We start from the raw sequence: 41,143 nt of genomic DNA, 5'->3' as shown, positions 1-41,143 counted from the left end.
TTTTGGTCATTGGGAAGTCGATACGGTACTTTCTAGCCGAGGTCAGTCACGAGCATGTTTGGTCACTTTTGTAGAACGTAAAACCCGGCTTCTATGGGCTATCAAAGCCCCTAATCGCACCGCCAAGACCTTAAATGATACCTTTGGAAAGTTTATGGGGACCTTCGGTTCCCAAGTGAAATCTATAACTGTTGATCATGGTAAGGAGTTTGCCGATTATCGATCCATAGAACAAGACTATCAGATTAAAGTTTATTTTTGTCACCCGTATTCTCCATGGGAACGGGGATCCAATGAATATTTCAATCGACGGTTACGTTGGTTTTTCCCGAAAAAGACTAACTTTGACCAGATAACGACTGATGAAATCCTGGCAGCACTTGAGCTTATTAATCAACGACCATTAAAAATCCATCATCAACAGACTGCCATTGAAAGTTTCCGGGCTTGTTCGGATTAAACTTGTAATTTGCCGAATAAAAAAATGGAAGCCCAGTTCATCTGCGTATTTAATTAAATAGAACACTTTTGATTCATTTCAAAGCGACCATGGTGACTAGGCGCTAATTCACAACTAAGGAAGACCTATGCAAACACAGTTATTGCACCACCCAACCGACGAACAACTCGACCAACTGATGGCCATCTGGTTAGACGGCAACCTGAACGCTCACCCGTTCATTAAAGCCGATTACTGGCGTAAGCAAGCGCCGGCGGTCCGCCAAGCTTTGCCGCAGGCTCAACTGATCATTGCGACAACGGCCGAAAAAATTATTGGCTTTATTGGTTTACAGGGCCACTACGTCGCGGGCATCTTCGTACAAACGGATGCGCAGCAACGGGGCGTCGGCACCGCCCTACTGAGTGCTGCCAAGGAGCTGACCCATAAGCTTCAACTATCGGTATACGTCGCCAACCGTCCCGCGGTGGCCTTTTATCATCACAGCGGCTTTCACGTTCACGAACAATCCGTTGATAAAGCGACGCACCAACCAGAATACACGATGCGCTGGCACCGTTAATAACCCCTAGTACGTCAAGGACTCCAAGTAAACAGAGTTCTTGACGTACTTTTACTTTTAAGGTGACGACACTAAAACACTAAAGCCTGCACCGAACCTGGTTACCCGCGCTAACGTAAACAAGGTGCCCCCACTTTCGCTAGTCAGCGACGCTCACACGTTAAAATTGAATTGATATATTTTTAGAATATCAATAATTACGTATAAATATTGACAAGGGTATATTAACGGTGTTTAATTGATACTGAAAGCGGTTTATATACCGCTTTAGTTTGGTTAAAGGAAGTGTCAACTTGAATATCGAACTTTTTATTGCCCGGCGAAAAGCTTTAGGTCTTTCCCAAAAAGCCTTAGCTGAGGGCATCTGTACCCAAGCCACCCTTAGTAAGTTTGAAAATAACGGTAAGGCACCCGCGATTCGTATCGTAGCGCAACTTTGCCAACGACTTAACTTACAACTAGAAGACGTTTTTCCAACGGAACGCGTAGCCGACGCCGCCGTTTTGAAGGTGCTTGAAAAAATCGAATTTGATTTAATTACTAGTGAATATCACGACGCCGAAACGTTATTAGCTAAAATCGCCGACGAACCCCGTCACGACCGGGAAACCAAGTTACAATATTGTTATTTAAAGGGTTACGTAGCGGCTTTAAACCACCACCCCATTAGTGACGTCCTGTTTAATTTTGATCAAATCATTACCGACTTAGACGAATCCCACACCACGATTTACACCCAATTAGCCTACTGTGGGACCGGGATCGCGTACCAGTTTAATAGCGACCCTAACAAGGCCCAGTACTACTTTGAAAAGGTTCGCCACGCCCTACCAAGTCTCCCGTTGGAAACAACGGCCAGTGTGTGGCGGGTGATCAACTTGGCCTATTACACGGGCAACTTTTACGCTAGCATCGATCAACCCACTCAAAGCCTCAAATTATTGGATTACGGGATCAACATCTGCTCACGGTTCCACGTCACCTACTACGCCGCGTGGATCAAATTTTTACAAGCACAGTTGATCGACGCTCCCGATAAGATTCAAGAGTATCTCAACGACGCGACCGCCTTTGCGCGAATTAATAATAATAAGCAATTGCTTAAGAAAATTTCAAGTTATTCAAGTTCACTTTAAAATCCCGACAAATTAATTGCATTTAGTAAGTCAATCACCTAAACTGCAAGTATCAAGAGACGAGGTTTGAACAATTAAGGAGGTTCTGTCCATGTTATTAGCAGGTCTTTTAGTCGCAGCCGGCTTAGCAGCTATTGCTGGCGCGGCAGCCAGCAGTCACGTTCCCGCTGCCCAACCAGTCAGAATCAAACATGATCAGCGCAATCCACAGAACCGGCGCTAAGCTGATCAATGTGGTTTGAGGAATAAAATATAACGTCAAACGAAAAATCGCTTAGCAAATCTATTTCAGATTTACTAAGCGATTTTAATTTATCCTTCATTTGGGTAACGCCGCACAAAACCTGCCATGGTCAACGTAAACATGACCAAACCAAGCAACTGTACCCAAACCCAACGCCGTTCGTTAGTTTGTGGCAATTGCCGTGCAGGTTGTGCATGGTTAGTGCCGGCTGGAGCAAGTGGTTGAACCACTGCTGACCCTGGCACGACAACTTGGTCCGGTTTCGTTGGCGTCGTTGGCGTCGTTGGCGTTTCCGGCTCCAAAGTATCCGTAAACGCCAACTTTACTGAATACTCATTAGTTGCAGTGATGGTCACCGTTTGTGGTAACGTATCCAATTGATAACCTACTGGTGCCACTGTTTCTTGAACAGTGTACATGCCTAATGCCAGGCCAGTAGCCGTTGCACGGCCATCCTGACCAGTAATCAAGGTTCGTACAATTTCACCATTAACATTCATCACAGTGAAGGTCGCACCCGCTAATGGCATTTTCGTTTCCGCAGCGATCTTTACGATTGTCAGCGTTCCGGTCACCGGCACAACTGGTTGCGGTACATCCGCAAACGTTAACATTGCGTGGTAGTTGTTACCAGTATTAAGGCTAACTTGTTGCACCGTTGTGTCCAACAAGTACCCCGCTGGCGCTGCCGTTTCTTGAACGGTGTAATTACCCTGAGCTAAGCCGGTTGCGGTGCCCCGACCATTCTGATCAGTTACCAGTGTCCTCACAACGTTGCCATTAACATCCTTTACTGTGAAAGTTGCACCCGCCAAAGCTTGTTGCGTGGATGCATCGTTTTTTACGATGGTTAACGTTCCAGTTTGATACGTGTTAGTCAAGGTAACCGTTTCGTTGGACGTCGTTTGGTGACTAACGTAACCTGAAATCGCCGTTTCTTGCACAGTGTAAACATACGCTGTCCCGTTAACGTCGGTAGTATCAAGGTCACTAAACGTACCAGTATAGCCATTCACACTTGTTAACGTCATCGTTTGGTACGTTTGACCATCCCGCAACAACGTAACCCGTACGTTAGGGGTTGTTTCACTATTAGGAACATTCCGCCAGACTTTAACCACCTTAACCGCCGTTTTGGCAATCTTCATATCCGTAACGTGATAAGTAATTAAGCTACTGGTAGCTCTTCCCGCGGAAACTAAAATTTCATGGGTTAATGAATCTAATTGGTATCCGGTTGGTGCACTAGTTTCACGTAATAAATAAGTTCCCGCCGAAAGGTTCTCAGCATAGATTCGACCATCTTCATCAGTCATTAAACCAAAGCGCAATACCGTTCCATTCTCGTCTAATAACTCATACGTTGCCCCACTAACGGGCTGATCAGTATCATCCGTTTTAATAATCAGCAGATTATACGGCTGATCATCATAGGTCCCTTTAATCCCAAATCCACTACTATTATTTGATTGTTGGTTTTCAGGAACTACGGGATCCGTACCACCCGTAGAACCAGAACCCGATCCCGGATTACCCGATCCATCATCTGGATTAGTCCCACTAGTCGGCGTATAAGTAACATCCGCGTTATTAGTGTATAAATGACCCTTTTCCAAACTAACCGAATAGAACATATTAATTGCCGTTGTTACATGATCTAAGTTAACACTCAACTGATTTCCCTTAACAGTAACCTGAACAACCGGCGAAACTACTCCATCAGCATAAGTAAATTTATTTGTCTCAAAAGCATAGGTACCTAACGTAGCGGCTTTACTAAAAGCTCCGTTAATGTAACTTCCCGTTTCAAGTGTAATCTCACTATCATGGCTTTGATATAAACCAAGTTGATCAGTAATGGTTACATTTTTCCAGTCCTCACTGCCAAGATTGGCAACAACTTGCCAATACATTCTAGATGGAATTCCATCGGTATCTAGACTAGCATCATCTTTCCAACCAACTTTATTGATTTTAGCATCATTGTTTCCCGATATATTTTGCGTTCCGTTAACGTAAATATCAAAGGTACCGCCCTGAGCGTCGTATGCATGGTCAGTGAAATAATCACCGAAAGTCATCGTCCCCGTGGTTGCACCGTTACTAAGACTTAAAGTAACAACGGTTTCACCGTCTTTATTAACCGTCGTTGAGCCGCCCGTTGCCAAAACATTACTTGGCAGCGTTAGAGTAGCCGTATCACCAGATTTAATCCGAGTATCAGCGGGGACGGACCACTTATAAGATGCCAGATAAGTAGAGTAAACACTTAAAACATCACTAGCCTTGTAGTGAGTTGCTTTATCCACACTTGTAATTGTCGCATCATCGGCATCAATTCCCTTAACGGCAATTTCAGCCTTTGCAGCTAAGGTTGCAAATTCTGCCCGACTCATTCGAAACAAACTAGCCTGCGTATTAATGCTTGTTTTGGGATTAGAACCACTTGTCGATCCCTTCTGACTGGTCGTCACACCACTATACATGGTCGTCGACTTTTGCTTATTAGCATCGGTCGCACTCTGCGACTTAGCCGTCATACTAATCTGATGACTAGACTGACTCGAACTAGACGAACGGTCACTAACTTGAGCCGCAGATTCCGTCGTATCGGAACTGGCTGAAATAGTGGCTGTGGCCTTAGTAGGTGCCGTACTATTACTCTGACTAGCCGCAGAAGTACTTGAAGTAGACGAACTACTGGAACTACTAGTTCCGGTTGAACTACTACCCGAATTATTCTTTAAAAAAACTTGTTTAGCCGGCGCTGACGAACTCCCACTATCAACCGTAATGTCCGCATCCGTTTGCGCCGTTTCAGACTTTGCCGCTTGGGCGTGGGCCACGTTGGTTGCCATAATCGTAAGTAAAGTTGCCGTACCAGCTAACCACGTTTTCAAAGCCTTTAATTTCATTGTTTTTCACCCCCTCCAATAAAATTAGTAATCGGTTGAAGCCTCAACTAATTACCCGCCTTAATTATAAGCTACATTATTGAACATAAACAACATATCTAATAAATAAAAATTAATAATACGATAAAATTGCAAATCACTTACTTTTACCAACGTTTCTAATGATTTGACTTGCAACCGTTATCGCATTTACAATGACCAGACGCTTCCCATTTAGCACAGAAAGGACTTAATCCATGGCACCTAAATTAATTTTAATCAATGGCCAGTTAATACTCGGTTTAATCACGGCCATCGGGGGTGCCCTTATCACGGCCAAGGTTGATGCTTCCGACCTCTACCCCGTACTACGCTGCTATTTGATCATCATGTTGCTTTTAGGAATTGCCCTGGATATTTTTGGTCGTCACGTTTTAATTACCTCCAAACACGACCACCGGGACTTGAAATAACGGGAAGCACGGGTAAACTGAGCTAATTGCTGCACTGTATATAATTAATATTTATATCAAATTAACAAACTAGTTGTTAATTTGGGATTTTTAGTGCTTTTATCTATTTTAGTATTATAATTATTTATGTTGAGATTAAGTGACCAAGCATTAAAAGCGAATCATCTCCCAACAGTTTTTGTCGTATTTAGCAAATTAGCACAACCCCTTAACTAATAATCATTACTTATGACCATCTTGTTAAACTTTAGTGGTTTGGATATTTTTAAATAAGCACCCACGAGTCATCATTCGTTCAATTTATAGTTTAAAGGGGTTAACTTTAAAATGAGTCTGGCGGGTCTGATTCAGTCACAAGCCCGTGTCTTAGCGGATTTTTCCGCAAATTAGACCACCGTCTCGCTTATCGACTGATATATGACACCACCTTAATTGATAATTTATTTTTATATTCAAAATTGGGGTTTGTTATCCATAAACATAAACACTTTAATTTATGAATTCGCACTATAATATCATTTTATCGTTTGACCCCTTTAACTTTGATAAGCACTGCAACGTGGGGCTCTAATTTTAAGTTGTAACTTTCAGTTTTAACGCACTAATCGTCGTGGTTCGTTGAATAATAATCCAACACCACCTCAACTAATAAATTGAAATTATCGCAAATTTGAGCAAACCCGGCTAAATCAGTACCTATACCAATCGTAAATTCGGGCATTATTAATAATCATTATAGTTGCAGGCCCTCAACTATTATCCGTTGACAGCACCCTGTCCGAACGACTATGATTATCGGTACCACTTTCGGACCGTTAATCTATGGTATGATTAACTTGTCATGTGATAACTACGTTTACTAATTATCATCGGGATTGAGCCTAATTACCTGCGACTATTAATCGCTAGAACAACATTAATAATTTTTATGGAGGCTACATTTTCATGAATATTAAGGATTTGTACTATTTTCAACGCCTAATTAGTACACAAAGCTATACCCAAACGGCGGCCGATTTTCATGTAAGTCAGCCGACCATTTCTCAAGCAATCAAACGGCTTGAACGTCACTTCCAAACGACCCTCTTTTTCCGCCAAGCTAAAACGAAGGCCCTGGTTTTGACACCCAGTGGTCAGCAACTTCTACTGGCCGCCAATGACATTATCGCTAACTGGCAACACGTTAACGAATCCATCAGTCACTTACGTCAACACACGTTACGACTGGGTATCGAACCTTCCGTCAGTGAACACTACTTACCAGCCCTAACGAAGCCCATTTTGGAACAAGACTTACTTAACAGCGTCCACACCGTTGAAATGGGTGCTAACCAGTTGGTCAAACAAGTTCTCGGGGGCCAGCTGGACCTAGCAATCAGTGGCAACTTAGATCAGACGTTAGACGAACGACTCGCGGTAACCCCGTTACGGCCGTTCAAGTTCAAGATTTTAGCCAGTCCGCAACACCCGCTCGCTAAAATGGAACACCCAACGTTTGAGGAGGCACTTAAATCACCCTTCGTCATTTTAAACGCCACCTACTTAAACAAACTCGTTTTTCACCAATTAGCAGAACAACTCTCAATCAAACCCCAAGTACTCTTCGAATCCGATAGCAGTACGTTAGTCAGTGGCTTAGTCCGTGAAGACTTGGCCCTCGGGTTTGTTTCGGACATTACCGCGCCGGCTGAAGACGACTTGATTGAAATCCCAATCGAAGACGTTCAAGTTCCAAGCGTACACATTAACTTGATTCGGCGGGCTCACCAGTTTCCCATCGGTTTATTCAAACAAGTCATGGACATTATTGAAAAGACCTTTGAAGCCGACGAAGCCGTTCAACAACAAAAATAAACTAAAATGGACGTTCAAAATTGTGGTAAACACAATCCTGAACGTCCATTTTAGTTTTTAATACAGGTAAACCTTAGCTTCATAAGCCCGCAATGTGTCACCATGGTCATCATCATAGTTACTGATCAATAGTGGCGTCCCCTTAGGCAGCTGTTCAAAGTGGCGCGTTTGCGTCGCGGCCGTAAAGTTGCAAATCACTAACAACGTCTGATTATCCGTGTAGCGGGTGTACGCGTAGACGGCGGGATCATCCGCTAGTAAAAGCCGGTATTTCCCCGTCGTCATAACGGGCAACCGGTGGCGGAGCGCTATCAACCGTTTATAAAAGCTAAAAGTTGAATTGGGCGTGGTCTGGCTCGCCTGCGCGTTAATTCGTTCGTAGTTCGGGTTGACGGGTAACCACGGCTTACCCGTTGAAAAGCCGGCGTGCAAATCGCCAGTCCACTGCATCGGGGTCCGCGCGTTATCCCGGGAAGTGTGCGCCAAATACCGGAGCATCGTTTCCTTCGAAACGGCCCCCTCCTCATCCACAAAGTGGTGGTACGCGTTTACCGATTCCAAATCTTGGTAATGACTCAACTGCGTAAAGTGCGCGTTCGTCATCCCCAGTTCCTCACCCTGATACACGTACGGCGTGCCTTGCAAAAAGTGCAGCAGGGTCGCTAACATTTTTGCTGAACGTTGACGGTACGCCGGACGTTCATCACCGAACCGCGAAACGATGCGGGGTTGATCATGGTTATTCCAGTACAAGCTGTTCCAGGCCGTCCCGTGTAACCCCGTCTGCCACTTGGTCAAGCACCGTTTAAGGTCCACTAGCTTAACGGGTTGGTCGTTCCACTTACCCAGTCTAGGATCCGCATTACCGTCGAGGTCCATGTGTTCAAATTCAAAGATCATGTTTAGTTCATGGCGCTGCCGACCGGCAAACTGTTGGGCGTCAGCGACGCTAGCTCCCGGCGTTTCGCCGACCGTAATGAGGTCGTGGCCCGCAAAGACCTGGTCGTGCATTTCTTGTAAAAATTCGTTTAAGCGGGGCCCGTTGGCAATGATGGGCCCAATGTCAGCGTATGGTTCCCCCGCGTTGGGCTGACCGTCCGCAAAACTCGTTGGTTTGGAGATCAGATTGATTACGTCTAACCGGAAACCGTCCACGCCCTTTTTGACCCAGAAGTTCATCATGTCATAAACGGCCCGCCGTAACTTGGGGTTCTCCCAATTCAGGTCCGGTTGTTCCACGGCAAACGAATGCAGGTAATACTGTTGACGACTATCAACGTACTCCCAAACCGAACCGCCAAAAAAACCGCCCCAGTTATTCGGTGCGTGCCCGTCGACCGGATCACGCCAAATATAGTAGTCCGCGTACGGGTTGTCGCGGCTCTTAGCACTCTCCTTGAACCACTCGTTTTGATTGGAAGAATGGTTAACCACGATGTCCATCATAATCTTTAGCCCCTTCGCGTGGGCGGTGGCCAGTAATTTATCAAAGTCGGTCATCGTTCCAAATTCCGGGTTGATAGCGTAGTAATCACTAATATCGTAACCGTTATCCACCCCGGGCGATTGGTAAACGGGATTCAACCAGATCACGTCCGCACCGAGCCGTTTAATATAATCTAACCGTCGCGTTACGCCCGGTAGATCGCCGATACCGTCACCATTTGAATCTTGAAACGACCGCGGGTATACCTGGTAAACCACCGCGGATTGCCACCATGGATTTGTCATTTAAATCACTCCTCAACTAATTAATTTGCTGTTATTCGCCAGCACTCATTAAGCGCTTACACTCACGCTCATTTTATCATTTTAGCGGTACCTTGCGTAGCCGTGATCGTCCGTCAAACGCACTTAGTTTGCTAAGTTAATCATTGAACATTACTAGTGCTTGCGCTCACCTGCCTTATTTTTGTTAAGTCCCCGACAACGCTAATTTCTGACTGTAGACTTAGTCATTATTTTGGAGTGTTAGTTGACGTTTCAAACTAGGCGTGCTATCATCACACATATTCAAATAATGAACGATAATCCTACTCCCAAGTAGCGGATTAGCTGTGCGTCAGGAAGTCGGTGGTTGCTGCGAACCGATCAGGTTAATTACGATGAAATACGGTAGGTGAGGTCCGGGTGCGCCCGGCGGATAATAACTAGACCCGTTAACTGCTAGTGAGTGGAGTCCTATTAGGAACTCAAGCTGGGTGGTACCACGGTCTAATCAATCGTCCCTGTTGCAAATATTGCAACGGGGACGATTTTTTATTCAAAAAAAGGAGTGAATTTAGATGGAAAATTCAAAAAAGTGGCGACCGGTGCACCTACCGGAAGCGTTAATCGTTTTACTAGTTATGTTGACAATCATGGGACTAGGGGTCATTAAGTTTGGTCTCTCACCCCAAACACCCGTAATCCTCGTGATTGCACTCGTAATTCTTTGGGCTCGGGTCCGCGGGGCCCACTGGGACGACATCCACGGTGGCATCATTGACGGCATCAAAACCGGGATCATTCCAATTTTTATTTTTCTACTAATCGGTTCCCTTATTAGCGTTTGGATCGCAGCGGGGATCATCCCGTCGATGATGGTATTCGGTTTTCATTTGATTTCCGCGCAGTGGTTCGTTCCCTCAGTCTTTCTCGTCTGTGCCATTATTGGAACGTCCATTGGGAGTGCCTTTACCATCATCTCCACCATTGGGATCGCCCTATTCGGGATTGGTACGACCATGGGCATCAACCCGGCGCTGATTGCTGGAGCCATCATTTCCGGGGCCATTTTTGGGGATAAGACCTCCCCGTTATCCGACTCCACCAACTTGGCTTCGGCCATTGCCGAAAGTGACCTGTTCGACCACATCCGCAATTTAATGTGGTCCACGATTCCAGCCTTTATCGTTTCACTGGTTCTGTACACCATTTTGGGTAACGGTGCCGCAACGGCTAACCACTTAGGAAAAATTCAAACGACGTTAACCGTTTTAAATCAAAACTTTACCATCAGCTGGTGGGCCGCCCTCCCACTAGCCCTAATGTTGGCGGGGGCCGTGCTTAAAATCCCGGCCATCCCGACCCTTTTGATGAATATTGGGTTGGCCATCGTGATGATTTTTATCGAACAGCCCCACATCCCCTTAACCAAGCTTGCCAGCATGATTGAATCCGGCTTCGTGTCCAAAACGGGCAACGCCAGCGTAGATGCGCTGCTCTCCCGTGGGGGCATCAGCGCCATGATGGGGACCGTTTCCTTGATTCTGCTGACCCTTTCACTCGGGGGCCTGTTAATGAAGTTTAACCTGATTCAAACGGCCATGGTACCACTAGCTAAACGCCTTAAGGGAACCGGCGCAACCGTCACGGCGGCGATTCTCGCCGGAATCGGCGTAAACATTTTTGTTGGTGAACAGTACCTCTCCGTCATCCTACCCGGTAAAGCGTTTAAAACTACTTTTAACCAGCGCGGCCTCGCCAACCTGGCCCTAAGCCGAGTCCTCGAAGACGGCGGGACCGTCATCAACTACTTGATTCCGTGGGGCGTCGCTGGAGCCTTCGCTGCCAACACGCTGGGCGTTTCCACGTTAGCTTACTTACCATTTTGCTTCTTCAGCCTGCTTTCCCCACTGTTCTCGATTATTAGTGGTTTTACTGGGTGGGGGCTTAAGCGCCAGGCCAAACCGGCACAAACTGGCAACTAAAAACACCTCTTTTATTATTGACCAAACACAAACCAGAAAGTAATGGTGCCCACTTGTGATTTTGGCCGGTGCCCCGCTACAATTAGTCAAAAGCATGCTTTTGTCAAGGAGGGGATTTAAGATGCTTGCATATGGTTATCGTAAATTTGGGGGACCCGCCGTTTTTGAAAAAATGACACAACCGGTGCTTGAACCAACTGGTAATCAAATTATTATTGAAACCCTCGCCGTTAACTTAAACGACGAGGATCGCAGCGAACGTTTAGGCGCTAAGGCCGGTTTGGACTTACCCGTCATCCCGGGACACGACGTCGTTGGTAAAATTCTCAAAGTGGGCCCGGCCGTAACCGGCTTTAAAGTAGGCACCATCGTAGCGGCCCATACTCAACACACTTACGCCGAACAAGTTAGTTTAGATAGCGACCTAGCCGTCACGGTTCCCGCGGACTTAACACCGACGCAGGCGGCTAGTCTGATTACTCCGGGAATCATTGCTTACAAGACCGTTCGTTACTTTGCGGACGTCCAAAAGGACCAAACCGTCATTGTTAAGGGGGCTGGCAGTACCGTTGGCATGTTGACGATTCAACTGGCCCAACGTTTAGGCGCTCAGGTGATTGCCATTGCCAACTCGCGCTTTACCGATAAATTAACGGCACTGGGCGTTGAGCAGATCGTGGCCTACGACCGTCAAAACCCAGTTCACGTTTTAGCGGACCGGGGGGACGTCATTATTAACGTGACCAGTGACGGCGTGGGTGGCAAGGACGACCTGGCCATGGCTAAGTTTGACGCAACGATTGCTTCGTTTGCACCGAGCTTGCCCGCAACTAGCAAATCCATTCGGTTCCGGTCGATTCACCCAACGAACGTTATTTCAGACCAGGCGACCCTGCAAATGTTGTTTAAATTATTACGAACCGGCCAGTTAACGGTCGACATCGCTCAACAACTACCGTTCACACTCGACGGCTTTATTCAGGGTCACACGTTGCTCGACGCACCGCACAACGGCCAATTGGTAGTTGCTAAGTAACTTAATCTAAATAAAATCAGCTTCCGCGGTCTTTCACCTTGGAAGCTGATTTTTTCATGGTTATTAAAAATTAGCAGTTGCCACGCCCGCCGAAGTAACCGGTTTAGTCAGCGCAATCACGTGGTCGCCATGCTGTACGGCTTTGACGTCGATCCGGTCAACACTGGCATAGGTTGCCGTATTGGTCACAACGACCATGACCGTGGGGTCGTATCCCGCCGCCCTAATTGCTGCCACGTCAAATTGGCCTAGTGGTTGACCAGCCGTTACGTGTTGGCCCTGTTTGACCTGACTTTCAAAGTGGTCACCATCCAGCTTTACCGTATCAATACCTAAGTGGATCAAAATCTCCGCACCGTCGTCAGCTAATAGGCCGTACGCGTGTTTTGTCGGGTAAGCTACGGTTATCGTGCCGGCAACCGGTGCATAAACGGTATCATCACTTGGCACGATTGCGGCGCCCTTCCCCATCATTTCACTGGCAAAGACCTGATCGTTCACGGTCTTTAGACTGACAACGTCCCCACTAACTGGTGCCATTACTGTCCCGTCCGCAACGGTGTTTTCACCGGCGAGTGTTTCCTTTAATTCTTCATCTTGTGGCGTTTTAGCCATGACCCGTTTACCATAAATCAACGTCCCGACGAACGCCACGACAATACTTAAAGCAAGCGCTAAGAAAAATTGTAAGTAGTATTTAACGGGCAGTGAAATAAAACCAATCAAACCGGCCGCGCCGAGTGCCGTTGAGCGAATGCCAAATAACCCAACGAAGAAACAACCTACGGCACTACCAATCATTCCGATAAAAAACGGGAACCGTTTCTTTAAGTTAACCCCGAAAATGGCGGGTTCGGTAATTCCAAGGAGGGCGGAAACCCCGGCGGAAGAAGCTAACCCCTTTTCCTTTTGATTACGTGATAGGAAGAAGATGGCTAAGCAAGCCGCCCCCTGCGCCGCGTTAGCCATTGAAGCAATCGGGAAGAAGAAATCCCCACCGGTTTTGGCCACGTCGGCGAGCAGTTGCGTTTCGATGGCCGGAAAGCTTTGGTGCAATCCGGTAATCACAATTGGTGAATAAACTAGTCCAAAGAGCGTGGAACCAATGAATCCCGAACGGTCGTACAGGAAGACGATTCCGTCCGTTAAGCCGTTCCCCACAACGCGGAGGACCGGGCCGACAAACGCAAAGGTGATGAACGCCACAAAGATGATACTGATCATGGGCGTAAAAATAAAGTCCAAGGTTGCCGGCATCTTTTTATGCAACCAACTTTCAACCTTAGCTAAAATAAACGCAACGGCTAAAACGGGCAACACTTGGCCCTGATAACCCGCCTGGGCAATGTGCCAACCAAAGACGTTCCAGTAGGTCATCGTTCCGTCTGCCAGCGCGGCAGAAACGTTGTAACCGTTCACTAACGCCGGCATGACCATGATCATCCCCATCGTCGCACCCAGGTACGCGTTCCCGCCAAACCGCCGGGTCGCGGAGAACCCTAACAGAATTGGTAAAAAGGCAAACGGCGCCGATGCGAACGTGTTGATCATTTCAGCGATCCCCTTGATACCGGGATACATCACGACCAGTGACTGGGAACCAAACAGGCCCTTTGACGTTAAAACGTTATTTAACGCCATTAACAGGCCGCCGGCAACCAGCGCGGGAATCAACGGGACAAAAATATCGGATAAAACTTTAACCAGTGCCATTAGCGGGTTCGTTTTTTTACCGTCCGCCGCCACGGCCTTTAAATCGTCAGGCGTTACTTCCTTTAGCCCCGTCATACTAATTAAGTGGGCGTAAACCTTATCTACGTCACCAGGGCCAATAATAATTTGAAACTGTCCGTTGACCCGAAAGGTACCCTTAACAGCCGGGTTATTGTCCAGCGCGCGTTGATCAATTTTAGCTTCATCCTTTACCACAAGACGCAACCGGGTCGCACAGTGGGCCGCGGCAACGATGTTGTCGTTTCCCACCTGTGCGAGGATGTCCTGCGCCGCTTGTTTATGATCCATGGTAATTCCTCCAACGTTCATTTTTTTAATTGATGGCCCAATTGTAACCGCTGTCTTATAAATTGTCAAACGTTTATCAATTTAGTGCAAAATAAATTGATTGGTGTTATTATAGCGGTATCAAACGTTAAACATACAGGAGTAAACACAATGAAAAAATGGACAACTCAGCAACGCTACGCGCCCTATGGTAGTTATTCCGCGGAGACCCTTGCAGGGTTAATCCGTGCACAACGCAACTCCCGTTGGCACTTAAGCTTTCACATTCAACCCCGTTCCGGACTACTTAACGATCCGAACGGGTTTACCTACTATAACCATCAGTGGCACGTCTTCTATCAAAATTTCCCGTACGGACCGGTCCACGGGTTAAAATCTTGGCGTCACGTGACGTCCCCAGACCTCGTTCACTGGCAAGAAGATCAGCTAACGCTGGAACCGCGGGCACCTTATAGTACCCAGGGGGTATACTCCGGGTCGGCCCTTCCCGTAAACGACCAGTTATTTCTAATGTACACCGGTAACGTGCGGACCACTAACGGCGGACGAATCAGTACGCAACTCGGGGCGTGGCTAAACCAAGACGAACAATTAACGGCGAGCGACCTGCCTTTAATTACCCAGCCCTCCGGGTACACACCGCACTTCCGGGACCCCCAAATCTTGCACGTTGGGAAAACCTACTACGCACTTTTAGGAGCGCAACGTGCAGACCACCAGGGTCAAATTTTACTGTATCAAGCGGATGCGGTTAACGGTCCCTGGTCATTAGTTGGTCCCCTTGACTTAGGCCATGCCGACCTCGGTTACATGATTGAGTGTCCTAACTTGGCATTCGTTGACGGTCACGTCGTTTTGATTTTCTGTCCGCAAGGGTTAGACCGTCAACGAATCCCCTACGCTAATATTTACCCGAACATGGTTATTGTCGCGGATGCCGTTGACTGGCAAAACGCCCGCCTGGTGAATCCCGGACCCGTGACTAACTTGGACGAGGGTTTCGACTGTTACGCCACCCAAGTGGTTAATGGTCCCGACCACCAGGCTTACGCCATTAGTTGGTTGGGGCTTCCAGACACTACTTATCCCAGTGACCGGGAGGGGTGGCAGGGCTGCTTAAGCCTCGTCAAAGCCCTCCACGTAGTCAACGGTCAACTACGTCAAACTCCGGTTACAATTCCCGCGGCTACCAGTCACTTTGAACCGTTACGTGATACACTGAAGGGACGAGAAGTTTTAACCTTTGACCTGAACCAAGTTCCCACTGGTAAGATCGCCCTTGGTAACGGGCACGAGGAACTGGCCCTCACGTTTGACGGCCAAGCCCTCACCATCGACCGTCGAATCGCTGGCGAACCAGTTGACAGCGATTATGGTAACACCCGTAAGCTCGACCTCCTCCCAGGGAGCCACCAGTTGGCTCTGTGGCTGGACCGTTCGTCCTTTGAACTATTCATTGACGACGGTCAGCGGGTCGCTTCCGGGCGAATTTTCCCCCACTTCGATACACCGTGGCGGGTGACAACGGCCCTTGATACGCCCGTTCAGGTCACGGGGCAACGACTTCCAAAATTGAACTAACGGAGGCCAGAACATGGCAAAATTATCCGACGTGGCAGCCCTAGCCGGGGTTTCCGTCACCACGGTCTCGCGGGTCATCAACAACTACGGCTCGCTCTCTGAAAAAACAAAACAAAAAGTGTTCGCCGCCATGCGCGACTTAAATTACCAACCAAACAGTCTCGCCCGGTCCTTACAAGGTAAACAGACCAAGCTGATTGGTCTCATTTTCCCGGGGGTCAGCAATCCTTTTTTCGGGGAACTGGTCCAAGACTTGGAAAGCCAACTCTTTAAACGTGGTTACCGGGTCATTTTATGTAACTCAATTGGTGACGCGGAAAAGGAACGCGCCTACGTTCGGATGTTACTCGCTAACCAGGTTGATGGCATCATTGCCGGGGCCCACAACTTATCCATTCCCGAATATCAACAGATCAACGCGCCTTTAATTTCTTTTGACCGCTACTTAGGCGATAACATTCCCATCGTCAGTTCTGATAACTATGACGGGGCCCGTATTGCGACAAGTTCACTGCTAGATACCGGGGCCCACGATATCTGGTTACTGACCGGTGCCAACCGACCGGGAAACCCGACGAACGACCGCTTGCGTGGCTATCAAGACGTGCTCAAGGAACACCAACTAACCCCGCACGTTATTGAACTGCCATTTAGCACCGCTCCCGAAGTGAAATGGGCAACGCTCAAACGCGAATTGGCCAAACACGTTCCGGACGGGGTCTTTGCCACCGATGACATGACTGCCATCATGGTGATGCAAATTGCCCGGACTCTCGACATCAAAATTTCAGAACAGTTACGAATCATTGGCTACGACGGCACTAATTTAACGCGGAATTACTATCCCGAATTGGCGACCATCGTTCAACCCATTGCGGCCATTAGTTCGTTAATGATCGACCTGCTATTGCAGCGAATTGCTGACCCGGACACGGCCCTTGAAGACCGTTACGTCTTACCCGTACGACCATACGCGGCCCAATCGTTACTGGGAAAATAACCGTTATTCGGTTTGCAAACAATTTTTATGTAATCGTTCACAAACATTTTTAATAAGAGTATACTATTAAATAATAAGAATATATATTTATTGATTTGGAGGATTTACTATGCTTTTAGGTGCAATTGAAGCCGGCGGTACTAAGTTTGTGTGCGCGACCGGTGATGAAAACGGGCAAGTTAGTGACCGGATCTCAATCCCTACCACCACACCCGCAGAAACGATGGTAGCCGTCGACGACTACTTTACCAGCCACCCGGTTGAAGCCATTGGAATCGGGTCGTTCGGTCCGATTGGGGTCAATCCAAGCGACCCGAAGTACGGCTACATCACCACCACACCCAAACCAGGCTGGGGCGATTTTAACTTTTTAGGCCACTTAAAGCAGAAGTTTGATTTACCCCTTTACTGGACGACCGACGTCAACGAAGCGGCTTACGGTGAAGCCGCCATTGGGATTGCTAAGGACGTTCCAAATAGCATCTACATGACGATTGGGACCGGCGTGGGTGCCGGGGTCATTAGCAACAACCATATTTTTAACGGCCGCACCCACACCGAACTAGGCCACATGCGGATCAACCGCCTACTCGGTGACGACTTTGAATGCAACTGCCCCTACCACGACGTTTGCTTAGAGGGCTTCGCGGCCGGTCCCGCCATTGGTAAACGGACTGGCAAGGCTGGTAAAGACGTTGCCCCAGATAATCCGGTTTGGTCCCTCGTTGCCGACTACATTGCGCAAGCCTGCGTTAACTTGACCGTTGCGTTCGCACCGGACAAGATTATCCTGAACGGTGGTGTGATGAAACAAAAACAACTCTTTCCGCTTATCCGTCAAAAGTTTGCAACGTACTTAAACGGTTACGAAGAAGTTCCCACTTTGAATGACTACATCGTCCCCGCCGGATTAGGTGACAACTCCGGAATTGCCGGGGGACTGCTGCTGGCTAAACTGGCTTTAAATCATTAGTGAACTAACCACCGCCCCGAGCAACCAGTCATAAATAACCGGTTGCTCGGGGCGCTTTACGTGAACAATACGGAACCTTTATGATAACTTTGCATTAGTCAGTTACAGTGAAACCGTAACACCGTACCCCCTAGCTATTTTCTACGGAAACTGATTACACCCCAATCAACAACGGGTATCACTAAACCGCTGTTAAAGTCACCCCAACGCTGCCATGTTGGGGTGACTTTTTACAAACGCTATGTGAGTGTAGCGTTTAGGGGATTGCTACTTTCCCAGGTCCGGCTAATGCCTGCGCTTGCTACGCCACCAGCAACATGCCAAAACCGCATGCTACTGATGGCTAGGCAATGCTCAGCATCAACCCGCCGGAACTTCACACTCTACACAAAAAGACCCGCACCCTTCGATGCGAGCCATTTAGGAGTAGGTTAGAATGAGAGTTGTCATTCTAGGGTTGGTACTTGATCCCCGCCAGTTTCGGCCAGGCAGAGATCAAGTCGGTTGTTTGCTAATTTATTTTGTCGAAACGGTATCCGCCACCGCCACCGACTGACCATTTAACTCGATCGTTAACGGTTCCCCGCTAACTAACGTGACCGTCGTTCCCTGTTGGTCAACGTCGACTTTCAGTAAACGACCCCGGAAGTTAACGTGGAATTGGTAGTGCGTCCAAGCTTTCGGTACGAACGGTGCAAACGCCAAGGTATCGTCCCTGACCCGCATTCCCGCAAAGCCTTGCACAATTGCCAACCACGAGCCGGTCATCGACGTAATGTGCAACCCGTCGACCGTATCGTTGTTGTAGTTATCCAGGTCTAAACGGGCCGTCCGCTGATACATTTCAACCGCTTTGTCTTCGTAGTGTAAGTCGGCCGCCAAAACCGCGTGAACGGCGGGCGACAAGCTTGATTCGTGGACCGTTAACGGTTCATAGAAATCAAAGTTAGCCTTCTTTTGTTCCGGTGTAAAGCGATCCATAAAGTAATAGATCCCTTGTAAAACGTCGGCTTGCTTAATGTACGGCGACCGTAAAATGTGGTCCCATGACCAGTGCTGGTTGATTGGCCGCTGGTCCGCTGGAATCGAGGATGCCGGCTTTAGGTCTTTATCCAGGAACGTATCTTGCTGGACAAAGATCCCCAGCTTGTCATCGTGTGGGAAGTACATCCGGTCCACAATATCTTGCCACTTCGCCAATTCGTCGGCACTGATGTTTAAGTCAGTACGCTTATCCGCTGTAACCTTTTTCAAACTAGCCAACGTGTACTCTAACGTCCAACGTGCCATGAAGTTGGTGTACCAATTGTTATTCACGTTGTTTTCGTATTCGTTTGGGCCGGTGACCCCGTGAATCATGTACATCTGCTTACGCTCTGAGAAGTGGACCCGGTCCGCCCAAAACCGCGAGATAGCCGTTAATACGTCAATTCCCTTGGTCTTCAAATAAGTGTCGTCGCCCGTATAACGGGTGTAGTTAAAGATGGCGTAAGCGATGGAACCGTTACGGTGAATTTCTTCAAACGTAATTTCCCATTCGTTGTGGCATTCAATCCCGTTAAAGGTCACCATCGGGTACAACGCCCCGGCTAAGCCCTGTTGCTTGGCATTATGGAAGGCCCCTGCTAATTGGTTATAGCGATATTCCAACAAGTTTTCGGTCACTTGGGGTTTCGCTAACGACAAGTAGAACGGTACTCCGAACGCTTCGGTATCCCAATAAGTCGCACCACCGTATTTTTCACCGGTGAAGCCCTTAGGACCGAGGTTCAAGCGCTTATCCTCCCCGTAATAAGTTGAGAATAACTGGAAGAGGTTAAAGCGAATACCTTGTTGGGCCGCGTCGTCACCGTCAATCACCACGTCGGCTAATTCCCAGCGTTTAGCCCAAACAGCTTCGTGAGCCCGTAGTAGGTCTTCGTAAGTCGCGCCACTCAACTTTTCACTGAGTTTTGCCAAACCGCTACGTAGCGCTTGTAAACTGTCATAATCACGGGAAGTCACGACAATGACCCGCTTTTCAAAATTCTGCGTTTCATCGGCAGCTAGCGTTCCACGGAAAATGTTGGTAACCGCCTTTTCAGTTTCAGGTGCGTTGGCCCCCCGAAAATCGGTCTGGTGCAACATTTGCATTCCCAGGGTAAAACGGGGCGTTCCAAAATCATTCGGTTTGGTTTCAGCAATCATGCTGCCACCGGTAACGGCGTGACTCTTATCAAGGACTTGCCAGAACTGTTCGTCATAGTTGGCGTCTTCGTTAAAAACGTCGGCGTCAATTTGGGAAATAAAGCCGATTTGAACCGGTTCGGCACTCAGGTTGTGAACACTATAATGGACGTCAAACAGTTCCTTTTGGGCGGCACTGACAAAGCGGTCAATCAAGAACTGGACCCGCTTGTCACCCTTCGTAACGATAAATGAACGCCGCAAGACGCCGGTATGCATGTCCAAATCGACCGTAAAATCACTAATTTCGTCCTTCGCCAAGTCAACTTGGTCACCGTCGATCGTTAAATTGACCTTAATGAAATTGACCGCGTTAACGACCTTGCCGAAGTAGTCCGGGTAACCGTTTTTCCACCAGCCAACCCGAGTTTTATCGGGATACCAAACACCACCGATGTAGATGCCCTTTAAAGAATCATTGGAATAGTGTTCCTCAAACATACCGCGCATCCCCATGTAGCCGTTCCCGATACTCGTCATACTTTCTTGTAAACGTTTATCCGTCGGGACTAATTCGTGACTAACCACGTGCCACGGATTCACTTCAAAAATACGTTTCATTTAACTGCTCCTCCTAAACCGAATTAACGAATGACATCCTTGGTTTCAGGATCAAAGAAGTGGGCCTTAGCCATTTCAAAGGCAACTTCAATGTTTTCACCCGGATTATGGTAATCCCGTGCGTCCACTTTTGCGGTGAACTTCGACTTTCCGGCCGTGCAGTACAACATACTGTCGGCACCCAAGAATTCAGAAACCATGACTTTGGTTTTCACAATTGAGTCCGGCATCGCTTCCAACGCGATCCGTTCCGCGTGAATGTCTTCCGGTCGGATCCCAACGATCATTTGTTTTTGGTCGTAACCCTGGGCTTTCAAAACCTTCAATTGCCCTTCCGGCACGGCCACGTCTAAGCCTTCACCATCGGTTACCCGGCCATCGTGCAGCGTCGCGGTAAAGAAGTTCATGGAAGGTGAACCCATGAAACCGGCCACGAACTGGTTAACTGGTTCGTTGTAGAGTTCGTGCGGCGTCCCAACTTGCATGATCTTCCCGTCATTCATAATCACGATCCGGTCGGCCATGGTCATCGCTTCGACTTGGTCGTGGGTGACGTAGATCATGTTGGTCTTTAAACGTTGGTGCATTTGGGCGATGGTCGTCCGCATGTCGACCCGCAGCTTAGCATCCAAGTTAGATAACGGTTCGTCCAGTAAGAACGTCCCGGCATCCCGGACGATTGCCCGGCCCAGTGCAACCCGTTGCCGTTGCCCACCAGACAAGTTCGCTGGTTTACGTTGCAAGTATTCGGTTAGGCCTAACTGTTCGGCGGCGTTATCCACCCGCTTTTTAATCTCAGCCTTGCTGTACGTTTTACGAATTTGTAACCCGAAGGCCATGTTATCAAAAACACTCATGTTCGGGTACAGCGCGTAGGTTTGGAAAACCATCGCGATGTCCCGGTCCTTAGGTTCCACGTCGTTCATAACTTGGCCGTTCATCTTAAAGTTACCTTTACTGATATCTTCCAACCCGGCAATCATCCGTAACGTGGTCGACTTCCCACAACCGGACGGGCCGATGAAGAAGATGAATTCGCCGTCTTTAATATCCAAGTTCATATCGGTAACGGAGTAATTTTCGTTACCTTCGTATTTTTTGTAAATGTGTTCGAGATTCATTTCAACCATCGAAATCCACTCCCCTGTTTTCTCACTACTAAGCTACGTCCTAATACGCAATCGGCCGCAACCGGTTGCTTTTACGTTCAAAAATTAAAGCTGATAGTCAGCTAGTTGGATTGATCAGCAACCTTAGTGGCCGCCGTATCCGTGGCATATTTGATCAAAACGGGTTGACCGTTAACGGCCAGTTTACCATCACTAACCTTGACGTCCGCATCCGTTAACAAGTTCGAATACGTTGCCGTTTCCAGCGTCGTGGCGACCGTTGTTACCTGTCCCTTTAAAGGAATAAAGGCAACTAGGGCTTCACCAGCACCCCGGTAAGTCACTTTGATGACCCCGTCTTCCACTACGGCTAATTGGTAGTCAGCCGCCCGCATAACGGGTAATTTTTTAATGCTGACTAGTTTTTGGATCAGACTCGTTATGTCACCATGCCGGTCAGCCACAATGTCATCCTTATCAAAGAGGGACGGCTCGTGTTCGGCCAAGAATTCCTGACCGTTATAAATTAACGGAATACCCCGTTGCAGGAAGATCCACGTTAAATTGTTTACGGCTTCGGGTTCGCTGTGTAACAAACTCATCATCCGCGCGTTATCGTGGTTTTCCAAGAACCGCATCTTAACGTAATTAGCTGGGAAGGTGGCATCTTGCCGTTGTAACAAGTCAACGTAACGTGCCACGGTGCTTTGTCCCTGCCAATATTCTTTAAAATCACTAAATACGTCGTAATCATAAGTCATGTCAAAGGCTTGGAAAAGTTCACTATCGGATAAACCGACGTACCCCTGCGCCCGAAGCTCTTCAATAAAGCCGCTCCCAGCGGATTCAGCTAACCAGAGGGTTCCCGGGTGCTTAGCGTTAACTTGCCGCCGCGCTTCCAACCAGAAATCGAGGGGCACTAACGGGGCAACGTCGCAGCGGAACCCGTCAACGAACTGGCTCCAGTAAAGTAAGGTGTCGATCTGGTACTGCCAAAGTTCGTGGTGACCGTAATCCAGATCTTTTACATCGCTCCAGTCACCGACCTTGTTGGTTAAATGACCGTCGGCGTCGTGGTAAAACCATTCCGGGTGTTGGGTCGCAAGCACCGAATCGGGGGAAGTGTGGTTGTAGACGATGTCTAGCATCACTTTCATCCCGAGTGCGTGCGCCTTTTCCGTCAATTCTTTGAAATCATCGATGGTCCCGTATTCCGGGTTGATTCCCCGGTAATCCTTGATTGCATATGGTGAACCCAACGTTCCTTTACGGTTGGCTTCCCCAATCGGATAAATTGGTAATAGCCATAGAATATCCGTTCCGAGGTCCTTGATCCGTTGCAGATCAGCGGTGACCGCGGCGAATTTACCAGATTTCGAATAATTCCGGACGAACACGGAATAAATCATGTCGTTGCGTAACTCCGTTTGCGTATCGCGTGCCATTAGTCTTCCTCATTTCTCTTTTAATTCCAACCGGTTAAAAGACGCCGGTTTCATCAACTTCTGGATCTTTAAATTTAGTTTTAAGGTAAACCCACAGTACGACAAAGGCTAAGCTCAGGGACTGAACGGTCAGTTCAATCGTCACGTCAAAGTGAATCAAGCCGATGACCATTGCCAGTAAGCTTCCAATGCCCATCATCATCAGCGCTAAGTTGACGGCTTCGCGATAATTGCGAATGTGAGTAATCTTGTTGTGGCGTGACAGGAACAAGAAGAACGCCGCGCCGTTAACGAGGATCAAATTGACCCCCACGATGATCAGCCCGAGTGTCATCAACATGAACAGGCCAATCATCACTTTATTACTTTGATACCAAGAATCGACTAAGAAATCGTGCGCGTTGGTCTTTAAATCGTACGTCGGCACGTACTTGGCGTTAAATTCACTACCGACCGACTTAACTTGAAACGTTTTGGCGTGCATGTTGATCACGTTTTTACGTCCCGCCATGTCGGCGGCGGTGAGGTTAAAACCGGCCACCTCGTTACCGTTCTTAAGAATGACTTGGTGTTTTACGTTGGTAAACTGCTGATCCTTAAAACCGGCTTGCTTAAAGGCCGTTTGCATCGCCGAACTATCAGCCATCCGGTCAATTGCCGGTAAAAACGGCTTTAAGTTAAAGTTCGTTTGGTGATTGTAATAAAACGGGATCGGCATGACCATCACCGCCGTTAAGAAGATAAACAGGACGATGATCTGTAACCAGTTGTACTTGTCACGGTTGGCAAACATTCTTCGAGGTGAGAAGAGACTGCCGAAAAACCGGACTGGGAAAGCCGTTGCGCCTTCTTTTTTTGCTGTCATTTGCATCTAATTTCACCCCTACTAAAGTTTGTGTTAACCCTTGCTCCCACCAGCGAGTAATCCGGAAACGAAGAACCGTTGCAGGTAGAAGAACAGGCAGGCAATTGGTAACGCGACTAAGATCGCCCCCGCCGAGAATAGTACGACTTGTTGATTTTGTGCGTTATTAATGAACGTTTGTAACCCCACGGCAACCGTGTAGTGTGATTCAGATGTCAGTAAGAACTTCGCCATCAGGTAATCTTGAACTGGTGACATGAAAGCCCAGAGCGCCTGAACCGCGATCATTGGTTTAACCAGTGGTAAGACGATTGACCAGAAAATTTTAAAATTGCCGGCCCCGTCCAACTTGGCAGATTCGTCCAGGTCGTACGGCACGTTATCGAAGTATCCCTTCATTAACCACGTATTTTGTGGAATCCCACCACCAATGTAAATGGCGGTTAGGAACCAGTAGTGGTCCAAGGCGTTTAACATGTTAGCTAAAACGTAGTAAGCCGTTAAAGCCGCCATGGTTGGCACCATTTGAATGACAATGAAGAACGTCAAACTGAATTTCTTACCGGCAAAGCGGTAACGACTATAAACGTAACCCGCTAAGGTCACAACGATAACTTGAATAACCATGCATGAGATTGAAATGATCATGGTGTTCAAGTACCAGCTGCCGTACAGCGTCGTGGTAAAGAGTGCTTTGAAGTTCGCTAACGTCCACTTGCCACCAAAGTCGAGCACGAAGGCTTGAACGTTGGCATCCTTGAAAGCGGTAATGAACGTGATCAATACCGGATAAATGATGATGATTGCCAAAACAACCATGTACAGGTACGTAAAGAACTCTTTCCAGAAACGATGCCGCCGGGCGCTATTTTGTTTGGAATTTACATTTTTTGGTGCTGCAGTTGCATTTTCCATAACACTAGTCCCCCATTTCAAACGCGTGCGTCTTCTTGAAGACGATCAGCGAAATCCCGATAACCAGTACGGAAATGATCAACGTAACGGCGGCCGCCAGTGAGTACTGCGGTGACGTCCCGGTCGTTAACTTGTAGATCCATGAAATCAAGATATCAGTCCCACCGGCGTTAGCGCCGACATCACCGGGACCCCCTTGGTTGAACAGGTAGATCATCGAGAAGTTATTGAAGTTAAACGTGTATTGCGTCACGAAGATTGGTGCGGCAATCGCAAAGATGGTCGGTAACGTGATCCGGTTGAATTTCTGCATCACGGTCGCACCGTCCAACGTTGCGGCTTCGTATAAATCTTCGGGAATGGCTTGCAAGATCCCGGTAATCATCACGTAGATGTACGGGAATCCTAACCAGCCTTGAATCATAATAATGGCTACTTTGGTCCAGAAAGTGTCGGTCATCCAGTGGATCGGCGCAATGTGGGCAAACGGAACTAAGGTGTTCCATAAGCCAATGACTTGCACGTTGATGGCACCGGCAGAATCGTTAAAAATGTTCGAAAAACTCATAATGGAAACGAAGGCGGGAATGGCCCATGGGAGTAGGAAAATCACCCCAAAGAACCGCTTGCCCTTGATAAAGTTTTGGTTGGCAATGACCGCCGTAGCGATTCCAATAATAATTTGTAACGTCGTGGCACAAACGGTCCAGATGACGGTCCAGCCAAAGACGGCGTTAAACGTCGACCGGTAACCACTCAGGAAGAACATCGACGTGAAGTTCTTAAAGCCGACCCAGTCCAGCAACATGGCTGGCGGAATGTGCGCGAAATCGTAGTTCGTAAAGGCCATCAGTAAGGTGACCAGTACGGGGAACACGATGGCGAAGATCATCAGGATGTACGCCGGAATCGTTAGTAAGTAAGCAAAGCCCCCACCAACGAGGTTGGCCCCCAGTTCTTTGAACGTGTGGGAAACCTTCTTACCGTTATTTAACAACTGTGCAACGTGTTTCGCGTCGTACATGTTCGCAATCCAGAAAATAATGAATAGAATGGTGATTAAAATTTGTAACGTCCCGTAGATCATCATAAACAGGGAGTTATCTTGCATCGAAACCGACCCGAGCGTAACCAGGTTTGCAAACGCATTGATCCCGCCAAAGGCTAGCTGTGCAATGAACGCCAGTAAAATGATGATGAAGAGGACACCCTTGATCGTTTGGCCGTTATAGAACTGACCCAACCCGGGAATAATTGACAGGCGTTGCGCTTTTTTTGCATCTTTTTTCTGCATGTCGCCCGTACCCCTTTCCTAATAAATCCTAAATTAAGTGCATTTTTCTTTTTAAAAAGGCTGAGACAAAACGAATTTTGTTTCAGCCCCCTTAAACGCTATTTAAAATAATGTCTAGTTGTCATACTTCTGAGAGATATTAGTTGAAATGGTCTTTTGTGCTTTGTTAGCAGCTTGTTTTGGTGTCATCTTGCCGCTAGCAGCGTTGGTAACCATCGTTTGAGCTGGTGTCCAAACTTCAGCCATTTGTGGCAAGTTAATCAAAGGAACATCCTTGTCGTACTGCTTAGAAACGGCGCTGGCCATGTCATCACCAGAGGCAACGGCGGACTTACGTGCAACCGTGTTGGCCGGAATTTCACTAGCAGACTTGTAAAGACTCTTTTGGCTAGCATCGTTTGAAATGAAGTCTAACCAAGCTTGAGCCGCGGTCTTGTGCTTAGAGTAGTTTGAAATTGCCCAAGCTTTCCCACCGGCAAACGCTTGATAATCCTTACCGTTAGTCAAAGTAGGTAAAACGGCAACCCCGTAATCGATCTTAGACTTCTTGTAAGTTGAAGCCATCCAAGGACCATCGATAACGGCCGCGGTCTTGCCAGAAGTAAATTGTGACGTTACGAAGTTTTCGTTGGAGGTCACGTTTTGCATCCCACTTGGCCAGTACTTCGTGAACCACTTGGTCATGTAAGTTAACCCTTCAACGGCACCGGCGTTGTTCAAGCCGAGTTTCTTGGCGTTAGTGTTGTTGTCACCGAAGACGTAACCACCGTAACCCTTGATCACACCAAATGAGTTATAGAAGTTAGTCCACTGTGTTAAGAAGGCAACGGACTTCGTCTTGTCGTTAGCGTAAGCGTACTTGCTGCTCTTAGCTAACTTTTCAAGTTCGGTGAAGCTCTTTGGCGCGTTCTTAATCAACTTCTTGTTATAGTAGAGAACGTCGGATTCGATGGTAACGGGCGCCGCGTAAACCTTACCTTTGTAAGTAACGGACTTCTTACCAGTGCTATTGTACCGACCGTTAACTAACTTAACCGTAGATAATTGACCTTGTGACGCCATTTGACCAACCCGGTCGTATGGTGCCATTAAAACGTCGGGTCCCTTACCTGAAGGGCCGTCCAACTTCAAAGCGTCGTCTTCATCAAGCATGGCCTTGTATGAAATCTTAACTTTAACGTTGTACTTCTTTTCAAACTTTGGAATCACAGACTTCATATATGATTTATACGAAGGGTCCGCTGAAACCTTTAACGTCTTATCCATCTTTGATGAAGAGCTGGACGATGACGATTTACTATTACCACAACCTACAAGCGTGAGTGCCAAGCCAGTGGCTAACGCACCCATCCCCAACTTTTTCCAAGTACTCATAGTGCTTCCTCCTTGCGAAGTATCTTAATTCATTTACCATAATTTATTATGCAACTGTGCAAACGCTTTCGCAAGCGTTTTCGTAATGTTAACGTTAACAATATTTGTTAAAAAATAAATCCTAGCTCATTAAATAGCTAGGATTTACTGTTAAATTAGGATTTATACCAATTAATAAAATGTTAACGATATTTGTTTATAAACATTAACATAGGTAATACTATACCAATTGATGCATAACCAATCACTACCAGGTTAGTCGGGCGCCACCACGATGTTACTCCACGCTGGTAAGGTAACTTGCTTTTCGGTTACACTCGCACCGCCTTGCACGAGTAACGTGCGTTTTCCTGCAAACGGTAACGTGTAGGTTTGCGGTTGGTTAGTTAAGTTACAAATAACCGCTGCTTGCTGCTGATCATCATCAATCAGGTAAGTAAAGAGCCGCTCATCGCTTGGTAACATGATAAATTGTCCGTTAACGAACGGGGCCTGCTGCTTCAAGGCTAACAACTGACGGTAATAGTTAAAGACACTGTTAGCGTCCGCCATCTCGGCCTGGGCATTCATATTATCAGTTTCCCCGTGTTTCCACGGTAAGTGATCGGAGAAGCCGTGATAGGCCGTATCGTCCCATTGCATCGGGCCCCGGCCCGCCATTTTATGGGTTTGATTGAGCATGGCCAGAATTGCCGGCATTTTTTTGCCCGCGGCCTGGGCACTGGCGACGAAGTCCGGCACCGTCTGATCTTCAAAGTCGGCCACGTTCTCGTAACGAATGTTGGTCAAGCCCAATTCTTCACCGTAGTAAATAATGGGGATCCCCCGTTGCAAGTAGAGTGCGGTGGCCAGCGACTTAGCACTGGCCACCGGGTAATCCGCGTCGCCGTAGCGGGTAGCTACCCGGGCCATGTCGTGATTATTCCAATAAAGCGTGGGCAAACTAGTCCCAGCTAGGGCCGCCTGAATCCCAACGGTGTGCTGCTTGTAGGTGGTCACGTCCATGGGGCGCGGTTGAAACGCGTCGGAGAAGTGCGGGTCGTCACCGGAATTATCATCGGCAAACGTCTTAAACGTAATCACATTATCACACTCGTCGCTCCCCGGTTTCGTATAATCGACCATCAGGTGCGGATCGGCGGAAGACGCTTCCCCGACCACGTAGGTTTCGGGGTGCTTAGCCTTGATTGCCGCCACAAAGTCGTGCAAGTACTGGTGAACTTTGGGCAGGTGCGCGTAAAACATGTCACTAATAATCGGGGTCTGGTCACCAGTCACGCTCGGGTACGTTTGCCGAAAATCAGCCTTGGCTAAGTGAATGAAGGCGTCGAGGCGCAGACCGTCGATCCCCTTATCGACCCAAAATTCAGCAACGGCTTGCATGGCTTGTTGGACCGCCGGGTTTTTCCAGTTAAGGTCGGGCATCCGCTTATCAAACAAGTGGAAATAATACTGGGAACCGCCGGTCGGGTCCTTTTCCCAGACACTGCCCCCGAAGAAGGAACCCCAGTTATTGGGCCGGCCCCCGTCCGCGGCGGGGTCTTGCCATAAGTAATAGTCCCGGTAAGGACCAGTTGGATCAGCTAACGCTTGTTTAAACCACGGGTGTTGGTCGGAAGTATGGTTCAAAACGAAGTCAAAAATAATGTGCATTCCGTTAGCGTGCACCGTTTTGATCAACGTTTCAACTTCGGCCATTGTGCCCAAGCGCGGGTCAACTTGATAATAGTCCGACACGTCGTAGCCGTTATCAACTTGCGGTGATTGATAGATGGGGTTTAACCAAATGGTGGTGATCCCCAGTTGTTTCAAGTACGGCACCTTAGCCGTGATCCCGGGAATATCGCCCACCCCGTCATGGTTACTGTCGTTAAAACTTTTAGGATAAATTTGATAAATGGTTTGGTGGTCATACCAGTGTTTACTCATAAAATTGCTCCTCTATGCACGGGTCGATTCCGAGATCGATAACCGTGAATTAATAATGATTTTTTCCTGCGCGTGGGGCTGACTTTCCGTATCCGGGTGCGCGATGTTGGCTAACAATAACCGTGCGGCGGCCCGGCCCATTGCCTCTAAGGGTTGCTGCATGGTCGTTAGGCGTTTAGACGCGATCTGGTTTAATAGAACCCCGTCAAAGCCAATGATCCCGTAATCGTCGGGGACCCGCCCGCCTTGCAGGATGACGCCGTCCTCGATGCCGATAGCCAAACGGTCACTCGCACAAATAAAGGCGGTATTGCGGGGAAATTCCCGCCAATGCTGGCGCACGTAATCGGTCGCGACGTGACAATGGTTCGCCAGCCGGATCATCCGGGCGCCCACACCGGTTTGGGTCACGAAGTCGCGAAAACCCTGCTCACGGTCCGTTTCAAAGGGTTCATCCACCGCGATTCCGACAAAAACCAGGTTCGTATAACCGGTTTGGACGGCGTAACCCGCACTGTCTTGAATCGCCTGGTAATTATTAGTGTCAACGTAATCATAACCCTGCTGGTTGCGGCCGAAAAAGACGACTGGTTGTCGTAACTGTTCGACCCAGGCGTAATTTTTTTGCCGAATGCCCGTTAAAATATACCCGTCACACTCCCCAACTTCGTAACTATTACTCGTGGCGAGTTGCAACGCGTACTGGTGTTGATTCAGTTCGTTGGAAATTCCGGCCAGTAGCATCATGTAGTACGGTTCGGTGGTGTCCATATCCTCAAAAATGGTCAATTTAACGACCCGCGTCCGCCGACTCACTAACGCCCGCGCGGCCGCGTTGGGTTGATAATTTAACTCGGCCATCACGTGCAAAATACTATCGCGTAATTCCGGTCGAACTTGTTCTGGATGGTTGATCGCCCGCGAAACCGTCATTTTAGAGACGTTGGCCCGCTTAGCGACATCGTTTAACGTTGCCATTAACTAAATTCCCCCTCTTTAGCTGAATCCTGGTACCCGCTACTTACTTTAATGATTTGATTTGGTGCACCGAATGGCGTTTGACAATTTGGTGCGGGACAATCACCGCCGTGGACAGTTCGTCCGTCGGGTGATCGGCCATAGCAATTTTTGCAGCTTCCTCCCCTAAGCGTTGGGGAAAGACGGCAACCGACGTGAGGGTCGGGTGTGCCAGGTCGGAAAAAATCGAGTTATTAAACCCAATCAGTGAAAACTGCTTAACTTTCCATTCCGGATCATTATGGAGCACCTGTTGGAGCTTTAATGCCATCATATCGTCAACCGCAACAAAACCAGTCACGTCGGGGTACTGCTCGAAGAAAGTTTTGAGTGCCGCCACGCCGGCAGCGTGGTTTTCAAACCGTTCTTCCAACATAATGTTGGGTAAATTTTGTTGCATCATGGCCCGTTGGTACCCAAGCATCCGGTCACCCTGGACCATTTTAGTTAAATCTGAATATAAAAAGCAGATCCGGCGGTGTCCCCGGTCCAGCAAATACTGGGCCGCGTCGGTTCCCGCCTGAATATTGTCGTTATCCACGTAGGACGTCTTGTTGACTTCCTGGTACGGTTTGCCAATCACCACGTACTGCACGTCAAAGTGGTTCAAGCGGGCCACGACCGGATCATTTTTTTCTGAATATAACAAAATAAAATTCCGAATATGTCCCTGAGCAATCATCACGTCAATGTTATGTACCAGTTCGTCACTGGAAATGCCGGTCGCCAGCGTCGTCATTGACCCGTTTTTACTGCAGACCTCGTTGATTCCGCGAATCATTTCTAAGAAGAACGGGTTCGAAAAAATTTCGTGGTGGTCTACGGGTAAAACGACGCCAATCGTGTTACTAGCCTTCGTTGCCAGGTTTTGAGCGTTAAAATCCGGTGCGTAATTTAATTCCCGGGCCGCTTTTACAACCTTGTCCCGGGTTGGTTTACTAATAATTTTACTGCCATGCATTGCACGGGAAGCCGTCGATGGCGACACCCCCGCACGCTGGGCAACATCCTTAATTGTTGCCATGTTGTTCCCCCCGATCTAATGGTTTCTACACGCTTAAATATAAAACGTTTTCAAATCTTTTGCAAGCGATTGCATAAATTTGCGTAATTTAATTTCACAATTTTTATAATTATCCCGCACGACTTAAAATTCCTCACAACCCGTGGTTGGTTAAATTTAACTGGCATTAACCCACCTTTTCCACTACAATACAAGTTAATCAATCATTTTGGGGGAATCTTATCACTATGACTTCACAATCCACCGTTAAAAAACTCACGTTACTCGGCGTGCTGACCGCCATGCAAATTGTGCTGGGCAGCCTCCTCTCCATTCAATTTTTAACTACCAAAATTGCCTTTGCCTTTATTATTGTGGCGTTAACGGCCCGGCTCTTTTCACCACTCGTGACTGCCGGCAGTACGGCATTAGCCTACTTTTTAGGCATGTTGCTGTTTCCGAAGTTTACCTTTTTTCCGGGGTTCATTTTAACCGCCTTTTTAACCGGCTTGACGTTCGGTCTGGCTTTTCAGCACCACACGACCCTGACCCGCGTCCTATGCGCCAATTTCATCGTGGTCTTCGTTTGGAACTTCATTCTTAATAGCCTGTGGCTCCACACCATGTACATGACCCCGTGGACAGTACTACTGACGACCCGTTTGATCCAAGAAATCGTGACCTACCTCATTTATACCGCCGTTTTATTAGCCCTCTTTAAGGTTCCCGTTCTTAATCAGCTGACGAGTAAGTTCAAGCTGCAATAAAAAAAGGCCGCCAGCCACTCCAAAATCGAGTAGCTGGCGGTCTTTTAACCTTTATAACGCACGGAAATCACTCCAAGTGACGGTCCCGCTTATTTAACGTACTTAGCAACCTGGGTCCCCGCTTGACGGCCGAAGATCACGATTTCGGCTACGGAGTTTCCACCAATGCGGTTATCCCCGTGCAGCCCACCGGTTACTTCACCAGCAGCGTAAAGTCCCGGGATCGCCTGACCGGACTTCTTCAACACTTCGGTTTGCGGGTTGATCTTAACCCCGCCCATCGTGTAGTGAATGCCGGGGGCAACTTTAATGGCGTAATACTTCGGCGTGTTCAACTGGTTGTCCATCCCGGTCGTCCGCTTGTACTGCGCATCCTTTTTGTTCTTAACGTCTTTATTCCAAGTCTTGACCGTTGTTTTTAGGTTAGCGCTGGAAACGCCCAGTTTTTTAGCCAACCCGCTCAAACTATCGGCCGAAACGACCATTCCCTTCTTTTGGTACTGGTTGATGGCCGTGACCCGTTTCTTCACGCCTCCGTCAAAAAGCACGTACGCGTACTTTCCGGCCTGTTTGTTAATGGCCGCTGAAACGACGTCCCGGGTCCCCATCTCGTTCGTAAACCGCTGGCCCTGCTTGTTGATCAGGATTCCACCTTCACCACGAACGGCTTCCCCGACTAGGTACGGCGGCTTTTGATAAACCGTTGGGTGAATCTGGATCTTATTCATATCAACCGTATAACCACCTAGCTTGGTGATCATCTTGATCCCGTCACCGGTACTCCCAGCCTGGTTGGTCGTGACGTACTTAACCAAATCCGGACGATATTTTTTGATCATGGACTTGCTAGCCCCAAAGCCCCCGGTCGTTACAATAACGGCTTTAGAACTGATTGTTTTGGTCTTATCCTGGTTAAATTTAACTTTAACCCCGTCAACCTTGCCCGCCTGCTCATTGATCTTAGTTACGTCGGCGTTAACGTAGATTGGTATGTTATTTTTCTTAACGTTGCGGAGTAAGCCACTAACTAAGTAGCCCCCAACCGCGGAACCATCGGCCGGACGGTGCGTCCGTTTCACGCTCATCCCACCAGTGATCGTTAAGTTGGTCAGCTTGATACCCATGCCATCTAACCAATCCACCGCGCTGGCAGAGTGGTCAACAAAGAAGCGTAACATCTTTTTATCGTTGGTCCCGTGACCGCCCTTTAACGTTTCGTTATAGAATTTATCGTTTGAATCTTTAACTCCGGCTTTTTTCTGAACCTTCGTTTCCGAAGCGTTCATCCCCGAAGAAGCCTTCAGGGTGTTCCCACCGGCTACCGGCATCTTTTCTAAGATGACCGGGCTCAGCCCCTTTTCCTTAGCGGCTAACGCAGCGGACATACCGGCACCACCGGCACCCACGATAACCACGTCGTACTTCGACTTCAAGTCCTTCATGGCCGAATACTGGGTTTTGGACGCCCCGGTCGTGACCTCCGTCTTCTTAGAACTACTACTGCTACTTGCCTTTTTGGTGGTGTTGGCATTGCCACACCCCGATAAACTCGCGGCCACCATTGTTAAACTGGCGACAACTGAGAATAAGCGTGCCTTCATCATCTAGTCCCCCTAAAAATGAAATATTGTGAATTTATTCATTTATTGTAACACGCCGTTCCCAGCTTAATAACCCCTTTATGTAAAAATTAATCAACTTCTTACCGCTTATTATGATAAATATTCACAATGTAAATCGGCCGTTGGGGTAACTTTAAAACGCGCCAACTACTCAACCTTAACTGAGCAATTCGCGCGTTAATTTTTCTTATCGTGTGTGGAAACAGTCACTACGCACCAGTTTATGCCGTTTAGTTTAACGCGGCGACCATCCCATCCAAAAAGTCCGCGACCTTTCCCACAAAAACTTGTTGGGACGCGGCCATTATCGGGGCAGTCGCATCCTGGTTCACGGACAATACGTGCTGGGCACCGGTTATCCCGGCTAAGTACTGGTCGTCTCCGGAAATCCCGAGGTTGATCAGCACTTCGGGAGCCACCGGGATGGCGTTACCCCCAACTTGTTGATCAATGCTAAACTGTTCTAACATCGTCAGCGGTTGAGTAACCGCGATGGCCGCTCCAATCCACTTGGCCAGTTGCTGGGCTTGCAATAGGACGGCGGGGTCCAGGGCCCCCCGTCCTAAAGCTACGATTCGTTTAGCCGTGGCAATGCTGCCCACGTTAACCGGAACGTCCTTGGTCAAATTCAGCTTTTTAACGACCCGGTGCAGGTCCGCCACGGCAAGTTGTTCCGGTTCGATAGCTTTGGCGCCGTCAACCGGTGCCGCCGGGGCGTTTAACTGACTCGTTGCAAACGCCGTTGCTAAATCGGCCGGCGTTCCCATCAACAGGGGCAACGTTTGAAGGTCACGGGTCAGTGCCATGAGTGGTGAGCGGCGACTGTAAGCTAAGTCACCAATTAAACCAGTCACGGCCGTTAACTGGGCAACGCCCTGCTGACTAGCATTAAAACCCGTTAGTGCCGCCGCGGACGCAAACGGAACGTGTGCGTCAATTTGATCCGCTACGGACAGTGCGCTAAGTGCTACCGCGTGGGCGGTTGCGAGTAACGGGGTCAGCTCAACTAGCGGGGGTTGTTCACCTAGTGCTAATTGTTTGATTTGGGTCGCGGCGTGGTTCAAAATTCCCGCCACTACCGCACTTAACAACCCGCGTCCAACGGCTTGCGCGCGTTGCATGATTGGGAAGCCCTGACCAATCTGCCCCAGCCGGTCAGTCGCCGTCACCTTGACTTGATCCAGTTCAAGGTCGGCCACGGCTAACCCGGGTAATCCTAAGGGTTCTAGCGGGTTACCCGTCGTTACCCCGGGGTGGTTTGCGGAAACCAAAAAAGCACTCGGAACGTTGGGCGGCGTCTGCGCCACGATCAAGTAAGTTTGGGCCCGGCCAGCATTTACCACGTGCTTGACCGTACCGGTCAGCTGCCAACCGTCCGTTACTGGCAGTGCCGTTACCGCCGCAGTCGGCGTGCCGGTCGTGCCCAGTGCGGGAAGCCCGATTATTTTCAACTGATCCAAGTAGGTTTGGCGCTGTGCCGTGGTGCCGAAAGTGAGCACGGCGTCCGCCACTTGCCACCAGGTGGCTAACAACGTGGCCAAACTAGCCGATACCTGGGTCACGGCCAGTAGACACAGGGTTTGTTGGCTCAGCCGATCAGTATCGGCTAACCCCGTTTGTGGCAATTGCCGCTGACGCAGTGCCTCTAAAACGGCCGGCTTCACTTGCCCCGTCATGTCCACTTCCGCCGCAAGCGTGATTAAATTTTCATCCATTAAGGTCGTCAGCCGTTGCCATTGCTGACGCTGTTTAGCGGTTAAATTCAATTCCATCCCGGTCCCTCACCTCATCTAATTTCTTAGCTCTAACTTACCACAATTTTAAGCCCGCCACGGTCCAAAAAGTATTTCCTTTTCTAAATAACCATCAGATAGCGGGGTGCAACGCCGCCGGGGAAACTTACCTTAAATTCAATCAATTGAGGGCCTAACTAAATACAAAACCAGCAAGCTTCCCCCGTTTAGGAAAACTTGCTGGTTTAACGCCCACTTAGCGTACTGCGTTCAAGGCCCGTGGCCGTTCCGTTCAACAACCTACGTTTCGGCAAAACCGTACTCTAAAATACCCATGTAAGCCTTGGCCCGTTCTACGATCCACTGGACGTCATCCATGGATTTAACGTCGTGATTTTTAACCATGTGGGCCTGAAACTCGGCAAAAACTTGATTGTAAACTCCCATGATCAAGCCAATCACGACGTCCCGGTCTAACCCGGGACGCAGAGTCATTTTATCTAAAACCTGTCCAATCATCGTCCGCGTCACGGCAATACTTTGTTCATACAACGCCTTGATCTGTGTCTGGACCTTTTCGGGCAACTGGTCCACCTCACCGTACGCGTTGATCAGTACCTGCATTTCATCCGGGTGACTGCGCCCAAATTCACTCTTGTACTTAGTGCCATTAACGACCAACGCGACCAGGTCTGTGGGTATTTCGTACGCCTTGGGGTCGATCGTCGCCATAATGGTCGCCGTCGCCGCTTGAACCGTGGCAACGTATAGGGCCTGCTTGCTGCCGTAGTAGTGAAATATCAAGCCCTTAGAAACTTTTGCCGCCGCCGCAATACTGTCCGTTTTAGCGTCCCGGTACCCGTCTTTGGCGAACGCGTGTTGCGCCGCTTGCATAATTCTTGCAACCTTTTGCGGATCCTTGGGTACTTCCTTAGTCGTCATCTTAGTCGTTCCTTTCCGCTACTGGGCTAAATCCCGCCGCCGGTAGCCAATTGCTGCTACGATTAATAGTAGCACAGTTAACGCAAGGCACCACCAGTTGGTTGACCAATCGACACCCTTTACCGGAACCTTATTCACAAAACCTAACGGGGTTAGGTGCTTAGACCACTTGGGCAGCTCAATCAAATTGCCAAGGTACAGGGAAAAGAACCCGTATGCGACCCAGACCCACGCTAAGAACCGCCACTTAGGAAACCATCCACTCAGCAGACTCGCAAACGCGACCATGACCAACATGGCGGGAAGGTACGCCGCAAATACGTGCCAATACGTTCGCCAACCGATGGGATCGTGCATATTTGTTAGTCCCATTAAATACATCCCGAGTAAACCGGCCGCAAAGACTAGCGTACCCGTAAGCAGCGCCCAACCACTATACGCCGCCCAGACGTGCCACCGCGACGTCGCGGTAGCGGCAACTTGGTGTAGATAGCCCTTACGCTCGTCACCGACCAGCCTTAACATCAACTGGATGGCTGGAATCAGCGCCACGACGGCCATAACAATCGCTAAAATCGCAATAAAGTTTTTGACCACTAACCGGTTGGCCGCGGCCAGGGCGGTCGCCCCTAATAATTGTTTGATCATCGGGTTACTCTTCGCCAAGTCACCAATCGTGTTAAAGACCGAGCCGTAAGACGCCCCCAGAACTAAGTTACCAACGATCCAAGCAATCATTAAATCGCGCGCTTGGCGCCAAAGCAAGCTAGCCGGCCCGCGTAACCAACCACTGGCCCGCCGACGTCCCCGCCGCGTTGCGAGTAGTCCGGCACCGAGGTCGCGGTGTAAATTTAACCCCGTTGCGAATCCCAAACTAACTAATCCTAATAATAAGTACATTAGCACGGGGAGCCAGTGGTTAGCTTGGTACGCCCCAATTTTTTCAATCCAACCAAACGGAATCCACCACGTCAAGTGTGGGTGACTGACGTCGGTGCCCATCCGTGCGACGTACATCACGCCCAAAACAGTATAGCTTAACATGGTGGTACCACCGGCATTATCGGCAATTTGCGCAACCAACAGGGTCACCATGCCAAACGCCCAGCCCAGCGCGGCCAACGCGAAGCCGATCAACCAGTTTCCCGCCGTATCCGCCCCGGGCATGTGTGCAACTTGAAGCCCCGCACCAAAGAGTACGCCAATGACGCCGTTTAACAGGGTCAATTCGCTTACCCCGGCAAATAGCGGGGCACCGCGGCCCACCGCGTGTGCCCAAACTAGTTCAAGCAAGCCGGCGTCTTCATCCCCCCGCGTGGTCGCGACCGCAATCATAATATTCATGACGACCATAAACAACGCCATAAATACCACCATCTCGGTAGCAAACACCTTTGCCGTGGTGTACGGCTGCTGGGCCGTAAACGCGCCAAATAGCGAAACCATCGCCGGCGTCTTTAAGGTTTTAACAATTTCATTAATAGCCGTTTGGTCACTATAAATGCCATCAAATTTAGCCGCAATCACCGTTAGTAAGCCCGCCATAATCACGGTCCAGAGAACTAGTTTGACCCAGTCCCGTTTGAGGTTAAACCGGATCAATAAACCGCTCCGTTGAAAAATTGACGTTAAGTGCATCCCAATCACTTCCCCTCCGCTGGTTGTGTATCCGTTTCGTAATAACGCATAAACAGGTCTTCCAACGTGGGGGGCGTGGTTGTTAAGCTAACGAGTGTCCGGGCAGTCAAAAATTGGATCACGGTCGTTAACTGGTCCGCATCAACCGCCAAACTAACGTGGTTAGTGCCATCTTTAACGGTTAACCCGTGGACGCCAGCCAACTGATCTAACCCGTCAAGTCGCCGAACAGTTTGCACGTCCACCGTGGTTCGTGTCAGGTGACGCATTTCCGTAAGCGTCCCCGTTTCCACGATGCGTCCTTCGCGAATGATCCCAATCCGATCACACATTTTTTCAACTTCGGAAAGAATGTGGCTAGATAACAAAACACTCTTACCGCGTTGTTTTAACCGGAGAACTTCATTTTGGAAGGTTTGTTCGTTTAACGGGTCCAGTCCCGAGGTGGGTTCATCAAAAATATAAAAATCAGCGTCCGTCGAAAAAGCAGCAATGAGTGCCACTTTCTGCCGGTTCCCCTTGGAATAGGTCCGGGCCTTCTTCCGCGGATCCAATTCAAACTTTTTGATCAAGGCGTCCGTCCGGGAACTGTGTTTTTCACCGTTTAACTTCAAAAACAAGTCAATAATTTCTCCACCGCTTAAGTTGGGCCACAAGTAGACGTCCCCCGGTACGTAGGCAATGCGCTCATGGATGGCCACGCTGTCCTTCCAAACGTCCCGACCAAAAAAGGTGGCCGTGCCCGCACTCGCCCGTAAAATCCCGAGTAAAATTCGAATCGTCGTCGACTTACCGGCACCGTTGGGACCAATAAACCCAAAAACCTCCCCCGGATAAATAGCAAAATCAACGTCTTTTAGCGCTTCAAACTTTCCAAAGCGCTTTTGTAAGTGGTTCACTTTTAATAATGGTACTTGTTCCGTCATCCAACTCACTCCCATCGTCTTTTAGCGGTGTTCACCGCACCGTTGAATTTCAGGAGTAATCATAATCGTCATTGACCAGTAAGTCAATGACTTGCGAGTCAATTTAACAAATTAGTCGGCCAAAACCCATAATAACGGTAAAAAGAGAATAAAAAAACGTGTTCGGTCAATTACCGAACACGCGTTATCTTTAAGCTTAATAAAGCGTTGGTACTAAGCCACCGTCAGCCCGTAAAGCTTCACCCGAAAAGCTGCCCGCAAACGGACTCGCGACAAACACCGTTAAGCGGCCAATTTCGGCGGGACGAATCAACCGTTGAATTTGTGACAACGGCCGGTGATTGACCATAAAATCATGTTCCCACTGATTCTTTGGTAAATCCGAGTCCGCGTACATCTCGTTTAGCATGTGTTGGACCCCTTCCGTCAGCGTTGATCCCGGCATAACGGTATTCACCGTAACGTGGGTCCCCACCGTTAACTTCGATAGACTCTTAGCCAATGACAGGTTCATGGACTTAGTCATGGAATATTGCGGCATTTCACCGGATGGCATGACCGCTTCTTCACTGGCAATAAAAATAATTCGCCCAAAATCGTTCGCCAGCATGGCGGGGAGGTAGTGTTTAGCTAACCGGTTACCGGATAAAACGTTAACTTTAAAGAACCGTTCCCAAGTGGCATCGTCAATGTCCGCGTACGCCATCGGCCCAAAGATTCCCATATTATTAACTAAAACGTCAACGGTGGGAACTAACTTAAACAATTTTGCCGCTTCATCCGGGTCACTAATATCAAACGGAGCCGCGACGGGCGTCGTTTCCGGGTAATCCGCCGTGAGTTTATCAACCACGGCTTGAACCGTCTCCGCCCGCCGACCGTTAATCACCACGTCGGCACCCTCCTTCGCAAAGACTTCGGCGATTGCGCGACCAATCCCCTTAGTTGACCCCGTAACTAACACCCGTTTATGCTCTAATCCCATTTCCATTGGAAAATCCTCCGTTCAATTTTAATTCTGCGCATTAAGTTTAAACGGTTTGTTAAGTCAACTCAACTGTAACGCCCCGGCTAATATTTCCCGGGAAATTAAATGCAAAAAAAGATCCGGTCCGCCCAAACGGCTTCCCGGATCCTATGTACGCGACTATTCCGTGCTACTCTTTTCATATTCCTCTAGAACGGGCATGACGTAGCGTTCTTCAGCTTGTTTCCGCGCTAAAATAGCGTCATCCATGTCAGCAAATTGTTGGTTCAAAACCAACCGCCCCCGGTACATCAACCGGGCCACCCATTTTTGAGAGCAGCGGTCAAACGAAACCCCAATGACCCCACTGCGGTTGCGACTGTTCGGTTTTAACCGGTCAACGGACGTTCCTTGGTACAGTGGTAAATTATCACTGCGGCCCATATTTTTACGGGTCTTCGGGTTCTCAAAAATATTTTTGCGGCTGACGTCGGCTCGCAGACAACCACAACTCTTCGTGATGCCCTTACGCAACCGGTAACTGTCAACAACGACCTGCCGACCGCATGAACATTGACACAACCAACGGGCATTACCGTTGGGCGCACTTTCGGCACGTTCAACCACCGTCAAACGACTGAAGGTTTCACCTGTTAAATCTTTTAGTCGCATCAAAATCACCTCGCTAAGTTCTGACGACTATTCAACCCTACTTGGTTGAACTCAATAAATATAAGTTAAACTGATTTTGTGAAAATACTGTGACGAATACAAAAACATTCATAGTATAATTTATTATAGTTTTAATAAACCAAAGCAATTTTATAAACATACCACACATTCCGGCTTTGTCTTATAGTTTAGAATACTACTATTTTTATTT

Annotated in this window: 32 protein-coding genes; 12 read left to right on the top strand and 20 right to left on the bottom strand. The window is 48.5% G+C overall.

Features of this window, described 5'->3' with window-relative positions; genetic code table 11:
- The 4 genes from D1831_RS08995 to D1831_RS14840 form a co-directional block, all read left to right on the top strand.
- The coding region (locus D1831_RS08995) for an IS30 family transposase (protein WP_125072605.1) at positions 1 to 460 on the top strand (460 nt) is incomplete at its 5' end.
- Positions 461 to 587: 127 nt separating this feature from the next.
- Positions 588 to 1,022: a GNAT family N-acetyltransferase gene (locus tag D1831_RS08990; RefSeq protein ID WP_125072604.1), complete on the top strand. Its 435-nt coding sequence runs from the start codon at positions 588 to 590 to the stop codon at positions 1,020 to 1,022.
- Positions 1,023 to 1,315: 293 nt separating this feature from the next.
- Positions 1,316 to 2,158 carry a helix-turn-helix domain-containing protein gene (locus D1831_RS08985; protein ID WP_125072603.1) on the top strand — a complete coding sequence of 281 codons (843 nt, stop codon included), beginning with the start codon at positions 1,316 to 1,318 and terminating at the stop codon, positions 2,156 to 2,158.
- Positions 2,159 to 2,249: 91 nt separating this feature from the next.
- Positions 2,250 to 2,381, top strand: a complete 132-nt coding sequence (locus D1831_RS14840; RefSeq protein WP_263853682.1) for a hypothetical protein — start codon at positions 2,250 to 2,252, stop codon at positions 2,379 to 2,381.
- Between the two features lie 89 nt (positions 2,382 to 2,470).
- Here D1831_RS14840 and D1831_RS08980 read toward each other — a convergent pair whose 3' ends face one another.
- Positions 2,471 to 5,317: a SpaA isopeptide-forming pilin-related protein gene (locus tag D1831_RS08980; RefSeq protein ID WP_125072602.1), complete on the bottom strand. Its 2,847-nt coding sequence runs from the start codon at positions 5,315 to 5,317 to the stop codon at positions 2,471 to 2,473.
- A 236-nt stretch (positions 5,318 to 5,553) separates the two neighbouring features.
- Between D1831_RS08980 and D1831_RS08975 the strand changes: the two genes are divergently transcribed.
- Together D1831_RS08975 and D1831_RS08970 are read left to right on the top strand one after the other, a co-directional pair.
- The gene (locus D1831_RS08975; protein ID WP_125072601.1) at positions 5,554 to 5,769 is read left to right on the top strand and encodes a hypothetical protein; all 216 of its coding nucleotides are present in this window, start codon (positions 5,554 to 5,556) and stop codon (positions 5,767 to 5,769) included.
- Between the two features lie 945 nt (positions 5,770 to 6,714).
- Positions 6,715 to 7,623, top strand: coding sequence for a LysR family transcriptional regulator (locus tag D1831_RS08970; RefSeq protein ID WP_125072600.1), 909 nt, complete (start codon positions 6,715 to 6,717; stop codon positions 7,621 to 7,623).
- 57 nt (positions 7,624 to 7,680) lie between these two features.
- On the opposite strand, the gene D1831_RS08965 is transcribed toward D1831_RS08970, so the two are convergent.
- A complete protein-coding gene (locus D1831_RS08965) occupies positions 7,681 to 9,354 on the bottom strand; it encodes a glycoside hydrolase family 13 protein (RefSeq protein WP_125072599.1) in 1,674 nt (557 codons plus the stop codon).
- A gap of 554 nt (positions 9,355 to 9,908) precedes the next feature.
- Here D1831_RS08965 and nhaC point away from each other — a divergent pair.
- Positions 9,909 to 11,315 carry a Na+/H+ antiporter NhaC gene (nhaC, locus tag D1831_RS08960; RefSeq protein WP_125072598.1) on the top strand — a complete coding sequence of 469 codons (1,407 nt, stop codon included), beginning with the start codon at positions 9,909 to 9,911 and terminating at the stop codon, positions 11,313 to 11,315.
- Between the two features lie 121 nt (positions 11,316 to 11,436).
- Entirely contained in the window at positions 11,437 to 12,351 is a 915-nt protein-coding gene (locus D1831_RS08955; protein WP_125072597.1) for an NADP-dependent oxidoreductase, read from the top strand.
- A gap of 63 nt (positions 12,352 to 12,414) precedes the next feature.
- On the opposite strand, the gene D1831_RS08950 is transcribed toward D1831_RS08955, so the two are convergent.
- Positions 12,415 to 14,373 carry a sucrose-specific PTS transporter subunit IIBC gene (locus D1831_RS08950; protein ID WP_125072596.1) on the bottom strand — a complete coding sequence of 653 codons (1,959 nt, stop codon included), beginning with the start codon at positions 14,371 to 14,373 and terminating at the stop codon, positions 12,415 to 12,417.
- 150 nt (positions 14,374 to 14,523) lie between these two features.
- On the opposite strand from D1831_RS08950, the gene D1831_RS08945 reads away from it, so the two are divergent.
- The 3 genes from D1831_RS08945 to D1831_RS08935 all read left to right on the top strand — a co-directional run bounded on the left by D1831_RS08945 (position 14,524) and on the right by D1831_RS08935 (position 17,927).
- Entirely contained in the window at positions 14,524 to 15,954 is a 1,431-nt protein-coding gene (locus D1831_RS08945; RefSeq protein ID WP_125072595.1) for a sucrose-6-phosphate hydrolase, read from the top strand.
- Positions 15,955 to 15,967: 13 nt separating this feature from the next.
- Positions 15,968 to 16,954 carry a LacI family DNA-binding transcriptional regulator gene (locus D1831_RS08940; RefSeq protein ID WP_125072594.1) on the top strand — a complete coding sequence of 329 codons (987 nt, stop codon included), beginning with the start codon at positions 15,968 to 15,970 and terminating at the stop codon, positions 16,952 to 16,954.
- A gap of 109 nt (positions 16,955 to 17,063) precedes the next feature.
- Entirely contained in the window at positions 17,064 to 17,927 is an 864-nt protein-coding gene (locus D1831_RS08935; protein WP_125072593.1) for a fructokinase, read from the top strand.
- A gap of 516 nt (positions 17,928 to 18,443) precedes the next feature.
- Here D1831_RS08935 and D1831_RS08930 read toward each other — a convergent pair.
- The 10 genes from D1831_RS08930 to D1831_RS08885 all read right to left on the bottom strand — a co-directional run bounded on the left by D1831_RS08930 (position 18,444) and on the right by D1831_RS08885 (position 31,686).
- Positions 18,444 to 20,714 (bottom strand): glycoside hydrolase family 65 protein, encoded by a 2,271-nt coding sequence (locus tag D1831_RS08930; RefSeq protein ID WP_125072592.1) that lies wholly within the window; start codon positions 20,712 to 20,714, stop codon positions 18,444 to 18,446.
- Between the two features lie 23 nt (positions 20,715 to 20,737).
- Positions 20,738 to 21,844 carry an ABC transporter ATP-binding protein gene (locus D1831_RS08925; protein WP_125072591.1) on the bottom strand — a complete coding sequence of 369 codons (1,107 nt, stop codon included), beginning with the start codon at positions 21,842 to 21,844 and terminating at the stop codon, positions 20,738 to 20,740.
- 101 nt (positions 21,845 to 21,945) lie between these two features.
- Positions 21,946 to 23,268: an alpha-amylase family glycosyl hydrolase gene (locus tag D1831_RS08920; protein WP_125072590.1), complete on the bottom strand. Its 1,323-nt coding sequence runs from the start codon at positions 23,266 to 23,268 to the stop codon at positions 21,946 to 21,948.
- A gap of 34 nt (positions 23,269 to 23,302) precedes the next feature.
- Positions 23,303 to 24,139 carry a DUF1189 domain-containing protein gene (locus D1831_RS08915; protein WP_225422839.1) on the bottom strand — a complete coding sequence of 279 codons (837 nt, stop codon included), beginning with the start codon at positions 24,137 to 24,139 and terminating at the stop codon, positions 23,303 to 23,305.
- A gap of 27 nt (positions 24,140 to 24,166) precedes the next feature.
- Positions 24,167 to 25,048 carry a sugar ABC transporter permease gene (locus D1831_RS08910; RefSeq protein ID WP_125072589.1) on the bottom strand — a complete coding sequence of 294 codons (882 nt, stop codon included), beginning with the start codon at positions 25,046 to 25,048 and terminating at the stop codon, positions 24,167 to 24,169.
- A gap of 4 nt (positions 25,049 to 25,052) precedes the next feature.
- Entirely contained in the window at positions 25,053 to 26,342 is a 1,290-nt protein-coding gene (locus tag D1831_RS08905) for a carbohydrate ABC transporter permease (RefSeq protein ID WP_125072588.1), read from the bottom strand.
- Positions 26,343 to 26,456: 114 nt separating this feature from the next.
- Positions 26,457 to 27,716, bottom strand: coding sequence for an extracellular solute-binding protein (locus D1831_RS08900; protein ID WP_125072587.1), 1,260 nt, complete (start codon positions 27,714 to 27,716; stop codon positions 26,457 to 26,459).
- A 255-nt stretch (positions 27,717 to 27,971) separates the two neighbouring features.
- On the bottom strand, positions 27,972 to 29,645 hold the full coding sequence (locus tag D1831_RS08895) for an alpha-glucosidase (protein ID WP_125072586.1): 1,674 nt from the start codon (positions 29,643 to 29,645) through the stop codon (positions 27,972 to 27,974).
- Between the two features lie 12 nt (positions 29,646 to 29,657).
- Positions 29,658 to 30,623: a LacI family DNA-binding transcriptional regulator gene (locus tag D1831_RS08890; protein ID WP_125072585.1), complete on the bottom strand. Its 966-nt coding sequence runs from the start codon at positions 30,621 to 30,623 to the stop codon at positions 29,658 to 29,660.
- A gap of 43 nt (positions 30,624 to 30,666) precedes the next feature.
- Positions 30,667 to 31,686, bottom strand: a complete 1,020-nt coding sequence (locus tag D1831_RS08885; RefSeq protein WP_125072584.1) for a LacI family DNA-binding transcriptional regulator — start codon at positions 31,684 to 31,686, stop codon at positions 30,667 to 30,669.
- Between the two features lie 227 nt (positions 31,687 to 31,913).
- Between D1831_RS08885 and D1831_RS08880 the strand changes: the two genes are divergently transcribed.
- Complete coding sequence (locus D1831_RS08880; RefSeq protein WP_125072583.1) at positions 31,914 to 32,432, top strand: folate family ECF transporter S component; 519 nt, start codon at positions 31,914 to 31,916, stop codon at positions 32,430 to 32,432.
- 89 nt (positions 32,433 to 32,521) lie between these two features.
- On the opposite strand, the gene D1831_RS08875 is transcribed toward D1831_RS08880, so the two are convergent.
- From D1831_RS08875 to D1831_RS08845, 7 genes are all read right to left on the bottom strand, one after another.
- Positions 32,522 to 34,033 (bottom strand): flavocytochrome c, encoded by a 1,512-nt coding sequence (locus D1831_RS08875; protein ID WP_125072582.1) that lies wholly within the window; start codon positions 34,031 to 34,033, stop codon positions 32,522 to 32,524.
- A 251-nt stretch (positions 34,034 to 34,284) separates the two neighbouring features.
- Entirely contained in the window at positions 34,285 to 35,826 is a 1,542-nt protein-coding gene (locus D1831_RS08870; RefSeq protein ID WP_125072581.1) for an FAD-binding protein, read from the bottom strand.
- A 261-nt stretch (positions 35,827 to 36,087) separates the two neighbouring features.
- Positions 36,088 to 36,729, bottom strand: a complete 642-nt coding sequence (locus D1831_RS08865) for a TetR/AcrR family transcriptional regulator (RefSeq protein WP_125072580.1) — start codon at positions 36,727 to 36,729, stop codon at positions 36,088 to 36,090.
- An 18-nt stretch (positions 36,730 to 36,747) separates the two neighbouring features.
- Positions 36,748 to 38,367, bottom strand: coding sequence for an ABC transporter permease (locus D1831_RS08860; protein ID WP_125072579.1), 1,620 nt, complete (start codon positions 38,365 to 38,367; stop codon positions 36,748 to 36,750).
- 5 nt (positions 38,368 to 38,372) lie between these two features.
- Complete coding sequence (locus D1831_RS08855) at positions 38,373 to 39,308, bottom strand: ABC transporter ATP-binding protein (RefSeq protein WP_125072578.1); 936 nt, start codon at positions 39,306 to 39,308, stop codon at positions 38,373 to 38,375.
- A gap of 181 nt (positions 39,309 to 39,489) precedes the next feature.
- Positions 39,490 to 40,284, bottom strand: a complete 795-nt coding sequence (locus tag D1831_RS08850; RefSeq protein ID WP_125072577.1) for an SDR family NAD(P)-dependent oxidoreductase — start codon at positions 40,282 to 40,284, stop codon at positions 39,490 to 39,492.
- Positions 40,285 to 40,440: 156 nt separating this feature from the next.
- On the bottom strand, positions 40,441 to 40,932 hold the full coding sequence (locus D1831_RS08845; RefSeq protein ID WP_125072576.1) for an alcohol dehydrogenase: 492 nt from the start codon (positions 40,930 to 40,932) through the stop codon (positions 40,441 to 40,443).
- Between the last annotated feature and the right edge of the window lie 211 nt (positions 40,933 to 41,143).

The sequence above is a fragment of the Lactiplantibacillus garii genome (assembly GCF_003885105.1).
Classification (GTDB): Bacteria; Bacillota; Bacilli; order Lactobacillales; family Lactobacillaceae; genus Lactiplantibacillus; species Lactiplantibacillus garii.
This window is presented reverse-complemented; position numbering and strand designations above follow the sequence as displayed.

What these genes read in the sequence shown, in the direction of transcription:
- D1831_RS08925 (WP_125072591.1), bottom strand. Translation starts at nt 21,844, where the DNA reads ATGGTTGAAATGAATCTCGAACACATTTACAAAAAATACGAAGGTAAC.
- D1831_RS14840 (WP_263853682.1), top strand. Translation starts at nt 2,250, where the DNA reads ATGTTATTAGCAGGTCTTTTAGTCGCAGCCGGCTTAGCAGCTATTGCT.
- D1831_RS08900 (WP_125072587.1), bottom strand. Translation starts at nt 27,716, where the DNA reads ATGAGTACTTGGAAAAAGTTGGGGATGGGTGCGTTAGCCACTGGCTTG.
- D1831_RS08980 (WP_125072602.1), bottom strand. Translation starts at nt 5,317, where the DNA reads ATGAAATTAAAGGCTTTGAAAACGTGGTTAGCTGGTACGGCAACTTTA.
- D1831_RS08860 (WP_125072579.1), bottom strand. Translation starts at nt 38,367, where the DNA reads ATGCACTTAACGTCAATTTTTCAACGGAGCGGTTTATTGATCCGGTTT.
- nhaC (WP_125072598.1), top strand. Translation starts at nt 9,909, where the DNA reads ATGGAAAATTCAAAAAAGTGGCGACCGGTGCACCTACCGGAAGCGTTA.
- D1831_RS08870 (WP_125072581.1), bottom strand. Translation starts at nt 35,826, where the DNA reads ATGGAATTGAATTTAACCGCTAAACAGCGTCAGCAATGGCAACGGCTG.
- D1831_RS08885 (WP_125072584.1), bottom strand. Translation starts at nt 31,686, where the DNA reads ATGGCAACAATTAAGGATGTTGCCCAGCGTGCGGGGGTGTCGCCATCG.
- D1831_RS08855 (WP_125072578.1), bottom strand. Translation starts at nt 39,308, where the DNA reads ATGGGAGTGAGTTGGATGACGGAACAAGTACCATTATTAAAAGTGAAC.
- D1831_RS08905 (WP_125072588.1), bottom strand. Translation starts at nt 26,342, where the DNA reads ATGCAGAAAAAAGATGCAAAAAAAGCGCAACGCCTGTCAATTATTCCC.
- D1831_RS08915 (WP_225422839.1), bottom strand. Translation starts at nt 24,139, where the DNA reads ATGCAAATGACAGCAAAAAAAGAAGGCGCAACGGCTTTCCCAGTCCGG.
- D1831_RS08920 (WP_125072590.1), bottom strand. Translation starts at nt 23,268, where the DNA reads ATGGCACGCGATACGCAAACGGAGTTACGCAACGACATGATTTATTCC.
- D1831_RS08875 (WP_125072582.1), bottom strand. Translation starts at nt 34,033, where the DNA reads ATGAAGGCACGCTTATTCTCAGTTGTCGCCAGTTTAACAATGGTGGCC.
- D1831_RS08955 (WP_125072597.1), top strand. Translation starts at nt 11,437, where the DNA reads ATGCTTGCATATGGTTATCGTAAATTTGGGGGACCCGCCGTTTTTGAA.
- D1831_RS08930 (WP_125072592.1), bottom strand. Translation starts at nt 20,714, where the DNA reads ATGAAACGTATTTTTGAAGTGAATCCGTGGCACGTGGTTAGTCACGAA.
- D1831_RS08970 (WP_125072600.1), top strand. Translation starts at nt 6,715, where the DNA reads ATGAATATTAAGGATTTGTACTATTTTCAACGCCTAATTAGTACACAA.
- D1831_RS08965 (WP_125072599.1), bottom strand. Translation starts at nt 9,354, where the DNA reads ATGACAAATCCATGGTGGCAATCCGCGGTGGTTTACCAGGTATACCCG.
- D1831_RS08975 (WP_125072601.1), top strand. Translation starts at nt 5,554, where the DNA reads ATGGCACCTAAATTAATTTTAATCAATGGCCAGTTAATACTCGGTTTA.
- D1831_RS08895 (WP_125072586.1), bottom strand. Translation starts at nt 29,645, where the DNA reads ATGAGTAAACACTGGTATGACCACCAAACCATTTATCAAATTTATCCT.
- D1831_RS08865 (WP_125072580.1), bottom strand. Translation starts at nt 36,729, where the DNA reads ATGACGACTAAGGAAGTACCCAAGGATCCGCAAAAGGTTGCAAGAATT.
- D1831_RS08990 (WP_125072604.1), top strand. Translation starts at nt 588, where the DNA reads ATGCAAACACAGTTATTGCACCACCCAACCGACGAACAACTCGACCAA.
- D1831_RS08950 (WP_125072596.1), bottom strand. Translation starts at nt 14,373, where the DNA reads ATGGATCATAAACAAGCGGCGCAGGACATCCTCGCACAGGTGGGAAAC.
- D1831_RS08890 (WP_125072585.1), bottom strand. Translation starts at nt 30,623, where the DNA reads ATGGCAACGTTAAACGATGTCGCTAAGCGGGCCAACGTCTCTAAAATG.
- D1831_RS08880 (WP_125072583.1), top strand. Translation starts at nt 31,914, where the DNA reads ATGACTTCACAATCCACCGTTAAAAAACTCACGTTACTCGGCGTGCTG.
- D1831_RS08850 (WP_125072577.1), bottom strand. Translation starts at nt 40,284, where the DNA reads ATGGAAATGGGATTAGAGCATAAACGGGTGTTAGTTACGGGGTCAACT.
- D1831_RS08945 (WP_125072595.1), top strand. Translation starts at nt 14,524, where the DNA reads ATGAAAAAATGGACAACTCAGCAACGCTACGCGCCCTATGGTAGTTAT.
- D1831_RS08935 (WP_125072593.1), top strand. Translation starts at nt 17,064, where the DNA reads ATGCTTTTAGGTGCAATTGAAGCCGGCGGTACTAAGTTTGTGTGCGCG.
- D1831_RS08845 (WP_125072576.1), bottom strand. Translation starts at nt 40,932, where the DNA reads ATGCGACTAAAAGATTTAACAGGTGAAACCTTCAGTCGTTTGACGGTG.
- D1831_RS08940 (WP_125072594.1), top strand. Translation starts at nt 15,968, where the DNA reads ATGGCAAAATTATCCGACGTGGCAGCCCTAGCCGGGGTTTCCGTCACC.
- D1831_RS08910 (WP_125072589.1), bottom strand. Translation starts at nt 25,048, where the DNA reads ATGGAAAATGCAACTGCAGCACCAAAAAATGTAAATTCCAAACAAAAT.